54 protein-coding genes (1 of these 54 only partly in view) are annotated in these 55776 nt (G+C 71.9%); 17 read left to right on the top strand and 37 right to left on the bottom strand.

Features of this window, described 5'->3' with window-relative positions; translation table 11 throughout:
* Window positions 1–696, top strand: partial view of an ATP-binding protein gene (locus ACGFW6_RS13450; protein ID WP_393507789.1) — the 3' portion only. It extends 690 nt beyond the left edge of the window; the window shows 696 of its 1386 coding nt (coding positions 691–1386); its start codon lies beyond the left edge, outside the window; the stop codon is at window positions 694–696.
* On the opposite strand, the gene ACGFW6_RS13445 is transcribed toward ACGFW6_RS13450, so the two are convergent.
* Both ACGFW6_RS13445 and ACGFW6_RS13440 read right to left on the bottom strand, forming a co-directional pair.
* The gene (locus tag ACGFW6_RS13445) at window positions 662–1165 is read right to left on the bottom strand and encodes an SgcJ/EcaC family oxidoreductase (protein ID WP_393507787.1); all 504 of its coding nucleotides are present in this window, start codon (window positions 1163–1165) and stop codon (window positions 662–664) included. The two genes, ACGFW6_RS13450 and ACGFW6_RS13445, sit on opposite strands and share 35 nt — an antisense overlap.
* Window positions 1166–1525: 360 nt before the next feature.
* Window positions 1526–1939: an SsgA family sporulation/cell division regulator gene (locus tag ACGFW6_RS13440; protein WP_393507785.1), complete on the bottom strand. Its 414-nt coding sequence runs from the start codon at window positions 1937–1939 to the stop codon at window positions 1526–1528.
* 190 nt (window positions 1940–2129) lie between these two features.
* Between ACGFW6_RS13440 and ACGFW6_RS13435 the strand changes: the two genes are divergently transcribed.
* Window positions 2130–2966 (top strand): PhzF family phenazine biosynthesis protein, encoded by an 837-nt coding sequence (locus ACGFW6_RS13435; RefSeq protein WP_393507783.1) that lies wholly within the window; start codon window positions 2130–2132, stop codon window positions 2964–2966.
* 24 nt (window positions 2967–2990) lie between these two features.
* Here the strand turns inward: ACGFW6_RS13435 and ACGFW6_RS13430 are convergent, their stop codons facing one another.
* The 3 genes from ACGFW6_RS13430 to ACGFW6_RS13420 all read right to left on the bottom strand — a co-directional run bounded on the left by ACGFW6_RS13430 (window position 2991) and on the right by ACGFW6_RS13420 (window position 4682).
* Complete coding sequence (locus ACGFW6_RS13430) at window positions 2991–3653, bottom strand: DUF5063 domain-containing protein (protein WP_393507781.1); 663 nt, start codon at window positions 3651–3653, stop codon at window positions 2991–2993.
* Window positions 3646–4245: a recombination mediator RecR gene (gene recR / locus ACGFW6_RS13425; RefSeq protein ID WP_016437272.1), complete on the bottom strand. Its 600-nt coding sequence runs from the start codon at window positions 4243–4245 to the stop codon at window positions 3646–3648. The genes ACGFW6_RS13430 and recR overlap by 8 nt, the downstream gene beginning before the upstream one ends.
* 92 nt (window positions 4246–4337) lie before the next feature.
* Window positions 4338–4682, bottom strand: coding sequence for a YbaB/EbfC family nucleoid-associated protein (locus ACGFW6_RS13420; protein WP_393507779.1), 345 nt, complete (start codon window positions 4680–4682; stop codon window positions 4338–4340).
* A 302-nt stretch (window positions 4683–4984) separates the two neighbouring features.
* On the opposite strand from ACGFW6_RS13420, the gene ACGFW6_RS13415 reads away from it, so the two are divergent.
* Window positions 4985–5737 (top strand): SLATT domain-containing protein, encoded by a 753-nt coding sequence (locus tag ACGFW6_RS13415; RefSeq protein ID WP_393507777.1) that lies wholly within the window; start codon window positions 4985–4987, stop codon window positions 5735–5737.
* A 16-nt stretch (window positions 5738–5753) separates the two neighbouring features.
* Here the strand turns inward: ACGFW6_RS13415 and ACGFW6_RS13410 are convergent, their stop codons facing one another.
* The 5 genes from ACGFW6_RS13410 to ACGFW6_RS13390 form a co-directional block, all read right to left on the bottom strand.
* Window positions 5754–7157, bottom strand: a complete 1404-nt coding sequence (locus tag ACGFW6_RS13410) for a M20/M25/M40 family metallo-hydrolase (RefSeq protein WP_393507775.1) — start codon at window positions 7155–7157, stop codon at window positions 5754–5756.
* Window positions 7158–7253: 96 nt separating this feature from the next.
* Window positions 7254–8792 (bottom strand): substrate-binding domain-containing protein, encoded by a 1539-nt coding sequence (locus tag ACGFW6_RS13405; protein ID WP_393507773.1) that lies wholly within the window; start codon window positions 8790–8792, stop codon window positions 7254–7256.
* Between the two features lie 137 nt (window positions 8793–8929).
* Complete coding sequence (locus ACGFW6_RS13400; RefSeq protein WP_393507771.1) at window positions 8930–10882, bottom strand: protein kinase; 1953 nt, start codon at window positions 10880–10882, stop codon at window positions 8930–8932.
* A gap of 78 nt (window positions 10883–10960) precedes the next feature.
* The gene (locus tag ACGFW6_RS13395; protein WP_393507770.1) at window positions 10961–11419 is read right to left on the bottom strand and encodes a MarR family winged helix-turn-helix transcriptional regulator; all 459 of its coding nucleotides are present in this window, start codon (window positions 11417–11419) and stop codon (window positions 10961–10963) included.
* Entirely contained in the window at window positions 11416–12021 is a 606-nt protein-coding gene (locus tag ACGFW6_RS13390; protein WP_393507768.1) for a type 1 glutamine amidotransferase family protein, read from the bottom strand. The genes ACGFW6_RS13395 and ACGFW6_RS13390 overlap by 4 nt, the downstream gene beginning before the upstream one ends.
* A 170-nt stretch (window positions 12022–12191) precedes the next feature.
* Here ACGFW6_RS13390 and ACGFW6_RS13385 point away from each other — a divergent pair, with 170 nt between their 5' ends.
* The 4 genes from ACGFW6_RS13385 to ACGFW6_RS13370 all read left to right on the top strand — a co-directional run bounded on the left by ACGFW6_RS13385 (window position 12192) and on the right by ACGFW6_RS13370 (window position 17596).
* Window positions 12192–13547 carry an aspartate aminotransferase family protein gene (locus ACGFW6_RS13385; RefSeq protein WP_393507766.1) on the top strand — a complete coding sequence of 452 codons (1356 nt, stop codon included), beginning with the start codon at window positions 12192–12194 and terminating at the stop codon, window positions 13545–13547.
* 143 nt (window positions 13548–13690) lie between these two features.
* Complete coding sequence (locus ACGFW6_RS13380) at window positions 13691–14392, top strand: GntR family transcriptional regulator (protein ID WP_393507764.1); 702 nt, start codon at window positions 13691–13693, stop codon at window positions 14390–14392.
* Complete coding sequence (locus tag ACGFW6_RS13375; RefSeq protein WP_393507763.1) at window positions 14389–16908, top strand: dolichyl-phosphate beta-glucosyltransferase; 2520 nt, start codon at window positions 14389–14391, stop codon at window positions 16906–16908. The genes ACGFW6_RS13380 and ACGFW6_RS13375 overlap by 4 nt, the downstream gene beginning before the upstream one ends.
* Before the next feature lie 37 nt (window positions 16909–16945).
* Window positions 16946–17596, top strand: a complete 651-nt coding sequence (locus tag ACGFW6_RS13370; protein ID WP_393507762.1) for a hypothetical protein — start codon at window positions 16946–16948, stop codon at window positions 17594–17596.
* On the opposite strand, the gene ACGFW6_RS13365 is transcribed toward ACGFW6_RS13370, so the two are convergent.
* The 3 genes from ACGFW6_RS13365 to ACGFW6_RS13355 form a co-directional block, all read right to left on the bottom strand.
* Entirely contained in the window at window positions 17589–17888 is a 300-nt protein-coding gene (locus ACGFW6_RS13365) for a hypothetical protein (RefSeq protein WP_393507760.1), read from the bottom strand. The genes ACGFW6_RS13370 and ACGFW6_RS13365 overlap by 8 nt on opposite strands.
* Before the next feature lie 194 nt (window positions 17889–18082).
* Complete coding sequence (locus tag ACGFW6_RS13360) at window positions 18083–18619, bottom strand: hypothetical protein (protein WP_393507758.1); 537 nt, start codon at window positions 18617–18619, stop codon at window positions 18083–18085.
* A 225-nt stretch (window positions 18620–18844) separates the two neighbouring features.
* A complete protein-coding gene (locus ACGFW6_RS13355; RefSeq protein ID WP_393507756.1) occupies window positions 18845–19240 on the bottom strand; it encodes a hypothetical protein in 396 nt (131 codons plus the stop codon).
* Between the two features lie 116 nt (window positions 19241–19356).
* Here ACGFW6_RS13355 and ACGFW6_RS13350 point away from each other — a divergent pair, with 116 nt between their 5' ends.
* The 3 genes from ACGFW6_RS13350 to ACGFW6_RS13340 all read left to right on the top strand — a co-directional run bounded on the left by ACGFW6_RS13350 (window position 19357) and on the right by ACGFW6_RS13340 (window position 21154).
* Entirely contained in the window at window positions 19357–20202 is an 846-nt protein-coding gene (locus ACGFW6_RS13350; RefSeq protein WP_393507754.1) for a Scr1 family TA system antitoxin-like transcriptional regulator, read from the top strand.
* On the top strand, window positions 20199–20405 hold the full coding sequence (locus ACGFW6_RS13345; protein WP_393507753.1) for a DUF397 domain-containing protein: 207 nt from the start codon (window positions 20199–20201) through the stop codon (window positions 20403–20405). The genes ACGFW6_RS13350 and ACGFW6_RS13345 overlap by 4 nt, the downstream gene beginning before the upstream one ends.
* Window positions 20406–20527: 122 nt before the next feature.
* A complete protein-coding gene (locus ACGFW6_RS13340) occupies window positions 20528–21154 on the top strand; it encodes a TetR/AcrR family transcriptional regulator (RefSeq protein WP_393507751.1) in 627 nt (208 codons plus the stop codon).
* A 45-nt stretch (window positions 21155–21199) separates the two neighbouring features.
* On the opposite strand, the gene ACGFW6_RS13335 is transcribed toward ACGFW6_RS13340, so the two are convergent.
* Window positions 21200–22483, bottom strand: a complete 1284-nt coding sequence (locus ACGFW6_RS13335) for an adenylosuccinate synthase (protein ID WP_393507749.1) — start codon at window positions 22481–22483, stop codon at window positions 21200–21202.
* 197 nt (window positions 22484–22680) lie between these two features.
* On the opposite strand from ACGFW6_RS13335, the gene ACGFW6_RS13330 reads away from it, so the two are divergent.
* Window positions 22681–23541, top strand: a complete 861-nt coding sequence (locus ACGFW6_RS13330) for a diacylglycerol kinase family protein (protein WP_393507747.1) — start codon at window positions 22681–22683, stop codon at window positions 23539–23541.
* 4 nt (window positions 23542–23545) lie between these two features.
* On the opposite strand, the gene ACGFW6_RS13325 is transcribed toward ACGFW6_RS13330, so the two are convergent.
* Window positions 23546–24049, bottom strand: a complete 504-nt coding sequence (locus ACGFW6_RS13325; RefSeq protein ID WP_393507745.1) for a GbsR/MarR family transcriptional regulator — start codon at window positions 24047–24049, stop codon at window positions 23546–23548.
* 112 nt (window positions 24050–24161) lie between these two features.
* On the opposite strand from ACGFW6_RS13325, the gene ACGFW6_RS13320 reads away from it, so the two are divergent.
* On the top strand, window positions 24162–25067 hold the full coding sequence (locus ACGFW6_RS13320; protein ID WP_393507743.1) for an ATP-binding cassette domain-containing protein: 906 nt from the start codon (window positions 24162–24164) through the stop codon (window positions 25065–25067).
* Window positions 25064–26668 carry an ABC transporter permease gene (locus ACGFW6_RS13315; RefSeq protein ID WP_393507741.1) on the top strand — a complete coding sequence of 535 codons (1605 nt, stop codon included), beginning with the start codon at window positions 25064–25066 and terminating at the stop codon, window positions 26666–26668. Before ACGFW6_RS13320 ends, ACGFW6_RS13315 begins: the two co-directional genes overlap by 4 nt.
* 45 nt (window positions 26669–26713) lie before the next feature.
* Here the strand turns inward: ACGFW6_RS13315 and ACGFW6_RS13310 are convergent, their stop codons facing one another.
* From ACGFW6_RS13310 to ACGFW6_RS13270, 9 genes are all read right to left on the bottom strand, one after another.
* Window positions 26714–27931: a cytochrome P450 gene (locus tag ACGFW6_RS13310; protein WP_393507739.1), complete on the bottom strand. Its 1218-nt coding sequence runs from the start codon at window positions 27929–27931 to the stop codon at window positions 26714–26716.
* A 41-nt stretch (window positions 27932–27972) separates the two neighbouring features.
* Window positions 27973–28407, bottom strand: coding sequence for a VOC family protein (locus ACGFW6_RS13305; protein WP_393507737.1), 435 nt, complete (start codon window positions 28405–28407; stop codon window positions 27973–27975).
* A gap of 24 nt (window positions 28408–28431) precedes the next feature.
* Window positions 28432–29097: a response regulator gene (locus ACGFW6_RS13300; protein ID WP_393507736.1), complete on the bottom strand. Its 666-nt coding sequence runs from the start codon at window positions 29095–29097 to the stop codon at window positions 28432–28434.
* Window positions 29094–30434, bottom strand: a complete 1341-nt coding sequence (locus ACGFW6_RS13295; RefSeq protein ID WP_393507734.1) for a sensor histidine kinase — start codon at window positions 30432–30434, stop codon at window positions 29094–29096. Before ACGFW6_RS13295 ends, ACGFW6_RS13300 begins: the two co-directional genes overlap by 4 nt.
* A gap of 217 nt (window positions 30435–30651) precedes the next feature.
* Window positions 30652–31326, bottom strand: coding sequence for a response regulator (locus ACGFW6_RS13290; RefSeq protein ID WP_393507732.1), 675 nt, complete (start codon window positions 31324–31326; stop codon window positions 30652–30654).
* Window positions 31323–32717 carry a sensor histidine kinase gene (locus ACGFW6_RS13285; RefSeq protein ID WP_393507730.1) on the bottom strand — a complete coding sequence of 465 codons (1395 nt, stop codon included), beginning with the start codon at window positions 32715–32717 and terminating at the stop codon, window positions 31323–31325. The genes ACGFW6_RS13290 and ACGFW6_RS13285 overlap by 4 nt, the downstream gene beginning before the upstream one ends.
* A 346-nt stretch (window positions 32718–33063) precedes the next feature.
* A complete protein-coding gene (locus tag ACGFW6_RS13280; protein WP_393507728.1) occupies window positions 33064–34296 on the bottom strand; it encodes an acyltransferase in 1233 nt (410 codons plus the stop codon).
* Window positions 34289–35269: an alpha/beta hydrolase gene (locus ACGFW6_RS13275; protein WP_393507726.1), complete on the bottom strand. Its 981-nt coding sequence runs from the start codon at window positions 35267–35269 to the stop codon at window positions 34289–34291. Before ACGFW6_RS13275 ends, ACGFW6_RS13280 begins: the two co-directional genes overlap by 8 nt.
* Before the next feature lie 377 nt (window positions 35270–35646).
* On the bottom strand, window positions 35647–36618 hold the full coding sequence (locus tag ACGFW6_RS13270; protein WP_393507724.1) for an alpha/beta hydrolase: 972 nt from the start codon (window positions 36616–36618) through the stop codon (window positions 35647–35649).
* Between the two features lie 233 nt (window positions 36619–36851).
* Between ACGFW6_RS13270 and ACGFW6_RS13265 the strand changes: the two genes are divergently transcribed.
* Window positions 36852–37454, top strand: coding sequence for a TetR/AcrR family transcriptional regulator (locus ACGFW6_RS13265; RefSeq protein WP_393507722.1), 603 nt, complete (start codon window positions 36852–36854; stop codon window positions 37452–37454).
* Between the two features lie 225 nt (window positions 37455–37679).
* Here ACGFW6_RS13265 and ACGFW6_RS13260 read toward each other — a convergent pair whose 3' ends face one another.
* From ACGFW6_RS13260 to ACGFW6_RS13215, 10 genes are all read right to left on the bottom strand, one after another.
* Entirely contained in the window at window positions 37680–38978 is a 1299-nt protein-coding gene (locus ACGFW6_RS13260) for a kynureninase (RefSeq protein WP_393507721.1), read from the bottom strand.
* A complete protein-coding gene (locus ACGFW6_RS13255; protein WP_393507719.1) occupies window positions 38971–39843 on the bottom strand; it encodes a tryptophan 2,3-dioxygenase family protein in 873 nt (290 codons plus the stop codon). Before ACGFW6_RS13255 ends, ACGFW6_RS13260 begins: the two co-directional genes overlap by 8 nt.
* Window positions 39844–39993: 150 nt before the next feature.
* Complete coding sequence (locus ACGFW6_RS13250) at window positions 39994–40407, bottom strand: DUF3151 domain-containing protein (RefSeq protein WP_393507718.1); 414 nt, start codon at window positions 40405–40407, stop codon at window positions 39994–39996.
* Window positions 40408–40624: 217 nt separating this feature from the next.
* A complete protein-coding gene (locus ACGFW6_RS13245; RefSeq protein WP_393507717.1) occupies window positions 40625–42121 on the bottom strand; it encodes an MFS transporter in 1497 nt (498 codons plus the stop codon).
* A 71-nt stretch (window positions 42122–42192) separates the two neighbouring features.
* On the bottom strand, window positions 42193–43215 hold the full coding sequence (gene fbaA, locus ACGFW6_RS13240; protein ID WP_393507715.1) for a class II fructose-bisphosphate aldolase: 1023 nt from the start codon (window positions 43213–43215) through the stop codon (window positions 42193–42195).
* A 170-nt stretch (window positions 43216–43385) separates the two neighbouring features.
* A complete protein-coding gene (gene pyrE / locus ACGFW6_RS13235) occupies window positions 43386–43934 on the bottom strand; it encodes an orotate phosphoribosyltransferase (protein WP_393507713.1) in 549 nt (182 codons plus the stop codon).
* 10 nt (window positions 43935–43944) lie between these two features.
* Window positions 43945–44742 (bottom strand): aldose 1-epimerase, encoded by a 798-nt coding sequence (locus tag ACGFW6_RS13230; RefSeq protein ID WP_393507711.1) that lies wholly within the window; start codon window positions 44740–44742, stop codon window positions 43945–43947.
* Window positions 44743–45029: 287 nt separating this feature from the next.
* The gene (locus tag ACGFW6_RS13225; protein WP_393507709.1) at window positions 45030–46028 is read right to left on the bottom strand and encodes an SRPBCC domain-containing protein; all 999 of its coding nucleotides are present in this window, start codon (window positions 46026–46028) and stop codon (window positions 45030–45032) included.
* 219 nt (window positions 46029–46247) lie between these two features.
* Window positions 46248–47891, bottom strand: a complete 1644-nt coding sequence (locus ACGFW6_RS13220; protein WP_393507707.1) for a polyamine aminopropyltransferase — start codon at window positions 47889–47891, stop codon at window positions 46248–46250.
* Between the two features lie 80 nt (window positions 47892–47971).
* Window positions 47972–48529 carry a DUF2617 family protein gene (locus ACGFW6_RS13215; RefSeq protein ID WP_393507705.1) on the bottom strand — a complete coding sequence of 186 codons (558 nt, stop codon included), beginning with the start codon at window positions 48527–48529 and terminating at the stop codon, window positions 47972–47974.
* An 811-nt stretch (window positions 48530–49340) separates the two neighbouring features.
* On the opposite strand from ACGFW6_RS13215, the gene ACGFW6_RS13210 reads away from it, so the two are divergent.
* The gene (locus ACGFW6_RS13210) at window positions 49341–50525 is read left to right on the top strand and encodes a pyridoxal phosphate-dependent aminotransferase (RefSeq protein ID WP_393507703.1); all 1185 of its coding nucleotides are present in this window, start codon (window positions 49341–49343) and stop codon (window positions 50523–50525) included.
* 93 nt (window positions 50526–50618) lie between these two features.
* On the opposite strand, the gene ACGFW6_RS13205 is transcribed toward ACGFW6_RS13210, so the two are convergent.
* Window positions 50619–51146, bottom strand: coding sequence for a YbjN domain-containing protein (locus ACGFW6_RS13205; protein ID WP_030945435.1), 528 nt, complete (start codon window positions 51144–51146; stop codon window positions 50619–50621).
* Between the two features lie 136 nt (window positions 51147–51282).
* On the opposite strand from ACGFW6_RS13205, the gene ACGFW6_RS13200 reads away from it, so the two are divergent.
* The gene (locus ACGFW6_RS13200) at window positions 51283–51780 is read left to right on the top strand and encodes a hypothetical protein (protein ID WP_393507701.1); all 498 of its coding nucleotides are present in this window, start codon (window positions 51283–51285) and stop codon (window positions 51778–51780) included.
* 63 nt (window positions 51781–51843) lie between these two features.
* Here ACGFW6_RS13200 and clpB read toward each other — a convergent pair whose 3' ends face one another.
* Window positions 51844–54441 carry an ATP-dependent chaperone ClpB gene (gene clpB / locus ACGFW6_RS13195; protein WP_393507699.1) on the bottom strand — a complete coding sequence of 866 codons (2598 nt, stop codon included), beginning with the start codon at window positions 54439–54441 and terminating at the stop codon, window positions 51844–51846.
* Between the two features lie 119 nt (window positions 54442–54560).
* Here clpB and ACGFW6_RS13190 point away from each other — a divergent pair, with 119 nt between their 5' ends.
* Window positions 54561–54974, top strand: coding sequence for a pyridoxamine 5'-phosphate oxidase family protein (locus ACGFW6_RS13190; RefSeq protein ID WP_393507697.1), 414 nt, complete (start codon window positions 54561–54563; stop codon window positions 54972–54974).
* 193 nt (window positions 54975–55167) lie between these two features.
* Here ACGFW6_RS13190 and ACGFW6_RS13185 read toward each other — a convergent pair whose 3' ends face one another.
* Window positions 55168–55503 (bottom strand): hypothetical protein, encoded by a 336-nt coding sequence (locus ACGFW6_RS13185; RefSeq protein WP_030945423.1) that lies wholly within the window; start codon window positions 55501–55503, stop codon window positions 55168–55170.
* Window positions 55504–55776: the final 273 nt, after the last annotated feature.

The following is a 55776-nucleotide window of genomic DNA, read 5'->3' as shown; positions in this document are numbered from 1 at the left end:
CTGGACACGCTGGTCGCCTCGCAGCGCATCTTCGTGGCCGACGCCTCGCATCAACTCCGTACCCCTCTCACGGCGCTCAGGCTGTCGCTGGACAACATCGCCGACGGCGTGGACGACGACTCCGTCAAGGAGGACGTGGAGCAGGCCACGGCCGAGGTCGTCCGGATGAGCCGGCTGGTGAGCGGGCTGCTGGTGCTGGCGCGGGCGGAGGCCAAGGTGACGGCGGCGGAACCGCTGGCGCTTGTCGACATCGTGCGCGAGCGGCTGGACGTGTGGCGGCCGGCCGCCGACGAGCGCGGAGTCACCATCGCGCTGACTGTGAGTGCCGACGGCCGGCCGCTGGTGCTGGCCTCTCCCGGCCATCTGGAGCAGGTGCTGGACAACGTGCTCTCCAACGCCCTGGAGGTGTCACCGGACGGTGGCGCGATCACCGTCGGGGTGGAGACCAAGGGCGAGTCGGTGGTGCTCTCGGTCCTCGACGGGGGTCCCGGCATGCCGGACTCCGACAAGTCCCGTGCCTTCGACCGGTTCTGGCGCGGCCGGGGGCTGACCGGGAGGTCCGGTTCGGGCCTCGGCCTCGCCGTCGTCAAGCAGCTGGTGACCGACGACGGCGGGACCGTGGCGCTCGGGGACGCTCCCGGGGGCGGGCTGAAGGTGGCGATCAGCCTTCGGGCATCTTCGAGGAGTGGTGGTTGACGATGAACCACTCGCCGCCGCGCTTCTCGTAGGCGTAGGTGTAGCGGGCCTCGACGGTGCTCCTCTCGCCGGTCGCGGGGTCGGTGAGCGCGAACTCGTAGACGCCGGTGTCGATGGCGGAGTTGTGGTCGAGGACGTTGACGTGGGTCTCGATCTTCGTGCCGACCGGCTTGTTGGCGAGGAAGTGCTCGAAGTAGTCGACGATTCCGGCGCGGTCGGCGCGGACCCGGTTGGAGACCGTGGGCAGCAGCACCGCGTCCTTCGCGTACAGGTCGGCGACCTGCTCCGGGTCACCGGTGGCGAGGGCTCTGTTCCACTGGTCGAACAGGCCGGCTATCTCCTTCTTGTCGGGCTTCTTCTCGCTCCAGCCGGGCCCGGCGACCGCGGCACCGGCGGCGACCGTACCGACGGCGATCACTGCGGTGGCGGTGACAACGGCCACGCGCTTGCTGATGGAACGACGAGTCATCGCATCTCCCGTAACAGGTCTGGTTCAGGTGGCTCCAGACTCGCCGCGGGCCGGTTAGGGCCCGTGCAGCGGACGTACAGGCCGGGGACAACACCGCTCCAATTCGCGCCGCGTGAGCGCCCGGTCACACAGCGGCGGCCTTCCGGCGACCCCGTCCGCGCACCAACTCGACGCCGGCGCCCAGCGATACGACGCTCATGCCGGCGGCCGTCAGTTCAGCACACCGCCGACGATCAACCCCACGGTCCCTGCGACGCAGAGTCCGACTCCCGTCCACACCCATGCACGTGACCGGGTCGCCATGGGCTCGTCATGGGGCAGTCCGGGCGGGACGCGTGAGAGCTCCCCGGAAACCGCAGATCACACCCGCCCGCCGAACAGCGCCGCGAGCCCCTGGTCCAGTTCCGCGCCCACGGTCTCCTCGTCCGGCGCGAGCACGGTGTAGGTGCGGGCCAGGAAGCGGTTCAGGTCCGCGGTGGCGAACCGGAGCCTGGCGACACCCTCGGGCGAGTGGAACTCGACGTAGGTGTGGGTGGCCCCGCACGGCCGGACCCGCACGCTGCCGGGACCGGCCGGGGCCCGCAGCCCCTCGCCCAGCAGTACCCGGGCGAACGTCCAGGTCGCGGCCTCGCCGTCGAGGGTGGCGTGGGCCGGGAAGTCGAGGTGCACGGCCAGCGGGTCACCGGAGGTGTAGCGGAGGGTCGCCGGTATGGCGATCTCCTGGTCGGCGGTGATCAGGCGGGCGCCGGTCGGCTGCTCCAGGGTGACATGCATGGGCGGGCTCCGATTCGGGGCGGGGGCAGCGGCCCGGTGTGGCCGTTGTGCCGGTGAGACGGCACGAGTCCCCCGCGCATTACGCGACTACTGGGGTCTTTCTCTGTAACCTGCGTCACCTTTCCCGGCGCGGCGCACCTGCCCGGGTAATCCCCTCGCCCCCGTCCCGGCGCGCGGTTACCGTCCACGCATGGAGATTTCGCGCTACGTGGCCTTCAGCAGCGACCCCTCGGGGGGCAACCAGGCAGGTGTGGTGCTCGACGCCACCGGGGCCGACGACAAGACGATGCTGGAGACGGCGGCCGAACTCGGCTACTCGGAGACGGCGTTCGTGGTTCCGGCCGGCGACGGCACGCTGGACATCCGCTACTTCAGCCCGCTCGCCGAGGTGCCGTTCTGCGGCCACGCGACGATCGCCACGGCCGTCGCCCACGCGGAGCGGCACGGCACCGGCCCGTTGCTGCTGCGGACCAAGGCGGGCCCGGTCACCGTGACCACCGACCGGACGGCGGACGGCACGCTGACGGCGACCCTGGTGAGCGTGGCACCGCACACGGAGCCCCTCGCGGAGGCCGACCTCGCCGACCTGCTGGCCATCCTGGGCTGGTCCCCCGCCGACCTGGACCCGGCGCTGCCGCCCCGGGTGGCCTTCGGCGGCGCCCGGCACCCGATCCTCGCCGCCGCCACCCGGGAGCGGCTGGCCGACCTGGACTACGCCATGGAGCCGCTGGCCGCCCTCATGGCCCGCGAGGACTGGACGACCGTCGACCTGCTGTGGCGGGAGTCCCCCACCGTGTTCCACTCCCGCAACCCGTTCCCGCCCGGCGGTGTCGTGGAGGACCCGGCCACGGGCGCGGCGGCGGCCGCGTTCGGCGGCTATCTGCGGGAGCTCGAACTCGTCGGGACGCCCGCCACGCTGACCATCCATCAGGGCGTGGACATGGGCAGGCCCAGCACCATCACGGTGACCGTTCCGGCCGAGCCGGGCACGGGAATCGGCGTGACCGGTGCGGCCGTACGGATCTGAGTCCGCCGCGGGATGCGGCCGGCGCTACTTCGCCGGCCGCAGCCCGAGCTGCTCCCCGATCTCCTGCTGCATGACCTTGCCGGCCTCGAACTCCAGCGTCTCGTCGCCCATCACGCCCTGGTCCGTGTCCAGGCCGTCCAGCTCCTCCAGGGGCTGGTCCAGGCGGATGTGGGCCAGCACCGAGTGCAGCGCGCGCAGCGTCGCGGACGCCGTCGAGCCCCAGTTGGAGAAGTAGGAGAACTGCCACCACCACAGGGCCTCCGCGGTGCGGCCCGCGCGGTAGTGGGCCATGCCGTGACGCAGGTCGGTGATGACGTCGGTCAGGTCGTCGGAGATCCGGGCCGGGACCGGGGCCTTGCGGGGCTCGTAGGGGTCGAAGACCTCGGAGTAGACGTCGACCGGGTCCAGCAGGCGGGCGAGGTTCTCGCGGAGCTCGTCCACGTCCCCCTCGGGGCCCAGGTCGGGCTCGTAGCGCTCGTCGGGGACGATGTCCTCGTGGGCGCCGAGACGGCCGCCGGCGAGCAGCAGCTGGGAGACCTCCAGGAGGAGGAAGGGCACGGTCGAGCCCGGCTCGTCGCCCTTGGCGACCTCCGTCACCGCGACCAGGAAGCTCTCGATCTGGTCCGCGATCTGGACCGCGAAGTCGTCCGGGTTCTGGCCGGTCGCGTGCAGCGTGGCGTCAGACATCTAGGAGTCGTCTCCCCTCGAAGGCGCGGCCGAGGGTGACCTCGTCCGCGTATTCCAGGTCGCCACCCACCGGGAGGCCGCTGGCCAGGCGGGTGACCTTCAGGCCCATGGGCTTGATCATGCGCGCGAGGTACGTGGCCGTGGCCTCGCCCTCGAGATTGGGGTCGGTGGCCAGGATCAGCTCCGTGACCGTCCCGTCGGCCAACCGCGCGAGAAGTTCTCGTATACGCAGGTCGTCCGGTCCGACACCCTCGATCGGGCTGATCGCGCCGCCGAGGACGTGGTAGCGGCCGCGGAACTCACGCGTCCGCTCGATCGCCACGACGTCCTTGGGCTCCTCGACCACGCAGATCACCGCCGGGTCGCGGCGCGAGTCCCGGCAGATGTTGCACAGCTCCTCCTGCGCGACGTTCCCGCACGTCGCGCAGAAGCGGACCTTCGCCTTGACCTCCATGAGGGCCTGGGCGAGGCGCCGTACGTCCGTCGGCTCCGCCTGGAGGATGTGGAAGGCGATCCGCTGCGCGCTCTTGGGACCGACGCCGGGCAGCCGACCCAGCTCGTCGATGAGGTCCTGAACCACGCCTTCGTACAACGGACTGCCGTCCTTCCTGGGGTTCCTTACGGTACGTACGGTAGTTGGCGGTGCCCCCTCTTAGAAAGGCAAGGCGGAGGGCGCCCGGAGCGTCAGAAGGGCAGGCCGGGGATCCCGCTGCCGCCGCCCAGGCCCTGGGCCAGCGGGCCCAGCTTCTGCTGCTGCAGGTTCTGCGCGTTCTCGTTGGCCGCCTGGACGGCCGCGATGACCAGGTCGGCGAGGGTCTCGGTGTCCTCCGGGTCCACCGCCTTCGGGTCGATCTTCAGCGCGCGGAGCTCGCCGGCGCCGGTGACAGTGGCCTGCACCAGGCCGCCGCCCGCCTGTCCGTCGACCTCGGTCTGCGCCAGTTCTTCCTGCGCCCGCTGCAGGTCCTGCTGCATCTTCTGGGCCTGCTGGAGCAGCTGCTGCATGTTGGGCTGGCCACCACCGGGGATCACGATCAGCTCCTTGCGTGTATACGCGTTTCCCGTTCAGCACGAGCCTACGTGGTCTGCGTGGCCGTCGCCCCAGCACTCTTTCGAGTGAGAGAGAACCTGGAGGAATGGGCGTCCTATACCTGATCAAGGCCCACTTCCGGGCGTAAAAGACGCGAAAGGCATCTCTTCGCCACCCATTGGGCGGTAGGAAGGGTCCGGCGCGTCAGCCTCAGGTGTTGCGTGACGTTCCGTGCGCTGCAGGGGTCGCATCCACGTCGTATGTCGTACGTGATGTCACGCACCGTGACAGTAGGGAGTGCCGGGTGGGTCAGCCGGAGATGCAGCCCGACAGGTCGCCGCAGGACGGGCGGGGCGGCGAAGGGGTGGCCGGGGTGCGGCCGGGCGATCTGACGGGGCGGGCGTTTCCGCACGGGGACTGGGGGGAGCCGGCGGTGCGGCTGGACGAGCTGTACCGCTGGGTGGAGCGGGGGGCGCTGAACACGGCGGCGTGGTACCTCGCGGACCGGGTGTGGAAGCGGCGCGGGGCCAGGGCGCTGCGCGGCGGCGCCGCGGCGGGGGCGGTGGTCGGAGCCGCGCTGCCGCTCCTCGATCTGACCGGCGTCGCGAGCGGCGTGGCCCCCTGGGGGTATCTGGCGCTGCTGGCCGCCGTGGCCTGTGTGGCCGTCGACCGGTTCTTCGGCGTCACGTCCGGGTGGATAAGGGACGTCGCCACGGCCCAGGCCGTACAGCGGCGGCTTCAGATGCTTCAGTTCGACTGGGCGACGGAGAACGTACGGGAGGTCCTCGGACCCGCCGAGGGCACGGCCGGCGAGGCCGCCGAGCGGTGCCTGGGAGTGCTGCGCCGGTTCTCCGAGGACGTCACCGAGCTGATGCGGGCGGAGACCGCGGACTGGATGGTGGAGTTCCGCACCGGCTCCGCACCCCTGGGCATCCAGTCCGCGGTGCCCGGCGCGAGCCGCCCGGACGCGGCTGCGGCACTGGGCCGCTTCGCGGTGCCCCCGACGAACGGCACCCGCCCGAACATGCCGCGTCAGCGACCGCCCGAGCCGCGCTGAGGTCCGCTCACCGCGGTCACGACTGCGGGGAGGGGAAGGCCACCGGGCTGCGCAGGCCCGACCTGTTCACCGCCCGGACGCCGAAGAACACGTTGTCCTTGGACAGGTCGACCTCGTGGCTCGTGGCGTCGCCGACCGGGAGGACGTGGGTCCACTCGGGGGCCGTCGTCTCACGCCAGACGACCTCGTACCCGGCGAGGTCCGGTTCCGGGCCTCTCTGCCAGGTGAGAAGGGTGGAGTTGGTGAGGTTGCTGGTGATGATCCGCGCGTTCTTCGGGGTGCCGGGGGCCTGCGCCAGGGTCCACAGGGCGGCCGCGTTGACCTTGGCCACCCGCGCGGTGAAGGCGAAGTCGCAGAACTCCGGCAGGTCGCCGTACTGCTTGCCGGAGTCGTCGACGCGGACGTCCTGGTGCTGGTGGGCGAAGTCCTCGGCCGGTTCGGTGAAGCGGGCGGCCGGGTAGCCGCGCTCCAGGAAGGGGATGTGGTCGCCGCCGCGCAGGTAGCGGTCCCTGCGGTGGATCACCCGCACCCGCATGCCGGTCGCGTCGTTGTCCGCCACGTCCCGCACGAAGCGGGCGAGTTGGCGGGTCGCCGAGTCGTTCTCCCCGCCCACCGAGCGGCGCAGCGCCGCCTGTTCGGGGGTCTCGGAGGACGGGACCCCCTCGGTGAACAGGCGGACCGTGTACGGGTCGCGGGTGCCGTCGTCCGCCGTGGCGCTGCCGACGATGTCGTTGGTGAACATGCCCTGGACGTCCGCGCCGGCCGCCTTCAACTGCTGCGCCAGGTGAGCCGATCCGTACAGGCCCTGCTCCTCCCCCGCCACCGCCGCGAACACGATCGTCGACGCCGGGCGGCGCTTGGCCATCACCCGCGCCAGCTCCAGGACCACGGCCACCCCGGAGGCGTCGTCGTCCGCGCCCGGTGCGTCGGAGGTGGCGTCCATGACGTCGGTGACCCGGGAGTCGTAGTGCCCGGAGACGACGTACACGCGCTCCGGCGTCACCGAACCGCGCAGCGTCGCGACGACGTTCGTGATCTTCGTGGGGGTGGGGATGCGGGGCGCCGGTTCCTGGACGTACGACTGGAGCTCCACCGTCATCCGGCCCCCGGAGGCCGCGGCGCGGGAGTTCAGTTCGGCCAGCAGCCAGTCGCGGGCCGCGCCGATGCCCCGCGCCGGGTCGTCCTGGACGGAGAGGGTGTGGCGGGTGCCGAAGGAGACGAGTTCGCGGACCGTGGCCTCGATGCGGGCGGGGTCGATCTCGCGCAGAAGGGCGCGCAGTTCACGGCCGGGGCGCTGGGCCGTCGCCGGAGGGCGGGTCGCCGACGTGTCCGCCGCCTCGGCCGTGCCGGTCGCCGTCAGCGCCGCGGCGCCCGCCGCCGTGGCCGTCAGGACCGTTCTTCTGGTGGGGCTGGGGCGCATGGGTCCTCCCGGTGCTGCCGATGCCGGCCGACCCCGCCATGGTTGTGTACATGGCAACCAACGGCAAGGGTGCCTCGGCCGCCCCTCGCCCCGGCGTCAGCCGCACAGCCTCACCCCCACCGGCGTCCCGCACGGCAGATGCCCCTGCGTGCGGATCACCTGCTGACTGTTCTCCTTGTCCAGGTAGGCGAGGAACCCCGCGGCCAGCGAGTCGCCGGACGGGGTGCCGTAGGTGTACGCGTACTCGATGTCGCGGTACGGGTAGGCGCTGTCGCCGCGCTCGATCTCGTCGACGTTCGCGCGGTCGCCGTCGAGCGGCACCGGGCGCACGCCCTTGTGCCGGGCCGCGACCCCGAGCTCGCTGTACCCGATCGCCCCCGGCTGCTCGGCGATCTTGTCCAGCACGTCTCCGGTACCGGCGAGTTCGCACCGCGTCACGACGGTGACGGCACCGGTGGGCGGCCGGCAGTCCAGCGATGTGCTCTGCGCCCGCTCCCACTCCCCCAGCACCCGGTCCTGGAACACCTGCCGCGTCCCGGAGCTGTCGCTGCGGCTGACCAGGACGATCGGCAACTCGGCGGTCGCCCGGTCGGCGTCCGGGAGCACCTCGCCCCACCGCTTGTACCGGCCCTGGTAGATCTCCCGCACCTGCGCCACGGTCAGCCCCTTCGGTCCGACGTCCACCCCGTCGTTGACGGCGAGCGTGAAGACGGACAGCGCGACCTTCTTCCCCTTCAGACCGAGGCGGTCACCGAGCGGGCCGTCGGAGAACGCGACGACGGAGCGGGCCGCGGACTTCGACCGGTCGGCCAGGGCCCCGAGTTCGGCGACCCCGGCCTCGCTGCCGCGCGTCTGCACCTCGATCTCGGCGCCCGCGCACTTGTTCTCGTACTGCTTCGCCAGCGTCGTGATCACCGGCTCGAAGGCGGTCGAGCCGATCACCGTCAGCTCACCCTGCTCGCACTCGATCGGATTGCCGTCCCGGAAGACGACGATGCCCGCGAGCGCCAGCACGGAGAGGGTGAGCAGTCCTGTGAAGATCCTGGCCTGGAGGCTGAACAGCGGTGACTTGTCGTCCGGCGTGGCACTGCGGTTGGGGTGCACCTCGCCGTCCCGGATGCCGCCGCGCAGCCGGATGTCCGCGCCGACGTCGCCGCCGGACAGCAGCACCAGCAGCTTGTAGTAGTCACCGGGGTTGAGCGGGACCCGCGGCACGCGCAGCCGGTTGCCCTCGTAGCCGAAGCCGCGCTGGGCGGTGAAGTGGTCCATCAGGTGGTCGATGTCGGTCGGCTGGGTGACCGAGACGCCCCGGATGGTGCGGTCCGTGAACACCGCGGTGAGACCGTGGGGTTCGGGTCCGGTGTAGTCGTCGCGGTCGATGCTCTGCGAGCCGTCGTTCTCGACGCGCAGCAGCACGAGCGTCGCGTCGTCCATGTCCGCGTCGAAGAGACCGAGCCGGACGTTGGCCCGGCCCGAGCGCACGTCGTCGCCTATCGGGTTGTCCATCTGGACGCGGTAGCCGATCCGCTTGCGGCGCGGCACGCGCCGCTCGTACCAGACCATGACGCCCGACGCGACGACACCGATCACCGCCGTGCCGACGGCCACGACGTTCTCCGCGCTCAGCCACTCCACCGTGGTGCCCCCGCAACTCACCAGAGCCGTAACGTGGGGTCACCGTACGTCCGTTCGGAGCCGTCGGCGCCGCCCGGACGGCGAAGTTCGCCGTACGTTCAACTGCCTCACAGGAACCGGTACTTCACTCCCGCCGGTCACTGCTTGGTGTACGTCAGCTTCTCCCCGGTGCCTGCGGTCACCCGCTCCAGCCTGCCGTCCGGCAGCAGCGAGATCTCGGTGGCCCTGCCCGGCGAGCAGGTGGGCGGCTCGCCGACCGTGACCGTGGACGGGCCGACCCGCAACGGGCCGTCGCCGCCCGGGGCCGCGGAGAGGTCCGCCTCGAATTCGCAGTGGTAGGTGCCGGTGCCGGCCGGCCCGTCGGCGACGAGGGAGAGCACCGGGTCGCCCACCTCGCCCTGCCGGATGGTCAGTTGGCGGGTGTTGCGGCCGGTGCCGCTGTCGATCGTGGCCGTCCAGGTGCCCAGGTAGCCGGCGGGGATCGTGCCGTCCGCGGACGCCGAGGGGGTCGGGGACGGGGTGGGAGACGTGGGGCCGGAGGTCGGGGACCCGGTCGCGGCGGACGTGGCGGTGGGCCCGTCGGTGGCACCGCCGCCGCCCCTGTCGTCACCGCCGCCGCTCATGAGGGCGTACACCGAGCCGCCCGCGCCCAGCGCGACGACCAGCGCGACCAGGACGAGCGCGACCGTGGAACGTCCGCTGCGCCGCGACGGTTCGGGCTGCTGCGCCGGCAGGTACGGGCCCGCCGGGCCGTAGGGCGGGGTGGAGCCGTACGCCGGGTTCGGGTTCGGGTACGACGCGTTCGGGCCGTACGCCCCGTACCCCGGAGCGGACCCGTAGGGCTGAGGGGGGCCGGCCTGCGGGTAGCCGTACGCCGGCTGCTGCGGGTGTTGCTGCGGGTAGCCGTACGCCGGGTGGGCCGGGGCACTGCCGGGCGCGGCGGCGTCCCCGAAGGCACCGCCGGGAGGGGGGCCGGGCGGCGGGGTCGGACCGTTCCGGCTCGCGGCAACGGTGGGCAGCTGATCGGGCGGCGGCGACGCGGCGGCCGGTGCGTGCTCGGGGGATGCGGCGGGGGTGGGCTCCACGGGGCCGGAACCGGGGCCGGCGGGGCGCGGAGGGTTCCGCTCCGCCGGGGTGCTCCCGGGCGTCGGCCGGGCCCCGGCCGAGCCCACCGGGTTCTCCGCGTCCAGCAGCCGTACCGCGTGCCGGCCCAGCTGGGCCACCAGGGCGCTCGGCAGCCAGGGGTCACGGGAGCGGCCGCCGGAGACGGTGTCCTCGGCGCCCGTGCGTTCCAGGATCCGGTCGAGGGTCGGGCGGACGCCGGGGTCCTTGCGCAGACAGTCCCGTACCAGCTCGGCGATGCCCTCGGGCATGCCCTCCAGGTCGGGTTCCTCCTGGGCGATCCGGAACATCACGGCGTGCGCGCCACTGTCGACGGACCCGAAGGGCAGCCGGCCGGTGGCCGCGTACGCGAGCACCGAGCCCAGGCAGAACACGTCGCACGCGGGCGTGATCCGGTCGCCGCGCACCTGCTCGGGTGCCATGAACCCCGGCGACCCGACGAGCGCGCCGGTGCGCGTGAGCCCGCTCTCGTCGACCGTCTCCAGGGCGCGCGCGATGCCGAAGTCGATGACGCGGGGCCCGTCGATGGTGACCAGGACGTTCGAGGGCTTGAGGTCCCGGTGCACGATCCCGGCGGCGTGGATGTCCTTGAGCGCGTGCGCCAGCCCCGCCGCCAGGATGCCGACCGACCGCTCGGGCAGCGCCCCGTGGTCCTGCCCGACGACCTGCTGCAGACTCGGCCCGGCGACGTACCCGGTGGCGACCCAGGGCACGTCGGCCTCGGTGTCCGCGTCGAGCACCGGCGCGGTCCAGAACCCGCCGACCTGCCGCGCGGCCTGCACCTCCTGCCGGAACCGCGCCCGGAACTCCTCCTGCGCGGCCAGTTCCCGCCGCACGAGCTTCACCGCGACCGTACGGCCCCGGTCCGACCGGGCCAGATAGACGTCTCCCATGCCGCCCGCGCCCAACCGCGCCAGCAGCCGATACGCCCCGATCTGCTGCGGATCCCCCGCCCCCAGCTTCTCCATCGCACGCCCCCAACCAGCCCCCGCCTATGCGTCGGCCCCACGATAGTGCGGCATACAAGGAGGTGAGCGGGGCGGTGCCTACGGTTCCGTAACAGGAACGGCGATCTGGTCGAGCACTTTCGACAACCGTTCCAGAACCCTTACGGCATCGGCGAGTTCCGCCTCCCCCATGGCCTGCGCCAGCCGCTCCGCGAAGGCCGCGTGGCCGGGGTCGATCCGGGAGATCGCCGCCCGTCCCTCGTCCGTCGGCGCGAGGAGCTTGGCGCGGCGGTGGGCCGGGTTCGGCCGGTACTCCGCGAGCCCCTTGTCCACCAGCAGATCGGCGATGCGCTGCACGCTCTGCCGGGTGATGCCCATGACGCGGGCGATCCCGGAGACGGGCAGGGGTTCGCCGAGCACCGCGCCCAGCACCTGCCACCAGGCCGCCGTCAGACCGGAGGGCCGGGCCAGTTCCTCGGCGACCCCGAGGAACTGGCCGTTGAGCCGGAAGACACCGAGCGCGCTGCGGCTGAGCAGGTCCTGTCGCTCCCCGCTCACTCCGCCCCCGCCTTCTCCAGCACGGCGTACGCCTCCGCGTCGGAGTCGTGGAACAGCCGGTACCAGGCGTCGAGCACCTCGCCCTCGTACACGCCGAGCAGACGGAGGATCTCCCGGGCGAAGGCGACCGGCTCGGTCGGCCCTGCGGTGATCAGCCCGCCGTCGGTGACGGCGTCGGCGTCGACGTACCGCTCGCCGCCGCCGTAGCCGGTGGCCGCGAGGTAGAAGGAGATGGCGCTGGTGTGGGCGCGGTCGTCCAGGAGTCCCTCGCGGGCCAGGCCAGCGGTGGCACCGCAGATCGCGGCGACGGGCACACCGGCGTCGAGGAACTCACGGGCCTTGCGCGCGAAGGGCGCCAGGTCGTCGCCGGCGTCCCACAGGTCGGCGCCCGGAAGGATCAGCAGCGAGCTGTCCTCGGGCCGTACGTCGTCGAGGGCGAGGTCGGGCTGGACGCGCAGTCCGCCGATGCTGCGCACCGGCCGCGTGGACGGGCCGACGGTGCGGATGTCGTGGCCGGCCCGGGCGAGGTGGGCGGTGGCGTGCCCCGTCTCCCAGTCGGCGAGGGTGTCGTAGACGGCGAGGTGCACGGGCTTGCTGTTCATGGCTTCCCCCTGAAGCTTCGGCACTTTCGAAGATGACAGCATCCTGACATCTCGACAGCCTGCTGTCAACGCTCGGACGAGGCCGCGTCGACAACCTGTCGCGGAAACCCGCCGACCGCAGACAGGACGCCGATATCCCCTCCGGGTCGCCGCTCCCTACCCTCGGGCGCATGACCCCTCAGCCAGATCCCGAGGTCGGCGCCGCCGTGAAGGCCGCGGACCGTGCGCATGTGTTCCACTCCTGGTCCGCACAGGAGCTCATCGACCCGCTCGCCGTCGCCGGTGCGGAGGGGTCGTACTTCTGGGACTACGACGGCAAGCGGTACCTCGACTTCACCAGCGGGCTCGTCTACACCAACATCGGCTACCAGCACCCCAAGGTCGTCGCCGCGATCCAGGAGCAGGCCGCGCGGATGACGACCTTCGCGCCGGCGTTCGCGATCGAGGCGCGCTCGGAGTCGGCGCGGCTGATCGCCGAGCGGACGCCGGGCGACCTCGACAAGATCTTCTTCACCAACGGCGGCGCCGACGCCGTGGAGCACGCGGTACGGATGGCCCGGCTGCACACCGGGCGCCCCAAGGTGCTCTCGGCGTACCGCTCCTACCACGGCGGCACCCAGCAGGCCGTGAACATCACCGGCGACCCGCGCCGCTGGGCCTCCGACAGTGCCGCGGCCGGTGTCGTGCACTTCTGGGCGCCCTTCCTCTACCGCTCCCGCTTCTACGCCGAGACCGAGGAGCAGGAGTGCGCCCGGGCGCTGGAGCACCTGGAGACGACGATCGCCTTCGAGGGCCCGGCGACCGTCGCCGCGATCGTCCTGGAGACGATCCCGGGGACGGCCGGGATCATGGTGCCCCCGGCCGGCTACCTCGCCGGGGTCCGGGAGATCTGCGACAAGTACGGGATCGTCTTCGTCCTCGACGAGGTCATGGCCGGGTTCGGACGCACCGGTGAGTGGTTCGCCGCGGACCTCTTCGACGTGACGCCGGACCTGATGACCTTCGCCAAGGGCGTGAACTCCGGGTACGTCCCGCTGGGCGGCGTCGCCATCTCCGGGGCGATCGCGGAGACGTTCGCCAAGCGGCCCTACCCCGGCGGTCTGACGTACTCCGGCCATCCGCTGGCCTGCGCCGCCGCCGTCGCGACGATCCAGGTCATGGCCGAGGAGGGCGTCGTCGAGAACGCCGCGCGGCTGGGTGCCGAGGTGGTCGGGCCGGCCCTGCGGGAGCTCGCCGAGCGGCATCCGTCCGTCGGTGAGGTGCGGGGCGTGGGCATGTTCTGGGCGCTCGAACTGGTGCGGAACCGGGAGACCCGGGAGCCGCTGGTGCCCTACAACGCGGCCGGTGCGGCGAACGGCCCGATGGCCGCGTTCGGCTCCGCCGCGAAGGCCGCGGGGCTGTGGCCGTTCATGAACATGAACCGCACGCACGTCGTGCCGCCGTGCAACGTCAGCGAGGCGGAGCTGAAGGAGGGCCTGGCCGCGCTGGACAGCGCGCTCGCGGTGGCGGACGAATACACGGCATAGCGAGCGGGACGGGCAGGGGCGGCGGGGGCCGGAAAAGTCGGCCGTCGCAGAAACGTGCCCTCCGACCCGAACGCGTAAGGTGGCGTGCTCGTAGACATATACGTGCACGCCACCTCATCGCGACGACGGGAGACGCCCCGACCATGCCCGGCACCGGCGGCAACGGCTCCGTGACGCGAAGTACCCTGCGCCAGCAGATCGCGGACGCGCTCCGGGACGAGGTACTGGCCGGGCGCCTCCAGGCGGGCCGCGAGTTCACCGTCAAGGAGATCGCCGAGCAGTACGGCGTCTCCGCGACCCCCGTGCGCGAGGCACTCGTCGACCTCTCCGCACAGGGCCTGCTGGAGGCCGACCAGCACCGCGGCTTCCGCGTCCACGAGTACTCCGTGGCGGACTACCGGGGCATCGTCGAGGCCCGCAGCCTGGTCACCAACGGCATGTTCCAGGTCCTGGCCACCGACCGCACGAGCCACCGCGACCCCGACGACCCGCGCGTCCTCGCCGCCGTCGTCGGGGTGCGCCGCCGCGCCGAGGAGGCCGAGCGCGCGGCCACGGCCGGCGACCTCACCGTCCTCATCGGCTACGACCTGCGCTTCTGGCGCGAACTCGGCGCCCTCTTCGGCAACCCCTACCTCGCCGACTTCCTGCACCGGCTGCGCGTGCAGTCGTGGGTCTGCGCGGTCCAGCACCTGCGCCGTCTGCCCGACCTGCGCGGCCATCTGTGGGCCCGGCACACCGACCTGGTCGACGCCCTGATGCAGCGCGACCTGCCCACCGCCCGGCAGATCATCGCCGCCCACGACGCGGAGTCGGTCGCCCTGATCGAACGCCTGGCAGCCGAGTGAGCCACGAGCGGGAGCCGACGGCACCGCCCGCCCGACCTGAGACACCTGAGCCCGGCGAGGCTTCCCGTGGGACCGAGGTCCTCGACCTCTCCGTCGTCATCCCCGCCTACAACGAGCGGCACCGCCTCGCCCCCACCCTCGACGCCCTCACCGACTACCTCGCCGCCGACGAACCGCGGCGGGGCTCCTGGGAGATCGTCGTCGCGGACGACGGTTCCACCGACGGGACCGGCGAGCTGGTCACCGCCCGCGAGGACGACCGGCTCCGGCTGGTCACCGGGGACCGCAACCGCGGCAAGGGGCACGCGCTGCGCCTCGGTGTCGCCGTCACGCGCGGGCGCCGGGTGCTGGTCACCGACGCCGATCTCGCCACACCGATCGAGGAGTTGGAGCACCTCGACAAGGCGCTCGGCGAGGGCGGCTGCGCGGCCATCGGGTCCCGTGCGGTTCCCGGCGCGACGATCGGCGCCCGGCAGCACCGGCTGCGCGAACTGCTCGGCCGCGCCGGCAACGTGCTCGTACGCCGTACCGCGCTGCCCGGCGTCCATGACACCCAGTGCGGCTTCAAGCTCTTCGACGGCGACCGCGCCCGCGAGGCGTACGCCGCCTCACGCGTCAACGGCTGGGGCATAGACGTCGAGGTGCTGCGGCATCTGCGCCGCGCCGGCCTGTCCGTCGCCGAGGTCCCCGTCCGCTGGTCGCACCGGCCCGGCTCGAAGATCGCCCCCCTGGACTACGCCCGCACCCTGACCGAGATCGCCCGCATAGCCGCCCGCTCCCTGCGCCCCGCCGACGTCCTCGCGCCCTTCCTCTTCCTGCTGATGTCGGTGGCGCTGTACTCCGGCCGTTTCTTCGCGCCGGAGCAGCGCTATCTCCCCGACTCCCTGCGCGACCAGAACCAGTGGGAGTGGTTCTTCGCGGTCACGGCCGACAACGTCGCCCACCTGCGCAACCCCCTCTTCACCGACCTCCAGGGCTTCCCCGACGGCGTGAACCTGATGGCCAACACGGTCATGCTGGGCCTGTCCGTCCCCCTGGCACCCCTCACCCTGGCCGCCGGTCCCGCGGTCACCCTCAGCCTGGTCATGACGCTGGGCCTCGCCGCCACCGCGGCCACCTGGTACTGGCTTTTCGTCAAGTACCTGGTCCGCAGCCGGATCGCGGCCTTCCTGGGGGCCTCGCTGGCCGCCTTCGCCCCGCCGATGATCAGTCACGCCCACGCGCACCCCAACTTCGTGGTGCTGTTCATGATCCCGCTGATCATCGACCGCGCCCTGCGTCTGTGCGCCGGCACCCGGGTCGTACGGGACGGGGTGGTCCTCGGCCTGATGGCGGCCTACCAGGTCTTCCTCGGCGAGGAGCCGCTGCTCCTCGCGGCGCTGGGCATGCTGCTGTTCGCCGCCGCCTACGCCGTCCTGCGCCCGGACGCGGCACGCGACGCCTGGCGGCCGCTGCTGCGGGGCGTCCTGATCGGCGCCGCCGTCTGCCTCCCCCTCGTCGTCCACCCCCTCGTCTGGCAGTTCGCCGGGCCGCGGAGCTACACGGACATCGAGCACAACCCCCGTTCCTTCAACAGCCCGCTCGCCCTGCTCTCCTTCGCCGAGCGCTCGTGGCTGGCGGGCGACGCCGGCACCGCGAAGGCCCTCGCCTTCAACACCACCGAACAGAACGCCTTCTACGGCTGGCCGCTGGTCCTGCTCGCCCTCGTGATCACCGTACGGCTGTGGAAGCGGCCCCTGGTCGCAGCGCTGGCGTGCACGGCGGTGGCCGGGGCCTTCCTGTCCCTGGGCCGGGAGTTCCGCATCCCCCTCACCGGCGTCGTCCTCCCCGGCCCCTGGGAACTCCTCGCCGACAAGCCGCTCTTCGAGGCGGTCATCGAGAGCCGGGTGGCGATGATCTGCGCGCCCGCGCTGGGCATGCTGCTCGCCGTGGCCGTGGACGGGCTGCTCGCGGTACGGCCACCGGTCACCCGGTACGCCGGCCTGCTCGGCGTCGCGCTCGCCCTGCTCCCCCTGATCCCGGCCCCGCTCAGAGCCGTCGACCGTGCCGAGGTGCCGGCGTTCATCGCGGACGGGACCTGGACGTCGTACGTCCGCGAGGGCGAGTCGCTCGTGCCGGTGCCGCTGCCCGACCCCTCCGACGCGGAGGCGCTGCACTGGCAGACCGAGGCCGGCCTCGGCTTCAGGCTGCCGGGCGGCTACTTCAACGGCCCCTACGGCGACGAACGCGCCGGCATCTACGGTGCCGAGCCCCGCTTCACCTCCAACCTGCTGCGCGACGTCCGCAACACGGGCGAGATCCCGCCCGTCAACGACTCCTGGCGGGAGCAGACGCGGGTGGACCTGGCGTACTGGAGGGCGGGCGTACTGGTGCTGGCCCCGCAGCCGAACGACTGGGCCCTGCGGGCGACCGTGGCGAAGCTGGTGGGCGGGTCCGGTAAGTGGGTCGGCGGAGTATGGGTATGGGACCTGCACGAGGGGACCCGTCCTCGCGCCACACCGATTACCCTGCCCTGACCACCGTGATACGCCGTGTATGCGAGGGAGCCCTCTTTTGGCCTGTGACCTGTGGCTGGTACCGCTCGTCGACGTGTTGTGCCACACGCCCGACAACCCGTTCGCCGAGGAACTCGCGCAATACAACAAGGTGCTCGCCGAGGCCGGGCTGCCGCCGGTGCCGGTGTACCAGTACATGCCGGGCCTGTCCGGCGACGTCGCACCGGTCGCCGGGTTCGACTACGACGCGCTGCACTTCCTGCGCCGCGCCTATCTGCTCCAGGTCTGCGGGCTCGCGGTGACGCCGGTCGACGACCTGGGCGGGGACTACGAACAGCTCCTGGAGATGTTCGAGTCGACGGCCAAGCAGTCGCACCTGGTCTGGCACTACGACCACGCGGGCGCCTACGTCCCCGTCGACTTCGCGGGCCCGCTCTCCAACGACGAACTCCTCGCGGGCGGCGGCCCTCTGGGCTCCTCCCAGGCGCTCCTGCGCGAGCTGGAGTTCGTGGCCCCGGTGATCGGCATCGATCCGGCCAATCCGCCGACGGCACCCCAGGCGCCGCTCGCTCCCACGGAGTTGGAGGAGCCGGCCGTCCCCGCGCCCTACGACCCGAGCCCCTTCGCCCGTGAACGGCATGTCTGGCTGGGTCTGCACGCGGCGGCGACCCGGAGCCTGGCACAGGGCTCGATGATCGTCTTCAGCTGACCTGCCTGATCTGGGACAGGCCCTTCTGGAGGTCGTCGGCGTTCATCACCGGCGTGTAGTCGACCTCGGCGCCGAAATGCTCGAAGAGCGGCTCGGTGAGGGGCGGCATCTGGGCGGAGTCCTGCATGTCGAAGACCACGAACCAGGTGCGGACCCCGCCGGTGGCCGTGAAGTACGAGGCCTCCGGCTTGAAGGCGCCGACGATCTCCTGCATCACCTGGGGCATCCTGCCGCTGCGGATGATCTCGTTCGTCTTCTCGGTGTCGAGATGGGCCTGAAGCAGTACACGCACGACGTTCACCTTCTTCCCGGTCGCCCCCTGCGATCTCACGCTAGGGGCGCCGCGCGGGGGTCGCCCGTTCAGTACTCCATCGGGGCGGGCTGCAGGGGGACACCCGGCCGGCGTCCCCCTCCAGGCTTGTCAGTGCTGCTCGACGATACGGATGGTGCGGATGCCCGTACCCCGACAGCGGGTCGGCGTCCTGGTCAGGACCGGATCCCCACAGGACCGGAAGTTGTCCCCGCCGAAGGGCGGAGCCCGCCCCTCAGGCGAGCCTCGATGTGGGCGAAGGCGGACCGGACTGTCCGCGGCGCACCCCACGTCACCGCCGCCCGCACCTCGGCACTGCTCGCTCCCCGCCGCCACCACGCCTCCACCAGCGGCGCGAGCCGCAGCGCCTCGGCGGCGTCGAGCGTGAGGCGCCGGTCGTAGTCCCCGAAGGTGAGCAGCAGGCGGGCCGCCGCGGCGGTGCCCACCCCCGACGACCCACGCCGACCCGGCACTTTTTCGGTTTCACCCGTTCGTGGCGGGGCTTCGCACGGCTCCTCGAACACCTCGTAGCGGACGGGGTGTTGACCTGCCGCCCCACCCTCGCGCACCACACGGCGCAGATACCGGAGTTCCTCCAGCTCACGCAGAGCGGCGACGATCCGCGACCGCTCCTCCCCACACACCCCGGCCGGCCGACGGAGGGTGACGCGGGCATGGTTCGGAAGGGCCAGCAAGTACGTCAGTACGCTCACCGCACACCAGGAGATGCTCCGGTCGCGGAGAAGGGCGGCCGACAGGCCTGAAAAGACGCGCGCAGGCGTCGTACGATGAGAACGCATCCGGAGGTTGTGCTCCTGGTGTCGAGCCCCCGGGTGTTGGCGCACCGCGGGGGCATTCCTGTTGGCGTGACTCTAAGGCCACGCAGAGCGACGATCGCAAGTCGAAACCACCTTTTCCCAGGCGGAAGTGCACGTTCTTCACTCCTGCGAGTGAAGGGCGGTGCACAGCAGCAGGGCGTGGACGAGGCGGCCGGGGGCCGTGGGGCGGTAGCGCCAACTCAAGGGCCAGGTCGGGCCGTTGATGGCGGGCACCGGGATGTACGAGACATGCCCGGGGCCGGCGACGAAACGGGTCACTCCGTCGGGCCAGGCGCGATGGGACGTACTACCGACGGGCACCAGGAAATACACCCCCCGGCGCCCCGTCGCCGTCTCGACGATCGGCCCCGGATCACCGCCGGTCATACGGGCGAGCCGGTCGGCGACGTCCCGCCCCTCCTCGCCGTCGACCCTGATCGCGTCGAACCGGACACCGGCCTTGCGGAGTTGCACGCCGGTCGGCGGGACCCAGGTCAGGTCACTTTGCGTATTCACGGCGCCAGTCTGAGGGCACGGAGCTAGCGTGATCCATAACTCTGCGTCGTCGGTTGAGCACGGTTGATTACCGGCGTCCGTGAGTTGTGACCGGTTGAGTTCGGTTGAGTTCGGAGGTGACCGCAATGGCGCGGGCGGAGAACAAGACGGAGGCAGGCGGTACGGCCCATCTGGTCGCCGCCCTGGCGAAGGCGTTGCGGGAGCAACACGGGCTGACCCAGCCACAGTTGGGCGACCGGCTCGGATACACGGCAGCGGCGGTGAGCGCGATGGAGACGTGCGCGCAGCCGGCCAGCGATCAGATGCTGGTGAAGTTGGAGGCGGAGATCGGGGGCGGGCTGGGCGTCTTCGAGAAGGCCCGCACATGGATACTGCTGGAGAAATACCCGGCCCGTTTCCGGGGGTTCTCGGAGCTGGAGGCGGGGGCGGTCACGCTGTGCTCGTACCAGACACTGATCGTTGACGGGCTGTTCCAGACCGAGGAATACGCACGGGCGCTGATCGGCGGCAGCTACCCGCCCGTATCCGTGCAGAGGCGCGAGGAACTGGTTGACGCGCGGCTGGCCCGCCGTGCGATCTTCGACCGGGACCCCGCCCCGCACATCGAGTTGATCCTCGAAGAGAGTGTGCTGCGGCGGCCGTTCGGCAGCTGGGATGTCATGGCCGGGCAACTGCGCTCGCTGGCCGCAGACGCCCAAAGGGACAACGTCTTCGTGCAGGTGCTGCCCCTGAACCGTGGGCTGCACGGAACGTATGCGGGTGATCGCGGGGCCATGCAGGTCGTGGAGACCCAGGACCACGAGCACGTCGTCTACATGGAGATCGAGGACCAGGGCATCCTGGTCAACGATCCGGCGCAGGTGTCCCATCTCGCGCGCCGCTATGCGACTATCCGTGCGCAGGCCCTGAGTCCCGACGAATCACTGTCCTTCATCGAGCAGTTGGCAGGAGAGGAACGATGACCGGCACCGAAAGCCTTCGCTGGTTCAAGTCGAGCTACAGCGACGGGGGCGGTGGCCAGTGCGTCGAAGTCGCCCCCTGCCCCCACCCCGGCCCCACCATCCACATACGCGACTCCAAGAACCCCGACGGCCCGAAGCTCACCGTGTCCGGCGGGGCCTGGGCCGCCTTCCTCGCGCTCCCGGCCGCACCCCCCACCCCCTGACCCAAAAACACGTATCACTTTCCCGAAACCCGTCACATCTTTCCCGACCACACCCCCACCCCCGGGGGATTCGCAGGCGACTGCCCGGCGGTTGCCCGCCCGCATGCGCGACGCTGGTCGGCATGACTGGATCCCCCCATGTCAAGGCGCCGCCCGGCACGGGCACCGTGTACCGGGCGACCCTTGAAGCGCTGGCACAGTACGGGCCGCGGCGTGCCGGGATGACGCAGATCGCGCGCCTGGCCGATACGAACCGGCCCTTTCTCTACCGGAACTGGGCGAGTCGCGACGCCCTGATCCGGGAAGCCACACAGCTTGAGCTGAGACGTCTGCTGTTCGTGGCCCGCGAGGTGCCGGACACCGTGCCGCCCCGGTGCCGACAGGCGCACTTCGTGGTGCGCGCCGCGCGCCTGCTGCGGGAACATCCCGTCGTCGGGACGACGGCCCGCACCGCCCCGGAGCTCGTACACACCGCTGTCCTGAGTCCGGTCAGCGACTGGCACACGACGGCATGGCTCTGGCTGCGCGAGCATGTGACAGGCCACATCAAGACACCGGCCGAACGCGACAGCGCCACCCTGGCGGTGCTCACCACAGCGCTGCCTTACGCCCTTACGCCGTCCACGAATCCCCCGGATCCCGAGGAGCGCGCCGCCGTCGACGCCCGGTTGAGCACCGCCGTACACCTCTGCCTCGCGGTCGGGACGCCGTGCGCGGCACCCCGACCGCCGGGCGGCCACACCGCGTGAGGTGACGCCCCGGCGGGCACAACCGCCGGGGCTCACTGCCGTCTCCTACAGGAACGAGTTGATCTCGATCGTCTCGTCCCGACCCGGGCCCACGCCGATCGCGGAGATCGGGGCGCCGGACATCTCCTCCAGCGCCTTGACGTAGTTCTGGGCGTTCTTCGGCAGGTCGGAGAACGACTTCGCCCCGGTGATGTCCTCGGACCAGCCCGGCAGGGTCTCGTAGACCGGCTTCGCGTGGTGGAAGTCGGTCTGCGAGTACGGGAGTTCCTCGACGCGCTTGCCGTCGATCTCGTACGCCACGCAGACCGGGATCTGCTCCCAGCCGGTGAGGACGTCGAGCTTGGTGAGGAAGAAGTCGGTGAGGCCGTTGACGCGGGTCGCGTAGCGGGCGATCACCGCGTCGAACCAGCCGCAGCGACGGTCACGGCCGGTCGTGACGCCCCGCTCGCCACCGATGCGGCGCAGCGCCTCGCCGTCCTCGTCGAACAGCTCCGTCGGGAACGGGCCGGCGCCGACACGGGTCGTGTACGCCTTCAGGATGCCGATGACCCGGCTGATCTTCGTGGGGCCCACGCCCGCACCCGTGCAGGCGCCGCCCGCGGTCGGGTTGCTGGACGTCACGAAGGGGTACGTGCCGTGGTCGATGTCGAGCAGGGTGCCCTGCCCGCCCTCGAAGAGGACCACCTTGTCGTCCTCCAGCGCCTGGTTGAGCACCAGGACGGTGTCGGCGACGTACGGCTCGATCTTCTCCGCGTAGCCCAGCAGCTCCTCGACGACCTGCTCGACGGCGATCGCGCGCCGGTTGTAGAGCTTGGTGAGGACCTGGTTCTTGACGTCGAGGGCCGCCTCGACCTTCTGCGTCAGGATCGACTCGTCGTACAGGTCCTGGACGCGGATACCGACGCGGTTGATCTTGTCGGCGTAGGTCGGGCCGATGCCGCGCCCGGTGGTGCCGATCTTCCGCTTACCGAGGAAGCGTTCCGTCACCTTGTCCACCGTCACGTTGTACGGCGTGATGATGTGCGCGTTTCCACTGATCAGGAGCTTGGACGTGTCGACGCCACGCTCGTTCAGACCGCTCAGCTCGGAGAGCAGGACCGACGGGTCGACGACGACGCCGTTGCCGATGACCGGGGTGCACCCCGGTGAGAGGATGCCGGAGGGGAGAAGGTGAAGGGCATACTTCTGGTCGCCGACGACGACCGTGTGGCCGGCGTTGTTGCCGCCCTGATAGCGGACCACGTAGTCGACGGATCCGCCGAGCAGGTCGGTGGCCTTCCCTTTACCCTCGTCACCCCACTGAGCACCGAGCAGCACAAGTGCGGGCACGCGCGTACACCCCTTCCGGGCGGGGCATGTCCAAGGTCAGGGGCGCACGCGTAAGGTATGCCGCCGCGTGCACCACTACCGGCTGCGACCGTCATTGGCCGCGAACCGTCGGACCGGATGGCCCCGGAATAGACGAAGCCCCTGGCGCAATAGCGCAAGGGGCTCTTGCACAAAGATGCTACCCGAGGAAGCGAGGCATGGCCGAGGTGGCGACTTTCGCGATGTCCGATCAGCTGCTGGTGGTGATCGATCCGATCGCCCGGAGGACGGACGGCGAGTCCGTCAGGATCGCGAAAGACGTGCTCAGCGCGGGTGCGGTGACGAAAGTGTGCCTTCCGGAGGACCCGGACGAGTTCGCGCGCGCCTTGGCCAGGCGCGGGTCGCGCCGGCCGGTGGTCGTCGGCGACGACGGGGCGCTGCTGCGCACGGTGGCCCTGCTGCACCGGCAGCGGCAGCTGGCCGAATGCGCACTGTCGGTGGTGCCGGTCGGGGGCGCCCTGTCGCTGGCCGGATCCCTCGGGGTGCCGACGGGGGCGGTCGCGGCGGCGCGGGCCGTGCTGGACGGCGTGGAGCGGCGTCTGGACCTGCTCGTGGACGACAGCGACGGCGTGGTCCTGGGCGGGCTGCGGATCCCTCCGATACGGGACCCGGCCGCGCCGGACGGGGCCACCGCGGTGGGACCGGGTGCCGGGCGGCCGTGGCTGCGGACGTGCCAGTCGCTCGTACGGACGCTGGTGCCGGCGCGGGGCCCGTCCCCGACGGGCTCCCCCGGACCGTCGCGGCTGCGCGTCGAGGTCGACGGGGCGCTGCTGGTGGATCTCGACCAGCCGGTGGAGGCGGTGTCGGTGACGCCGGGGATCGCGGGCCTGGCCGAGGTGGAGGTACGACCGGTCTCGGTGGGCGCGGAGGCGTCCCCCCTGCGCGCGGAGGGCCGCACGGTGACGGTCTCGGGAGCGCACTTCCGCTACCGCGCCGACACGGCCGTCTCCGGCCCGGTGCGCAGACGCACCTGGACGGTGGGCGAAGGCGCTCTGCGACTGGTGCTGCCGGGCCGCTGAGGCCCTACGGGGTGTCCTGGCCGAAGGTCTTGTCCCGGTGTGCGCGCCAGCGCTCCATCAGCTTGCCGATCTCGCCCTCCAGGTACTCGAAGAACGCGAGCGTCTCGGCGATGCGCTGCCCGCCGGGGGTCGCCGGCCCGAGGCTGTCGACGCCCTCGCGCAGGGTCTGGCCCCAGCGCCTGAGGATGGCGTCGCGGTTGGTCAGCGCCTCGTACCACTGGTCGCTGTGCACCCGGTAGCGTTCGCGCCGGGAGCCCGGTTCGCGCTCGCGGGAGACCATGTGGACCTGGGCGAGATAGCGCACCGCGCCGGAGATCGCGGCGGGGCTGACCTGGAGTTGTTCGCCGAGTTCGGCGGAGCTCATGGTGCCGGAGTCGGACGCGAGCAGCGCGGCGAACACCCGCGCCGCCATCCGCTGCATCCCGGCCTCGACGAGCTGCGCGGCGAAGGCCTCCACGAACTTCGACACCGCCTCGGGGTCCCGCCCCGCCGCACTCGGTTCCATCATCCGTAGCTCATCTCCCTGCGTCCGCCCAGCTCGCGCGCTGCCCCGAGTCTATCCGCGATTTATACGCTTCCTTAACTTCACAAATTTCTGAAAGAAGCGTACGTTCTGAACCATGACGAAGGCAATCACCGTCGCCGGACTGCACAAGTCGTTCGGCAAGACGCACGCCCTGGACGGCCTCGACCTGGACGTCGAGACGGGCGAGGTCCACGGCTTCCTCGGCCCCAACGGCTCCGGCAAGTCGACCACCATCCGCGTCCTGCTCGGCCTGCTGCGGGCCGACTCCGGCGGCGCCCAGGTGCTGGGCCGCGACCCGTGGACGGACGCGGTGGAGGTGCACCGCAGGATCGCCTACGTACCGGGGGACGTCACGCTGTGGCGGAACCTGTCCGGCGGTGAGGTCATCGACCTCTACGGCCGGCTGCGCGGCGGGCTGGACTCCCGGCGCCGCGCCGAGCTGATCGAGCGGTTCGAGCTGGACCCGACGAAGAAGGGTCGCACCTACTCCAAGGGCAACCGGCAGAAGGTCGCCCTCGTCGCCGCGTTCGCCTCGGACGTCGACCTGCTGATCCTCGACGAGCCGACCTCCGGTCTGGACCCGCTGATGGAGGAGGTCTTCCAGCGCTGCGTGGAGGAGGAGCGCGACCGCGGCCGGACCGTCCTGCTGTCCTCGCACATCCTCAGCGAGGTCGAGGAGCTCTGCGACCGGGTCAGCATCATCCGCAAGGGCCGTACCGTCGAGAGCGGCTCGCTGGCCGACCTGCGCCATCTGACCCGCACCAGCGTCACGGCCGAGCTCGCCGGCCCGCCCAACGGGCTGGCGCACCTGCCCGGCGTCCACGACCTCGACGTCCAGGGCCACCGCGTACGCCTCCAGGTCGACACCGACAAGCTCGACGCCGTCCTGCGCTCGCTCAGCGAGTCCGGCGTACGGTCCCTGACCTCGACGCCGCCCACCCTGGAGGAGCTGTTCCTGCGGCACTACCAGGCCGACACGGACGAGGTGGCCGCCCGATGACCGCCACCGCCTACGGGGTACGCCCCGGCGGCTCGCGCCAGCTCGCCGGCACCGCAACCCTGCTGCGCTTCGCCCTGCGCCGCGACCGGGTGATGATCCCGGTCTGGGTGGCGGTGAACGCGCTGATGATCCTCTCCATGCCGAACACGCTGGAGAACCTGTACGCCACCCCGGCCGAACGCGCGAACCTCGTGCAGGACACCGCGGCCAACGCCTCCTTCCGCGCACTGATCGGCCCCGTCTTCGACGACTCCATCGGCGCCCTGACGGCCTGGCGCGTCGGCGTCTACGCGGGTGCGCTCGCGGCCGTCGTGAGCATGCTCCTGGTCGTACGGCACACCCGGGACGAGGAGGAGAGCGGCCGGCAGGAGCTGGTGGCGTCCGGGATGGTGGGCCGCCGGGCCTCCCTGACGGCCGCCCTGCTGACGGCCGTCGTCGCGAACGCCGTACTGGCCCTGCTGGTCACGGCCGGTCTCGCGGGCCAGGGCACGACGGGCGCGCTGGCGTTCGGGCTGGGGCTCGCCGGGGTCGGCATGGTCTTCGCCACGCTGGCGGCGATCGTCGCCCAGTTCACCGAGAGCGCACGGCTGGCGCGGGGGCTCACGGCCGGGCTGCTGGGCGCCGCGTTCGTGCTGCGCGCGGCGGGCGACTCGGCGTCGGACGACGGTTCGTCGGCGCTGACGTGGGCGTCGCCGCTGGGCTGGCTGGAGAACCTGCGGCCGTTCGCGAGCGAACGCTGGTGGGTGCTGCTGCTGTTCGCGGGGGCGGCTTTGGCGCAGGGCGTGGTGGCGTACGAACTCGCCGGCCGCCGGGACGTGGGGATGAGCTTCCTGCCCGCCCGTCCCGGCCCGGCGCTCGGCCGCCTCGGCACGGCGGGCGCACTGGCCTGGCGGCTGCAGCGCGGCAGCGTGCTCGGCTGGACCATCGGCTTCTTCCTCGCCGGGGTCGTCTACGGCGGCCTGACCGACGGGGTGGCCGACCTGGTCGGCGACAACGCCAACGCCCGCGAGATCTTCGAGCGCATGGGCGGCCAGGCAGGGCTGACGGACGCGTTCCTGGCGTCGATGGTCGGCATGCTCGGCCTGATCGCCGCGCTGTACGTGGTGGGTTCGGTGCTGCGGCTGCACGGCGAGGAGACCTCGATGCGCGCGGAACCGATCCTGGCGAACGCGGTGGGCCGACTGCGCTGGGCCGCCGGCCACCTGGTGATCGCCTTCGCCGGATCGGCCCTGATCATGCTGTTGGCGGGCCTGGGCTTCGCCGTCGGCTACGGCAAGGAGACCGGCCCGATCCTGGGCGCCTGCCTGGTGCAGCTCCCGGCGGTGTGGGTGATCGGCGGGCTCGCGGTCCTGCTGTACGGGCTGCTCCCGCGGGCGGCGATGGCGGCGTGGGCGGTGGCCGGGGCGGTCCTGCTGATCGGCTGGGTGGGCCCCGCGCTGGACGTCCCGCAGGCGGTTCTGGACCTGTCCCCGTTCGGGCACCTGCCGAAGCTGCCGGGTGCGCAGATGGAGTGGGGGCCGGTGCTGATCCTGCTGGCACTGGCGGCCGTGCTCACGGCCGGCGGGCTGGCCGGGCTGCGACGACGGGACATGACGACCTGACCGAACTGCCCCTGGTCGCAGCGGCCGGAGCACTGATACCGGCCCTCAGGCCACCTCCACCCGAAGCCCTTCCAGGCCCCGGATCACGAAGTTCGGCTTGCGCTCCGGTTCCGCCGTCGGGCGCAGGGTCGGTGCCTGCTCCAAGAGGGCCGACATGGACGCCGCCAGTTCGATACGGGCCAGGGGGGCGCCGATGCAGTAGTGGATGCCGGCGCTGAAGGAGATGTGCGGGTTCTCCTTGCGGGAGAGGTCGAGCTGGTCCGGGGTCTCGAAGACCTCGGGGTCGTGGTTGGCGGAGCCGAAGAGCATGGCGATCTCCGCGCCGCGCGGGATCGTCGTGCCGTCGATCTCGATGTCGTCCAGGACCCAGCGTTCGAAGAGCTGCAGCGGGGTGTCGTAGCGCATCAGCTCCTCGATCGCGGACGGGATCAGGGAGTGGTCGGCGCGCAGGGCGGCGAGCGCGCCGGGGTTGCGGAACAGGGCCCACCAGCCGTTGACCGTGGCGTTCACCGTGGCCTCGTGGCCGGCGTTGAGCAGCAGGACCGCCGTGGAGATCATCTCCTGCTCGGTGAGCCGGTCGCCCTCGTCATGGGCCTCGATCAGACCGGACATCAGGTCGTCTCCGGGCTCCTTGCGGCGGGCCGCGATCAGCTCCGTGAGGTAGTCCGAGAACTCGACCGAGGCACGGACCGCCTTCGCCGCCGTCTCCTCGGACGGATTCAGCTCGTACATCCCGCAGATGTCCGCCGACCACGGCCGCAACTGCCCGCGGTCCGCCTCGGGGATGCCGAGCATCTCGGCGATCACCGCGACCGGCAGCGGCTCCGCGACGTCCGTCAGCAGATCACCGCCACCCGCATCCACCAGCCCGGACACCAGCTCGCCCGCCAGCCGCCGCACATACGGCTTCAGCTGCTCCACCGTGCGCGGTGTGAACGCCTTCGACACCAGCCGGCGGATCCTGGTGTGATCCGGCGGCTCCAGGTCGAGCATCCCGTGGTCGTTGAGCACATGGAACGGCTCGTGCTCCGGCGGCGGCGCCGTCCGCCCGAAGTCCTCGTGCGTGAACCGGTGCTGGTACGTCCGGCCGAGCCTGCGCTCGCGCAGCAGCGCCGAGACGTCCGCGTGGTGCGGGACCAGCCACTGGTCGGTGGGCTCGTAATAGTGCACCCGCCCCCGGGCCCGCAGTTCGGCGTAGGCCGGGTAGGGGTCGGCGAGGAAGGCCGGGTCCCACGGGTCGAAGGCGAGGTCGGAGGCTGCCATGCCGGGACGTTAGCCCGGCCTACCCCGGTCTGACCAGGGCCCTAGGCCGTGCCGAAGTCCGGGAGAGTGACCGTGCCGTCCTCGGCGAGCGGGAACCCGGGGTTGTGGGCGACCTCCCAGGCGTGGCCGTCGGGGTCGACGAAGGCGCTGGAGTAGAAGCCGATCTCGTTGAGCGCCGCGGGTTTCGTGACCGTCCCGCCGGCCCGTTCCACCACCGCGAGGAGCGCGTCCACCTCCGCCTCGGACCGGACGTTGTGCGCGAGGGCGATCCCGCCGAACCCGCTCGGCACCCCGGGCTGAAGACCGCAGTCCCGCGCCAGCTTGTCCCGGCTCCACAGCACCAGCCCGAGACCGCCCGCCTGGAAGAAGACGGTCTCCTGGACCTCCTGCCCGCGCCAGCCCAGGGCCTCGTAGAACGCCTTCGACCGGGCGAGGTCGGAGACTCCCAGCGTGATCAGAGTGATGCGCTGTTCCATCCCCTCACCGTAGGGCCTGCCGCCTCAGCCCGGCGTGACCAACCGCGCCTCGTAGGCGAACACCGCCGCCTGCGTCCGGTCCCGCAGCCCCAGCTTCACCAGGATCCGGCTCACGTGCGTCTTGATCGTCGACTCGGCGACCACGAGCCGTTCGGCGATCTCCGAGTTCGACAGGCCCTGCGCGATCAGCACCAGCACCTCCGTCTCCCGCTCGGTGAGATCCCCGTACGCCGCGTGTGCCGAGGGCATCATGCGCGGGGAGTCGGACATCTTCGAGAACTCCGTGATCAGCCGCTTGGTGATCGAGGGCGCGAGCAGCGCCTCGCCGGCCGCCACCACCCGCACACCGTCGGCGAGCTGACGCGCCGAGGCGTCCTTCAGCAGGAAGCCGGAGGCTCCCGCGCGCAGCGCCTGGTACACGTACTCGTCGAGGTCGAAGGTGGTCAGCACCAGCACCTTGGCGGCGCCGTCCGCCGCGACGATCTCGCGGGTGGCCTCGATGCCGTTGAGCTCCGGCATACGGATGTCCATCAGCACGACGTCCGGGGTGAGTTCACGGACCCGTTCCACCGCCTGGCGCCCGTTGACGGCCTCGCCGACGACCTCGATGTCCGGCATCGCGTTGAGCAGGACCGAGAAGCCCTCGCGCACCATCATCTGGTCGTCCGCGATCAGCACGCGGATGGTCATGAGGCGTCCTCCGCGCTCGTGGTGACCGGCAGGAACACCGTCACCTCGTACCCGCCGTCCTGCGACGGGCCCGCCGTCATCTCACCGTTCAGCATGGAGACCCGCTCCCGCATCCCGGTGATGCCGTGCCCGGCGCCCGGTGAGGGCTTCACCAGGGCCGGCGCGGGCGGCGGGCCGTTGACTATGCGCAGGCCGAGACCGCCGAGGACGTAGGCGACCTCCACCCGGGCGGGCGCGCCGGGCGCGTGCCGCAGGCTGTTGCTGAGGGCCTCCTGCACGATCCGGTACGCCGACAGCTCCACGCCGGGCGGCAGCTCACGCGCGGCGCCCGTGATCGCCTTCTCGACGCTCAGTCCCGCGTCCCGCACGTTCGCCAGCAGGACCTCCAGGTCGGCGAGGGTCGGCTGCGGGGCCTCCGGCGCCTCGTAGTCCTCGGCGCGGACCACGCCCAGGACCCGGCGCAGCTCGGTCAGCGCCGCCACCGCGTTCTCCCGGATGGTCGCGAAGGCCCGCTCCAGCTCCGGCGGCGGGTTCTCCACCCGGTAGGGGGCGGCCTCCGCCTGGATGGCGACGACCGACATGTGGTGGGCGACCACGTCGTGCAGCTCGCGGGCGATGTTCGTGCGCTCCTCCAGCAGGGTGCGCCGGGAACGCTCGTGCGCGGTCACCGTCTGCTGCGCGGTCACCTCCTGGCGGGCCTCCCGGCGGGTGTGCCAGACGGCGACGACCAGCAGGACCAGCGCCGAGACGATCATCATCGGGCCGGTGTTGGTGCCGTAGTAGTGCCCCGGACCGAAGAGCACCTCCGCCACGAAGCCGTACGCCCCGGTGACGGCCCACATGTACGCCGCCGTGCGCGGCCTGGTGCGTATGGCCACCACCGTCAGCACCGTCAGATGGCAGACGAAGGCCGCGGGCGACCACGGCCAGTCGCCCATCGACCCGCCGAAGATCACCGTGAGCGGGGTGGCCGCCATGGACGCCCAGAACGCCCCGACCGGCCGGACCATGGTCAGCAGGATCGGGATCACGGCGATCGGACCGAGCACCAGGGCCGCGCCGCCGGTGTCGACGGTCGCGATGAGCAGCGTCAGCAGGGCGACCCCGGTGAGCAGGGCGTGCGGCGTCCAGGCCGCGTACTCGCGCAGCCGGCCCGGAAGTCGCCTGGTCACGGGGCCGTCGACCCGCATGCGGGACATCGGGCGGTAGGCGAAGGCGTCGTGGAACAGGTCCTGCCGCAGCCCGCGCATGGCGTCCGCGGCCAGCCGGAACTCCGGGCTGCGCGGCTTGGCGCCGTCCCCCGGGGGCGGGGTCGGCATCTGAGTCGTCTCGGTCACGTACAGAACGGTAGGCGCCGGGGGGTGCCGCGGTCGTCCCCAGTGAGAGGGGTTCCTGCGGGTCCCTCTCAGGTACTACGGGTATCACCGCTGGTCGCGCCCGTCGCACCGGTTGCGCCGGAGGTGCGGGGCGCCCCGGGGGTGGGCAGGCACACAGCCCGCCCACCCCCGGGGCACGGGGAGGACGGGCTGTGTGAGGGGCTGCGGACGGGCTGTCTCAGTACCCGGAGGGCCGCACCACGCCCGTCTCGAACGCGAACACCGCGGCCTGCGTACGGTCCCTCAGCCCCAGCTTCACCAGGATCCGGCCCACGTGGGTCTTCACCGTCTGCTCGGCGACGACGAGACGCTCGGCGATCTCCGCGTTCGACAGCCCCTGCGCGATCAGGGCGAGGACCTCCGTCTCGCGTTCGGTCAGGTCGGCGACGCGGGCCTTCAGCGGGGCGCGCGGCCTGCCGTCCATGCGGCAGAACTCGCCGATCAGCCGGCGGGTGATGACAGGCGCGAGGAGAGCGTCACCGGCCGCCACGACCCGGACCGCCTCGGCCAGCTGGTCGGCGGAGGCGTCCTTCAGCAGGAAGCCCGAGGCGCCCGCGCGCAGTGCCTCGTAGACGTACTCGTCCAGGTCGAACGTCGTCAGCACCAGCACCTTGATGTGCGGCGACGCCATGGTGATCCGGCGGGTGGCCTCGATGCCGCCGAGTTCGGGCATACGGATGTCCATCAGCACGACGTCCGGCATGAGCTCGGCGACCTTCGCGACCGCGTCCAGACCGTCCACCGCCTGACCGATCACGTCGATGTCGGGCTTGGTGTTGAGCAGCACGGAGAATCCCTGCCGGACCATCTGCTGGTCGTCGGCGATGACTACGCGGATGGGGCTGCTCGTCATGCGGTGCCGTCCTTGTCGGGGTGCTGTGGGTCGGGGGTGTGGGTGGGCCCGGTGTGGGCCTTCGCGTTGTCGGCGTGCCTGGTGTCCTGCGGTACGTAGGCGAGGCCCTCGATGCGCGGGTATGCCGGGAGGTAGGCGCTGACCACGTAGCCGCCGTCCCGGGCCGGGTACGCCGACAGGGAACCGCCGAGCATCGAGGCCCTCTCCCGCATGCCGAGCAGACCGTGGCCCGCGCCGGGCGACGGAGGCGCGGGCCATTGCGGCGGTGAGTTGACGACCCGCAGGCTCACGGCCCGCGGCTCGTACGCGACGCCGACGCGCGCGGTCGCGCCGGGGGCGTGGCGCAGGACGTTGCTCAGCGCCTCCTGCACGATCCGGTACGCCGACAGCTCCACGCCGGGCGGCAGCGCGCGGCGGCGCCCGGTGATGTCGAGGGTCACGGTCAGGCCGGCACCGCGGATGTTGTCGACCAGGGCCTCCAGCCGGTCGAGGGTGGGTTGCGGAGCGTGTGGGGCCGCCGCATTGGCGCCGGTGTCGGTGCCGGTCGGGTCGAACACGTCCGGGGCGTCGGGGTGTTCCGAGCGCAGGACTCCGAGGACGCGGCGGAGTTCGGTCAGGGCGTCCAGGGCGTTCTGCCGGATGCCCTCCAGGTTCTCCTTCAGTTCGTCGGTCGGGTTCTCGACGAGATGGGGGGCGACCTGGGCCTGGATGGAGATGACCGACATGTGGTGGGCGACGACGTCGTGCAGTTCGCGGGCGATACGGCTGCGCTCCTCCAGGAGGGTGCGCTGGGCGCGTTCGGACGCGGTGAGCGTTTCCTGCTCGACGAGTTGGGTGCGGGCCTCTTTGCGGCCGCGGAGGGCGGTGCCGACGAGGACGGCCACGGCGAAGACGGCCACCGCCGTGATGCCGGTGCCGGAGTAGCGCTGTCCGCCTATGACGCCCTGGAGAAGGAACGTCGCCATGGCCGACGCGGCGAGGGCCGCCACGGCGGTGCGGGTACGGACGCGGAGGGCGAGGAGCAGCAGGACCGTGGCGTCGGCGAGGACCGCGGGGGTGCTCCAGGGCCAGTTGGGGCCGGGAGTCGGGGTCTCCGCGAGGTGCGGGCGGGCGATGAGGGCGATGACGACCGCGGCCGCCAGGTTGAGGGCCCATGCCTCGATGGGGCGCCACAGCGCGAGGACGAGCGTGCCGCCGAGGGCGAAGCCGGCGACCAGGCCGTGGGCCGTGCTCAGGTCGTAGCTGGAGCTGAGTTCGTTGCCGCCGGCGAGGGAGACGCCCAGGGCGATCCAGACGGTGAGGAGGATCGTCAGCCGGCGGAGCCAGGTTGTGCCGAAGGGTTTGCGGAGGTGGGTGCGGAGGGGTTGGCCGGTGCGGGGGTCGGCCGGCACGCGGCCTTCGGCCGCGATCGTGTTCCTGCCCGCACCACCCGTGCGGCCATCGTCATCGGGTGCGGGTGGCCCTTGTGGGGGCCGGCCACCATCGGCGAGTGCGGGTGGCGCCTGCGGGGGCGGCGGGCCGTCCGCGGGCGGCGGGATGTCCGCGGGCGGCGGGATGTCCGCGGGCGCGGGTGACAGTGCGGGCCGCGCGTTGTCCGCTCGTGCGGGTGAGAGCCGCGGGGGTCGCCCACCGTCCGTGGACCCGCGGGACCGCTGCGGTGCGTTCGTGCCTTCCCTGTCGGGCGGTTGACCGTGGTTCGCCGGGGACAACTCCTCCTCTTCGTTCACGTGGTTCACCCTAAGCATGGTTCTGGGCCTTCGTTTTGGGGCTTTCGTGGGAAGAGTGGGTGCGGATCACCCGGGATGCGTGGCCCTTCGGACGGCGTGGGCCCTGTTCGTAGATGCGGAAGGTCGTCCAGCACAGGGCCAGGACCGCCGCGAACACGGGGAGCCAGGCGAGGCGGGCCGCCACCCAGGTGAGGTCGTCCGGGGTGGTGTGCAGCCCCGGGAGATGACCGATCGTCAGGGATGTGGCCGTGGTGGCCATCAGGGCGGTCTGATGCCAGAGGAAGATCGTCATCGCGGAGAGGTTGAGCAGGGCCACCGCCGCCCAGGCCAACGGCCGGCGCATCGCGCGGCGCAGCGGCTCGCGCAGAAGCAGGGCCAGCCCGCACTGGGCCAGGCCGAAGGTGACGGCGGCCAGCGTCGGCGGGTTGAGGTTGGAGACTCCCGCGCCGGGGACGCCGACCATGGACGCCGGATAGCCCGCCCAGGCGACCAGCGCTGCCGTCGCCGCGGTGCCGCCCGTCAGCAGGATCCAGCCCGCCCGCCGACGCTCCAACTCCCCCCGGGTCCAGGCCGCGCCCACGGTGAACGGCACCATCCAGCCCGCCGCCAGGTTCACCCAGCCGAGCCAGTCGGGGGCGCCCAGGCCGAAGCGCAGGAGGTCGACGTGGAGGACGACGGCCAGGGGCCACAGCGGGTGGAGGCGGCGCAGAAGCGGTGTCGCAGCCGTCAGTGCCGCGAAGACCAGCAGGAACCACAAGGGCGACAACGCCAGTTTCAGCAGGGTGTGGATCGTGTCCAGCTCCGTGCCCGAGAGCAGCAGGAGAACCGATGCCACTGTCCACAGGGTGAGGACGGCCGCCACCGGTTTGAACAGGCGCGACAGCCGCGACGCCAGCCACCGTGTGTAGGGGGTACCGCGCTCGCGGGCGGAAGCGTGGCCGCGGGTCGCCACATGCCCGCCGACCAGGAAGAACACGGCCAGGGTCTGGAACACCCAGGAGATCGGGGCCAGCCAGGGCATGTCGCGGAGCGGGCTCGCGGTGCGCAGGCCCCCTCCGTCGCCGTCCGTCACCAGGGCCGTGACCAGCCAGTGCCCCAGGACCACGCCGAGGATGGCGAAGGCCCGCAGGGCGTCGACGGCCCGGTCCCGTTCGCCGGGAGTGGCGGCGTCGACCCGGGCGGCACCCCGGCGTATGCCTTTCCACAGGCGCTCTCGGCGTACGGCCCGCGTCGGCTCAGCCATGGGTCACCTCCGAGGTCTCGCCCAGGACGATCCGGGTCAGGTTCGCCAGGGACGTCGAGCCCGGCCGGAAGTAGTCGCTGTGGCCGCCGTCGCCCGCCGCGAAGACTCGGGCGCCGAAGGACGGGGACATCGGGTCGGTACCGAAGCCGACGGTCGTGCCGAGGACGTCGAACCTGACGTGCGGGACCTCTGCCACCCAGTCGTCACTGCCGCGGGCCGCCCAGACGCGGGCCCGGGTGTGCAGGGCCGCGGCGGTGTCCACACCGGTGCCGGGGCTGCCGATCAGGGCGATGTCGTCCACGTCCAGGCCGGATGCGGCACGGCCGCAGACCACGGAGCCGTAGGAGTGGCAGACCAGGGAGATGCGCGGCTTCGTCCCGACGGCACGCGCGCGCCCGTCCCCGGCCCCCTGACCCGCACGCCCGGAACCCTCGTCGGCCGTGAGTGCACGCAACTGCCGTATGAACTCCCGCAGTTCCGGGGCCGCCTGTTCGGCTCGGTCCGTCGTCGTGACCGTGGTGCTGACCGTGCCCGGTGTCTCGTAGCCGAGCCAGGCCACGACCGCGGTGCGTGTCCCCTGCGGGGCCCGGCGGGTGAGCTGTTCGTGCAGGGAGCGGGCGGTGTCGCGGAAACGGTCGTAGGTGTCGATGGACGTGTCGGAGCCCGGGACCAGGACCGCGATGCGGTCGGCGCGGGCCAGGTCGCCGAAGACTTCCGTCGCGAGGCCGAAGCCACGGCCGTCGAAGGCGAGGAAACGGCGCGACGGGTCGGCCATCTCGCGGTCCGCGGCGGCGCGTTCCCGGTCGCCGTACTCCGCGGCCATGCGGGACGCCTCGGCGGCGTTGGCGCGGTTGGCCTCGTACGTCTCGTCCAGCGTCGCCGCCGTCATCGGGGCGAGGCCGGCTGGGGCCGGCGCGGGGATCTCGGCGCGCGCGGCACCGGACAGCGGGACGACCACGGCACCGGTGATCACACAGGCGAGCAGCGCCCGGCGCCATCGATGGCCCCGGCGGCTGACCTTCTGCCCGCCCGAACCTGCCCTGCTGGACCTCTCCCCGCAGGCCCCTGCCCCGCCCGAACCTGCCCCACCCGCACCCGTCCCGCCGGAACCCCGCTCCTCCCGAAGCCGCCTCCCTCGAAGCCGCCTCCCCCGACGCGGCTCCGCAGGACTCGGCTCCCCCGGCCCCGGCCCGCCGGCCCCCGTCGCACGCCCCATGGTCGTCTTCCCTTCCAGTTCGCCCGGCCATCGGGCTTGCCTGGTGGGGAAGTTACGGATCGGGACTCGTCGCCCGCGTCACGCCAGGGGACTCACCTGCAACGTAGCTCTCAAGTACTACGGGTATGAGGGGGTCACCACGCCAGCTGCGCGATCTCCTCGACCACCACGGCGCACGCGTCCGCCGCCGGATCGATCAGCGGGAAATGGCCGACGTCCTCCAGCAGGGTCAGACCGACCACCTCACCCGCCTTCGCCGCCGCGTCCGCGTACGACTCGGCGACCGCCGACGGGACCACGATGTCGGTCCGGCCCTGGACGAGCGTGGTCGCGATACCGGTCGGGAGCAGGAGCGCCGGGTCGGCGTACGGCCGGCGCTCGGCGAACTCCACCGCGCCGCCCAGCAGTTGGCGAGCCGCTCCCCCGCACACGTCCAGCTTGTCGGCGACCGTCAAGTCGGCGATCGGGGCCAGGGCGACCACACCCCGCAGGGGCACGGGCCCGTCCGTGCGCCAGGGGGCGTCCGCCGGGAGAACATGACGGGCCGCCGCCCAGAGCGCCAGGTGACCGCCGGCCGAGTGCCCGGTGAGCACCATCCGGCGCGGATCGGCCTGCGGAAGCGCCTCCCGGACGAGCGCCGGCAGCGCGTCCAGCGCGGCGGCGACATCGTCGAAGGTCCCCGGCCAACGACCGGCCACAGCAAAACCGCCCCCGCCCGAACCGGAACGGCCGTCGTCAGAACCCGAACCGACCTCGTCAGAACCCGAACCGACCTCGTCAGAGCCCGAACCGCCCGCGCCCGAGGCGTCTCCCTCCGCCCCCCGCCGGTACTCCACGTTCGCCACGGCGAACCCCCGCCGCGCCAGGAAGTCCGCGAACGGCGTGACGTGCCGGCGGTCGTACGGCGCACGCCATGCCCCGCCGTGCAGGAGGACGACCAGCGGGGCGAGGACGCCCGGCGTGGTCTCGCCGCGGGGCGCGTAGAAGTCGATCACCTGGTCGGGGTGGTCACCGTAGGAGGCAAGGGCGTCGGGATCGACGGGCGGGTGGGAGAAGGCCGACTCCTCCTCGGCGGCGTCCCGGGCAGCTGCGGCGTCGTCCGGCATGCTCCAACCTCTCAGCGATGAAACGGAATTGGACGAAAGCGGGATGGCGGGCGGGAACCAAGGTGTGGTGGCGGACCAGGCTCGCTTGCGGCCGTTGGCGGGGACGGTACCAGGCCCGTCACGTGCGCCGACACGTGGATGTCACGCTCGGTGAGGGTTAAACGGTTCTGCTGTTTCGTTACGCTGGAACCGGGGATCATGCCGCAGCACGCACCCGTACCAAGGAGGCCGATATGTCCGCCGAACCCGGCACCGTCCGTCCCGGAGGGCGTACCGCGCGTGTCCGTACGGCCGTGCTGCGGGCGGCCGGAGACGTGCTGGCGGAGCACGGTTTCGACGGCCTCGACCTCGCGGACGTCGCCCGCCGCGCGGAGGTCGGCAAGACGACCGTGTACCGGCGGTGGGGCTCGGTGACAGGGCTGGTGGCCGACCTGCTCGACGACATGGCCGAGCAGTCGCTGCCGCGGGAGGAGACCGGCTCCGCGCTGGGCGACCTGCGGGCCAACGCGGCGCTGGTGCGACGGACCCTGGCCGACCCCCGGCAGGGCGCGCTGTTCCGTGCCGTCATCGCCGCCGCGACCTGTGACGCGCGTACGGCACAGGCGCTGCGGCGGTTCTACGAGGTGCGGGTGGCGGAGTGGGCCCCGTGCGTGGAACAGGGCGTGGCCCGAGGGGAGTTCCCTGCCGGGACGGACGCCGAGGCGGTCGTACGGGCCGTGTCGGCTCCCCTCTACTACCAGTTGCTGACGACCGGGGAGATCCCCGACGCCCCCGCCGCGGAGCGCGCCGCGCGAGCGGCGCATGCGGCTGCCGTGGCGGGGGTGTACGTCACGTAGGCGCTCCGCCGGGAGTGCCGTGACGGGGACGGCCGCAACCGGGCGCGCCTCGACCGGAAGTCCCGCGAACGGAAGTCCCGCGAACGGAAGTCAGGCAAATGGAAGTCCCGCGACCGGCGGTGCCGCCAGACGCCGTCTCGCGGCTGCTGCGCCGCCGTGGCTGATCGCGCAGTTCCCCGCGCCCCTGGAAGGCGTTGCCGAACCACCGCCCGACCAGCCCCGGTGTCAGCGCAACACCTCCCCCAGCACCCGAGCCGCCCGCTCCACGTCCGCGAACCCGACATACAGCGGCGTGAAGCCGAACCGCAGCACGTCGGGGTGCCGGAAGTCGCCCACGACCCCGCGCGCGATAAGCCGCTTCATGACCTCGCCGGCGTCCTCGCAGCGCAGCGCGACCTGGCTGCCGCGCTCCGCGTGTGCCACCGGGGTCACCGACTCCACGCGCCCCTCGGGCACGTACGCCGCGACGCACTCCAGGAAGAAGTCGGTCAGGGCCAGCGACTTGGCGCGCACCGCGTCGATCGGCACCCCGTCCCAGACCTCCAGGGCCGCCTCCAGGGCGAGCATGGAGAGGATGTCGGGCGTGCCGACCCGGCCGCGCAGCGCACCCGCCGCCGGTTCGAAGGCGGGCCGCATGCCGAAGGGCTCGGCGTGCGAGTTCCAGCCGGGCAGCGGGGAGTCGAAACGGTCCTGGAGATCACGGCGCACGTACAGGTACGCCGGTGAACCGGGGCCGCCGTTCAGGTACTTGTAGGTGCAGCCGACCGCCAGGTCCACGCCGTGCTCGTCGAGCCCGACCGGCAGGGCGCCCGCGCTGTGGCACAGGTCCCAGACGGCGACCGCGCCCGCCGCGTGCACGGCGGCGGTCAGGGCCGGCAGGTCGTGCAGCCGGCCCGTGCGGTAGTCGACGTGGTTCAGCAGGACGGCGGCCGTACGGTCGCTCAGCGCGCCCGGCACCTCGGCCGGGGTGACGGGCCGCAGCGTACGGCCGGTCATCCGGGCCGCCGACTCGGCGATGTAGCCGTCCGTGGGGAAGGTCGTCGCGTCGACGAGAATCTCGTCGCGCCCGGACCCGGCGGATCCGGGAGAACCTCCCGAACCGGAACCCGCCGAATCCGCCGAACCCACGAAATCCGCCGAACCCGCCGAACCCACGGAGTCCGCCGAACCCGCCGAACCCACGGAGTCCACCATGCGCACGGCGGCCACAAGTGCCTTGAAGACATTCACACTCGTCGAGTCGCCGACCACGATCTGGCCGGGTGCCGCGCCGACCAGCGGGGCGATCCGGTCGCCGATCCGCTCGGGCGCGGTCCACCAGCCGCTCTCGTCCCAGGAGCGGATGCGCAGCTCGCCCCACTGCCGCCGTACGACGTCCTCGACGTGGCCCGGGACGTTCGCGGGCAGTGCGCCCAGCGAGTTCCCGTCGAGGTAGACGACCTCGTCGAGCACGAACTGCTTACGGACGCCGGCCAGCTCGTCGGCGGCGTCCAGCGACCCCGCCCTCGTCGTGAGCTCAGACATGGGACCTCGCCGTCCACAGCTCGGGGAAGACGTTCTTCTGCGCGCGCTTCTCCAGCCAGGCCACCCCGGCCGAACCGCCGGTGCCGGCCTTGGCGCCCATCGCGCGGCGGGTGGCGACCAGATGGTCGTTGCGCCAGCGCCACACGAGTTCGGCCACGTCGGTGAGCGCCTCGCCCAGGCGGGCGAGCTCGGCGTTCTGGTCGCCGGAGTAGATCGCCGTCCAGGCGGCCTCGACCTCCGGCGTGGGCTCGTACCGGCGCGCGACGTCCCGCTTGAGCACGGCCTCGGGGATCGCGCAGCCGTGCCGGGCGAGGAAACGCAGCACCTCGTCGTAGAGGCTGGGCTCGTGCAGCGCCTTCTCCAGTTCCGCGTGGACGCGCGGGGCGCCGCGGTGCGGGACGAGCATGGACGCGGACTTCTCGCCGAGCAGGAACTCCATACGGCGGTACATCGCCGACTGGAAGCCGGAGCCCTCGCCGAGGGCGCTGCGGTACGCGTTGAACTGGGCCGGCGTGAGCTGGCCGAGCGGCTTCCAGGAGTGGTTCAGGGCGTCCAGTTCCCGGACCGAACGCTTCAGGGCGTCGATCGCCACGCCCGGCCGGTCCTCGCGCAGCGCCCGCGCGGCGGTCTCCCACTCGTGGACGATGACGGTGAACCACAGCTCCATGACCTGGGTCGTGACCAGGAAGACCATCTCTCCGGGGTCGTCGGAGAGGGTGTGCTGGAGGTGGGTGAGGACGTCCGCCTTCACGTAGTCCTCGTACGGCGTGGTGCCCGCGAAGTCGAGATGAGGGGTCTCGGGCTCGTGAGTCTCCGGGGAGGTTTCCTGGGGTGGCTCCGCGGACTGGTGAGCCTGCTGGGACATTGCTGTCTCCTGTGTAACTCCGGGTAGCGGTCCGCCCTGCCGTTATCGACAAAGGGGCCCCGGTCCCCACCCGGCATCCTCAGGGATCGCCCCGGGTGGCGCAAGGCCCGCCTGGTCACATCGGCGGGCCTCACGCGGGAAGCCGCGCGGCTAGCCCAGGGTCTGGGCCGCCGTGGGCGAGGAGTCCTTCAGGAACTGGGAGCAGCGCTCGTACTCCTCCTGCTCGCCGATGGATCCGGCGGCGCGGGCGAGGGCGTGCAGGGCGCGCAGGAAGCCGCGGTTCGGCTCGTGCTCCCAGGGGACCGGGCCGTGGCCCTTCCAGCCGTTGCGGCGCAGGGAATCCAGGCCGCGGTGGTAGCCCGTACGGGCGTAGGCGTACGACTCCACGACGCTGCCCCGCTCGAACGCGTCGTCGGCCAGCTGGGCCCAGGCCAGCGAGGAGGTCGGGTACTTCGCGGCGACGTCCGCGGGGGCGGTGCCGCCGGCGAGCAGCTCGCGGGGCTCGGGGTCGTCGGGGAGGTGGGTCGGGGGCGGGCCCCCGAGAAGGTTTTCGTGAATGGCCATGGGGTCCAGTCTGGCCCATGGGGTGGGTACGGCAGGTCGGGGCGCCCTTGTGTGAACGGCCGGGGTTTCCTCGCCCCCGCCGCCGCCACCCGTCCCGTCCTCCAGGGGTACCGCCCCTTCGACCCCGGTGTTCCTGGGGCTGCCGCCCCAGACCCCGCATCGGCCTGAACGGCCTCGTCCTCAAACGCCGGACGGGCTGAAAGACCTGGACCGGCGCTCAGCCTCCCGTGTCTCCCTCGCCGCCCTTCATCTCCAGCCGCCCCCGGCTGCGTACTCCCTCCAGCGGAGGGGTCGTCACGCTGCCGTGGTGGAGGCATTCCGGCTTGCGGCAGTCCGGTGGCAGTGGGCGAACCGTCGCGAAGGCGACCACCGCACCCAGCAGCAGCACCCCGGCGCAGATCGGCATCGCCCGGTCGAAGGCGGCGTCGAAGGCGTCGGCCGAGCGGTAGGCCTCCTCGCCCATCCCGGCGAGCAGCGGCAGCGCGGCCACCGCGACCAGGCCGGCCGCCCGGGCCGCCGCGTTGTTGATGCCGCTGGCCAGGCCCGCGCGGGCGGTGTCGACGGAGGCCAGGACGGTCGCCGTCAGGGGCGCGACCAGGATGACCATGCCGAGGCCCAGGACCAGCAGGGCCGGCAGGACGTCCGTGAGGTAGGAGGCGTCCGGGCCCACCCGCAGCATCAGCAGCATGCCGGCCGAGCACAGCAGCGGGCCGACGGTGAGCGGGATACGCGGGCCGATCCGGTCGGCGAGGGCGCCCGAGCGGGCCGAGAACAGCAGCATCAGGGCGGTCGTCGGCAGCAGGGCGGTACCGGCACCGAGCGCCGAGTAGCCGGAGACGACCTGGAGCTGGAGCGCGGCCAGGAAGAAGAAGCCGCCGAAGGCCGCGTAGACACAGAGGGTGACGAGGTTGACGGCCGTGAACTGGCGGGAGCGGAAGATGTCGAGCGGCATCATCGGGTCCGGGCGGTGCCGCTCGACCCACACGAAGGCGATCCCGGCCGCCACACCGGCGATCGCGGTGACCCACACGGTCACCGAGACCTGCTGCGCCTCGATCAGCGCGTACGTCACCAGGGCCAGGGCCGCCGCGCCGAGGAACGCGCCGAGCACGTCGAAGCGGCCGTGCTGGGTGCCGTCGCCCGACTCCGGGACATGACGTACCGCGATCGGCGCGCAGAGCAGCGCCAGCGGGACGTTCAGCAGGAACACCCAGCGCCAGCCCGGCCCGTCCACCAGCCAGCCGCCGAGGAACGGGCCGACGGCCGCGCCGATGCCCCCGAAACCGGACCACAGGCCGACGGCACGCGCCCGGTCGTCGGGATGGAACGACGCCTGGATCAGGGCCAGGGACCCGGGGGTGAGGAGGGCGCCGCCGATTCCCTGGAGGGCGCGGGCGGCGATGAGCACGCCGACGTTCGGGGCGAGCCCGCACAGCAGGGAGGCCAGGGCGAACCACACGACGCCGATCACGAAGACCCTGCGCCGCCCGTACCGGTCCCCCAGCGAACCGCCGAGCAGGATCAGCCCGGCCAGCGTCAGCATGTACGCGTTGACGGTCCACTGGAGAGCCGCCAGGTCGGCGTCGAGGTCCTCGCCGATGCGCGGGAGGGCGACGTTGACGACGGTCGAGTCCAGCATCGCCATGCTGGAGCCGAGGACGGTGGTGAGCAGGATCCATTTGCCCTGCGGTGAGGCCAGCCGGACGTCGGGCATGCCCCCAGGTATACAGCGAGCCCGGCGCCGTAGACAGGCGCCGGGCTCGGAACTCCTGGAAACCGGGAGAACTACTTGATCTTCGTACCGGTGGAACGCAGGTTGCCGCAGGCCTCGGTCACGCGCGCGGCCATGGAGGCCTCGGCGAGCTTGCCCCAGGTGCGCGGGTCGTAGGTCTTCTTGTTGCCGACCTCGCCGTCGACCTTCAGGACGCCGTCGTAGTTCTGGAACATGTGGGCCGCCACGGGACGCGTGAAGGCGTACTGCGTGTCGGTGTCGATGTTCATCTTGACGACGCCGTTCTCCAGCGCGGTCGCGATCTCCTGCTCGGTGGAGCCGGAGCCGCCGTGGAAGACGAAGTCGAACGGGGAGGGCTTGCCGTACTTGGCGGCGACGCCCTCGTTCAGCTCCTTGAGCAGCTCGGGACGGAGCACGACGTTGCCCGGCTTGTAGACGCCGTGGACGTTGCCGAAGGAGGCGGCCAGCAGGTAGCGCCCCTTCTCACCCAGGCCGAGGGCCTCGACGGTGCGGATGGCGTCGTCGACGGTCGTGTACAGCGAGTCGTTGATCTCGTGCGAGACGCCGTCCTCCTCGCCACCGGTCGGGGTGATCTCGACCTCGAGGATGATCTTCGCGGCGCGGGCGCGCTCCAGCAGCTCCTGCGCGATGGAGAGGTTGTCGGCGAGGGTCTCGGCCGAGCCGTCCCACATGTGCGACTGGAAGAGCGGGTTCTCCCCGCGCGCGACCCGCTCCTCGGAGACGGCGAGCAGCGGACGTACGTACCCGTCGAGCTTGTCCTTCGGGCAGTGGTCCGTGTGCAGGGCGACGGTGATGTCGTACTTCTTGGCGACGATGTGCGCGAACTCGGCCAGGGCGACGGCGCCGGTGACCATGTCCTTGCTGTGCTGGCCGCCGAGGAACTCCGCACCACCCGTGGAGATCTGGATGATGCCGTCGCTCTCCGCCTCCGCGAAGCCGCGCAGGGCCGCGTGCAGGGTCTGGGAGGAGGTCACGTTGATGGCCGGGTAGGCGAACTTGCCTGCCTTCGCCCGGTCGAGCATCTCGTTGTAGACCTCGGGGGTTGCGATGGGCATCTGTCCGCTCCTTGGAGTGTGCGGGTCGACGTACTGCGTACGGCGTTCTGGCTTACGGCCCTGACCTAGACCTAGGGATGCGACGTCATCGTCGGCCCCATCTTTCCAGACGAACCGGGATGCTCCGAGCGCCTGTCACCAGCCGAGACGGACGCCCGTGCGGACCGGCGTCAGTCCAGGCCGAGTTCGTCCTTGGAGTACGCGAAGAGGTAGGGCACTCCGGCCCCCTGCTCGATCTTCTCGGCGGCGCCGGTTGCCCGGTCGACGATCGTCGCGACGGCGACGACCTCGGCGCCGGCCTCGCGCACGGCCTCGACCGCTGTCAGCGGGGAGCCGCCGGTGGTGGAGGTGTCCTCGACGACGAGGACACGGCGCCCGGCGATGTCCGGCCCCTCGACCCGGCGCTGCATCCCGTGCGCCTTGGCGGCCTTGCGGACGACGAACGCGTCGAGCCGCCTGCCCCGCGCGGAGGCGGCGTGCAGCATCGCGGCGGCGACGGGGTCGGCGCCCATGGTGAGCCCGCCGACCGCGTCGAACTCCAGCTCCGCCGTCAGATCGAGCAGCACCTGCCCGACGAGCGGAGCGGCCTCCCCGTCGAGGGTGACGCGGCGAAGATCGACGTAGTAGTCGGCTTCCAGCCCCGACGACAGCGTCACCTTGCCGTGCACCACGGCCTTGTTCTTGATCTGGTTCAGCAGCTCGCCACGTACGTCAGTCATGCCGCCCAGCTTAGAGGCGCCGCCAGCTCCAGACGGTCGTGGCCTCCAGCGGCTCCAGGGGTGTGACCAGGCGGGGCAGGGTGTTCAGGCCGTTGGGCGGCCCGGTCTGCGGCTCGACGCAGACGGCGGCTTCCTGCTCGTCGTACACGACGACCCATTCCTCGCGACTGCTCACCTTCAGCTCCAGCTGCCCCGGCCAGGTGAGCGTGACGTCGACGCCGCCGGGCATCCCGAAGCAGTCGTCCCACGGCCCCGGCAGCGGCTCGATCCGGTTCCCGGTCGGCAGGTGGTCGTCCCCGCGCTCCTCCTGCCAGGCGGGGCGGAAGTCGAGCCGGACGTCCTCGGCGCCTTCGCCGCCGAGGTTCCGGTTGAACCAGGGGTGCCAGCCGATCTGCGCCGGGAAGGAGTCCTCGTACGTCTCGACGGACATGGTGAGGCTGAGGCTGTCCGGCGTGAGGGCGACGACGTGGGTGACGCGGCCGGAGTAGGGCCACGGCTCGACCAGGTCGTACGTGATCACGGCCTCCCCGTCGGCCACCCGGGCCACCTTCCAGGCGCCGTCGCGGGCGGTGCCGTGGATGGCGTGCGGCGGGGCGTTGAGCGGCATCTGGCGCACCCGGGCGCCGTCGAGGAACCGGCCGTCCCTGATCCGCCCGCACCAGGGAACCATCGGAAAGCACCCGAAGCGCTCCCCCTGCCGCAGCAACTCGGTCCCCCCGACGCGCAGCCCCCCGACCCGCCCACCGTTCCCCGGCAGCACGTCCACCTCCGCGTCACCCGCGGTCAGCGTGATGTGTTCGTTACTCACGAGACGACCCTACTGGGACGATCAACCCCCGAAGAAGACCACCCCGAAGCCCGACGAACACTCGCAACACCGGTCCGCGCCCCTTCCAGCCCCGTCCGGCGTTGGAGGACGCACCCCATGACGAGAGCCGGTCCGCGCCCCTTCCAGCCCGTCCGGCGTTTGAGGACGAGGCCGTTCAGGCCGAAGCGGGGGTCCGGGGGCGGCAGCCCTCAGGGACGATGGGGGTCCCCCCGCTCGAGCGAAGCCGAGAGTGGGGGAGGGTAGGGGCGGCGGGGGCGAAAGAACCCTCAGTGACGCCGCCGCAACATCCGCCCCACCACGATCGCCGAGGCCAGCACCAACGCCGCCGCCGGCGCAGCCCACCGCAACGTGGAATTCGGCGCCACCGTCTGCGGCGCCGGAACAGGCGCATACCGCCCCCGAGGCGGCGAGTGATCCACTTCCTCCGCACTGCGCCCGATCATCGTCCGCCGAGCATGCGCCGCCTCAGCGACAGGCGCGTCCTCCCCGCCCTCACCCCCGGCTTCCTCGTCCTCGCCCCGCGGATCCAACGACGGCGGCGGCACCTCACTGTCGAAAACGGAAGCGGACCCGGACTCGGCCCCGTCGTCCACGCCGTCGTCCGCCCTCTCGTCCTCACCGGCGTCCTCACCGGCCTCCGCCGCCCGCCCCGGCCCCGGAACCGCCGCGTCATCCGCATCCGGAGTCGTCTCGAATTCACTGGTGGCCCGCGTCTCGAACTCCCCGGGCGCCAACGCCTCCTCCACGGCCTCGGCGTCCCCCTCGGACGCACCCTCCTCCACGACCCCCGTCCCGGGCTCGGACTCGGACTCGGACTCGGGTGCCGGCCGGTTCCGCCCTTCGCCGGCCACCACCCCCAGCTGCCCCCCAAACCGATTCAGCAGCCGGGCCACGGCGGACCCGACGGCCTCGGCGGGGAACTCCGTGACCCGCCCGTGCGCCGACGCGGTCCCCTCGAACCGCAGCGTCGCCCCGCCCTCGGCCTCGGCGACCCGCAGGGTGAGCGCCAGCTTCACGGACCCGTTGCCGCGTGCCTCGGTCGCGTCGCCCTCGACGGCATAGGAGCCGTCCTCCCGGGCGGAGATCCGCACGGCACCGCGATAGGTGATGGTGTGACCGCCGACGCGCACCTTCAGCCGCCCGGTAACGGGCTCGGCCCCGGCGTCCTGCTGGAGCCCGGGGACCGCGCGGGCGACCCGTACGGGATCGGCCAGCACCTCCCTGAGCTGCTCCGCCGCAACCGGAACGAACACCTCATGCTCCATGCCGATCGAGCCTACCCAGCATGGCGAGAACCGCACCCACACATCCCGGGATTCTCACCGGACACCCGCCCGCCGGGCGTATCCTCCCCGCGCCTCGCTCTTCCCGGCGCCTCGCCCCTCCCCGCGCCTCGCCCTTCCCGGCGCCTCGCCCCTCCCGGCACCTCCCCCCTCCCGAAGCCGCTCACCACCACGCCCCCACCCCGCCACCTCCCACCCCCCTCAGTACCGCGGATGCACCACCGTCGAAGCCCCCAACCCCCGCACCCGCGTCCCCTCAGCCGCTCGTGCGTCGGCGCTCAGGCCCCTCTGGGTCAGGGTCTCCAGTCGCGGCGCCCTCTCCCCCGTGCCGAGCCGCAACCCCGGCCGCTCGCCCCGCGCCGCCAGGATGAACCCCCAGTCCTCCGGTGCGCGGGTCGGGCGGGTCGAGCGGTCGGGGCCGGCCGTGAATCCGGAGTCGCGGCCGGTGACGCGGTAGGGCGCGGTCCGCAGGCCCGCCGCGCGCAGGGTCGTGTCGGCCGTCCAGAAGGCGCGGGGCCGCGAGGACACCGGCCCGGCGTGCACCGCGAGACGGCCGCGCGGGGTCAGGGCGCGGCGGGCGAGCCCGTAGAACTCCTGCGAGTACAGCTTCGTGCTGGCGGTGATGCCGGGGTCGGGCAGATCCGAGATGACGACGTCGTACGTCTCCGGCGGAGCCGCCCGCAGCCAGCGGAACGCGTCGTCCGTCATGACGTGGACGCGGTCGTCGTCGTAGACATGGTCGTTGAGGGCGGCGAGCGGAGGGTCCCGGCGCGCCAACCGCACGACCCCGGCGTCGACTTCGACGACGTCGACCCGGTGCACCCCGGGATGGCGCAGCACCTCGCGCGCCGCCAGTCCGTCCCCGCCGCCGAGGATCAGCACGCGCGTGTGCTCGCCGCTCATCGCGGGGTGGACCAGCGCCTCGTGGTAGCGGCGTGCGTCGCGCCCGCTGACCCGCAGCCGCCCGTCGAGGAAGAGGTCGAGGGGCCGGCCGCCGGTGCCGCCGGTGATGACGACCTCCTGGACGTCGGTCTGGACCGCCACGCGGACGTCCTGTCCGTACACCGCGTGCCGAGCGGCCCGTTCGAAGTCGTCGACGAGTACGGCGGCGGAGGCGAGGATGCCGAGCACGGTGATGTTGGCGATCACCAGCAGCCAGCGGGCGCGGCGGCTGAGGTCCCCGCCGAACAGTCCGAGGACGAGGGCGCCCCCGACGACGGCGTTGACGGCGCCGGTGATCAGGGCGGAGCTCAACTGGCCGAGCAGGGGCAGCAGGAGGAAGGGGAAGGCGAGGCCGCCGACCAGCGCGCCGACGTAGTCCGCGGCGAACAGGTCGGCGACCGCGCCGCCGGCGTCCTGGCGCCGGATGCGCTGGATGAGCTCCATCAGCAGCGGCACTTCGGCGCCGATGAGCAGGCCGATGGTGAGGGAGAAGGCGACGAGCAGGGCGCGCGGGCCGTCGGCCCACATCCCGCCCCAGTCGCCGGTCCAGGCGAAGACGGCGTACAGCGCGAGGGCGCTGGATCCGCCGACGAGGGCGAGTACGGCCTCGATCGCGCCGAACCCGGCGGCGGCGTGCGGGCGCAGCCGCTTCGCGGCCAGCGCGCCGAGGCCCATCGCGAACACCATCACGGACAGCACGACGGATGCCTGCGTGACCGAGTCACCGATCAAGTACGAGGCGAGGGCGACGAGTTCGAGTTCGTACACGAGTCCGCAGGCGGCACATACGAAGACGCCCGCGAGAACCAGGAAACGTCCGGTGCTCGGCCGGACCGGGAGCCGCGGAGGACCGGCCCAGGGCGGCCTGGTGCCGGGTGGTGCGGGGGCGTGCGGCTCGATCACGTTGCCGACGGTACGTTACGGCACGGGTACGCTTCGTCACCCACACGGGTGTTGTTGAGGCGGCGGACGTTTCGTCGCCGTCAGGCCCCCGACGGGCCGGACGGCACCGGCCGGCGCCGGGCCGCGCCCTTGGCCGCCCGTACACCCACCCTCGTGCGCGTCGCCACCAACTGCCCGTCCTGCGGGTACGCGTGCCAGGTGCGCCAGTGGACCTGGCCCTCGTGATGCTGGGCCAGCAGCGCGGTGAAGGCGTGCGGGCTGCCGGGGAAGACGCCGGCGAGGCCGTGCGGATGGTCGGCGACCAGTGCGAGCAACTCCTGCGCGCGGCCCGCGAACTGCCCCGGCGACAGGATCTCCACGCGGGCCGCGAACTCGTACTCCCAGTCGCCCGCCCGCTTGGCCACGCCGAGCGGCAGGGGCGTGCTGCTGCCCGGCATGCAGGCCACCGTCTCCGAACAGATGCCCCGCTCCTCCTCCAACAGCACCTGATGGGACGCGCCGAGCAGTCGCAACTGAAGCTTCGCACCGGTCAGTTCGAGGTCGACGGCGGCCAGCGCGGGCAGCGGCTCCCGCCCCAGGGCCCAGGCGAGGTCGGCCGCACGCGTGTCGGTGTAGGCGGTGTTCAGGGTCGTGAGCATGGGTCGGCTCCGCTACGCGAACAAGGGGAGGTGTGGGTCTCCGGCGCACCCCGGCCGACACTGAGGGGTCGGCCCGGTCAGCTCGTTGATCGGCCGGTCAGATGGGTGTCCGCGGGACGTCCGAGGGGCTGCGTTGGTGAAATTCACTGAATCATGAACTAGGGCGCCACCACAGGGTTTTTACCCAAGTTCGGAGGGTTTCCATCCCTCAGAGGGCTTATCAGCTCAACTGTTCAACTCCGGCGTGCGCCGACGGGGACGGGGCGTGCGCCGGTACGCCGGCGCGGCGACTTCGATCCTGGTGCCGGACGCACGGAAGCGGGGCCGGTCCCAGGCACCGGCCCCGCTCCACGCGGATGCGATTCCCCCTGCTCGGGGAGCTCAGCTGCCCCGTGTCAGCTGCCTCCGCCACCGCATCCGCCACCTCCACCGCCGCCGCAGGACGACCCGCCTCCGCATGACGAGCTCCCGCCGCAGGAGGAGGAGCCACCCCCGCAGGACGATCCGCTGTCGCCCCCGCCGGCCCACCAGCTGCCGCTGCTGCTGCCGTGGTGCGCACTCCGCCTGCGGCTGTGGGTGCGGCTGGACGAACGTGCGCCGCTGCGCGCGGCGGACACGACGATCAGCACGAAGACAACCGCGACCAGCGCCACCACAAAGCCTGTGACCATGGCGTCAGCCTCCTTCCGTTCCCCCGAAGCGGATCCGGGCGTCCCCCCGTGGGCGCCTCCCGCTCGGTGCGTGGCAGGGAGATGCCCTGCGCTCTCGCGGCCCAAAGCAGAGTTGAGGAACTCCAGAGCTTGGGCGGAGGATGACCCGCATGACCTCCACTCCCCGCCCGCTGCTCAACCGCCGGCTCGCCGAGTTCGGGACGACGATCTTCGCCGAGATGTCCGCGCTGGCCCTGAGCACGGGGTCCATCAACCTGGGGCAGGGCTTCCCCGACACCGACGGGCCCGAGGAGGTCCGCGAGGCGGCCGTGCGGGCGCTGCGGGACGGGCGCGGCAACCAGTACCCGCCCGGCCCGGGCGTCCCCGAGCTGCGCACGGCCATCGCCGCGCACCAGGAGCGGCGCTACGGGCTGTCGTACGACCCCGACTCCGAGGTCCTGGTCACCGCAGGCGCCACCGAGGCCATCGCCGCCACGCTGCTCGCGCTGCTGGAGCCCGGCGACGAGGTCATCGCCCTGGAGCCGTACTACGACTCCTACGCGGCCTGCATCGCGATGGCGGGCGGCACGCGCGTGCCGGTCACGCTGCGGCCGCACGAGGGCAGCTTCCGGCTCGACCTGGACGAGCTGCGCGCCGCGGTCACCGACCGCACCCGGCTGCTGCTGATCAACACCCCGCACAATCCCACCGGCACCGTCCTCACCCGGGCGGAACTGACCGCGGTCGCCGAGCTGGCGGTCGAGCGGGATCTGCTGGTGGTGACCGACGAGGTGTACGAGCATCTGGTCTTCGACGGGGCCGAGCACCTGCCGCTCGCGTCCTTCCCGGGCATGCGCGAGCGGACGGTGACGATCGGGTCGGCCGGCAAGAGCTTCTCGTTCACCGGCTGGAAGGTCGGCTGGGTGACCTCGGCCCCGGGCCTGGTCACGGCGGTGCGCTCGGCGAAGCAGTTCCTGACGTACGTCGCGTCGGGGCCGTTCCAGTACGCGGTCGCGGAGGCGCTGGCCCTGCCGGAGAGCTACTTCACGGCCTTCCGCGCGGACATGCTGGCCAAGCGGGACCTGCTGGCGGCGGGGCTGACGGAGGCCGGGTTCGAGGTGTTCAAGCCCGCCGGCACGTACTTCATCACCACCGACATCCGTCCTCTCGGCCAGAGCGACGGCTTCGCCTTCTGCCGTGCGCTGCCGGAGCGGGCCGGGGTGGTCGCCATCCCGAACGCGGTCTTCTACGACCACCGGGAGGAGGGGGCGCCGTTCGTGCGGTTCGCGTTCTGCAAGCGCACGGAGGTGCTGGAGGAGGCGGCGAAGCGGCTGCGGGCCCTGTAGGACGGCAGGGGCGGGTGCGCGAAACGGCGTGAGCCCGGCCCGGCACCCGGCCCTGTGGGCCGGTGCCCTGGCCGGGCTCCTGGATGTCGAGGACTACTCCTCGTCGTCCTCGGGCTTCTCCGCGTCGTTGACCTCCTGCTCGAGGCCGAGCTGCTCGACGAGCCACTTGTCGAACTCGATGGCGGCCCGCACCCAGCTGACCGTCGACGAGACGAAGTGCTCCAGGCTCACGCCCGTGCCGATCAGCATCTGTGCCTCGCCGATCAGGCGGACGGTGCCGTCGTCGTGCGTGTGGCTGTAGACCTTGGGCCACAGCGTCCGGCGGTTCCAGTCGTCGATCGACTCGAGGAGCAGGGGCTTCTCGTCGATCTTGTGGGGCCGGTCGTAGAACGTCCGCACCGAGAAGACCTGCTGGTCGTCCTCGCCACGGAACATGAAGTACGTACGGAACTGCTCCCACGGCGCCGCGAGGTCACCCTCGTCGTCGACGACGTACTTCAGCTCCATCTGATCGAGGAGCTGCTTCACGAGGTCCTGATCCGGGACTACGGGGCCGGGCGGGGGCCCGGGCTGCGGCTGCTGGCCCCCGAAGTTCGGAATCGAGGACGGGTCGATGCTCACCGTGAATTTCCCTTCGTACGGATTACGCCATCCTCCCCCATGCGGGGAGGGGGGTGGCAACCCCGGACCGGCCCTGTCAGCCCTCGGCTGACAGGATTTGGCCTGTCGCGACGGACCGCGCACGGAGGGTGGGGACATGTCCGGAACTCAAGGTGGGGCACGGGCGCCTCGCGGCCGCACGAAATGGTGGATCGTCGCCGCGATCACGGCCGTGCCGGGACTGCTCCTCGTGGGCTTCGTGGCCCTGGTGGCGATGTGGGTGGTGACGGACGACGAGCTGTCCCGCTCCGGCCCCGAGAAGGTGCCCTGCGCGGACGCCCTGCGCTTCGGCGGGGCGGCGCTGCCGGCGGGGGCCCATGTCGTCGGGGCGTGCCAGGTGCAGGGCTTCCAGGACATCCACTACAGCGCGGCCTTCCGGATGCCGCGCGCCGAGGTCCGTGCCTGGCTCACGGCCACCTATCCGGACGCGAAGGCGCCCGAGACGCAGTTCTGCGGCGGCTCGGGGGTGGATCTCTGTCTCGATGTGGACCTTGTCGGGAGCGACCCGCCCGTGGACGCCCACGCCGTGCAGGTCGATGTCCTGTACGAGGACGCCGGCACCGCGCTCGTACGCTTCGCGGCGTTCACCCTCTGAGCGCGAGGGCCCGCCCCGGTGATCCGGAGCGGGCCGTCGTACGGGGTGACGCGGTGCGGGGCGTCAGAGCGTCTTGCCGGTCGCCGGACCCACGATCAGCCCGTTGCCGAAGGCGTCCACCCGGACCGTGTCGCCGTCCTTGACCTCGCCCGCCAGGATCTCCTTGGCGAGCCGGTCGCCGATGGCGGTCTGGACGAGGCGGCGCAGCGGGCGGGCGCCGTAGGCCGGGTCGTTGCCCTCGTCGGCGAGCCAGGCCAGGGCCGCGTCGGTGATCTCCAGGGACAGCCGGCGCTCGGCGAGCCTCTTGGCCAGGCGGTCGATCTGGAGCCGGGCGATACGGCTCAGCTCGTCCTTGTTCAGGGCCGAGAAGACCACCAGGTCGTCGAGCCGGTTGAGGAACTCCGGCTTGAAGGCGGTGCGGACCACCTCCAGGACCTGCTCCTTCTTCTCCTGCTCGCTGGTGATCGGGTCGACCAGGAACTGGCTGCCGAGGTTCGACGTCAGCACCAGGATCGTGTTGCGGAAGTCGACCGTACGGCCCTGCCCGTCCGTGAGCCGCCCGTCGTCCAGCACCTGGAGCAGGATGTCGAAGACCTCGGGGTGCGCCTTCTCCACCTCGTCGAGCAGCACGACGCTGTACGGCCGCCTGCGCACGGCCTCGGTCAGCTGGCCGCCCTCCTCGTAGCCGACGTAGCCGGGAGGGGCGCCCACCAGCCGCGCGACGGAGTGCTTCTCGCCGTACTCGCTCATGTCGATGCGGACCATGGCCCGCTCGTCGTCGAAGAGGAAGTCGGCGAGTGCCTTGGCGAGCTCGGTCTTGCCGACGCCGGTCGGGCCGAGGAAGAGGAACGAGCCGGTGGGGCGGTCCGGGTCGGCGATGCCGGCGCGGGTGCGGCGTACGGCGTCGGAGACCGCCTGCACGGCTTCCTTCTGGCCGATCAGCCGCCTGCCCAGCTCGTCCTCCATGCGCAGCAGCTTCTGCGTCTCGCCCTCCAGGAGCCGGCCGGCCGGGATGCCGGTCCACGCGCCGACGACGTCGGCGATGTCGTCGGAGCCGACCTCCTCCTTGACCATGGTGTCCTTGGCAGCCTCCTCCTCGGCCTCGGAGGCGGCCTCCAGCTCCTTCTCCAGGGCGGGGATCTCGCCGTAGAGCAGCTTGGAGGCGGAGTCGAAGTCGCCGTCGCGCTGGGCGCGTTCGGCCTGGCCGCGGACCTCGTCGAGCCGTTCCTTCAGCTCACCGACGCGGTTGAGGGACTGCTTCTCCTTCTCCCAGCGGGCGGTCAGGCCCCGCAGCTCCTCCTCCTTGTCGGCGAGGTCGCGGCGCAGCTTGTCCAGGCGGTCGCGGGAGGCCGGGTCGGTCTCCTTGTCGAGGGCCAGCTCCTCCATGCGCAGCCGGTCCACGGACCGCTGGAGCTCGTCGATCTCGACCGGCGAGGAGTCGATCTCCATGCGCAGCCGGGAGGCCGCCTCGTCGACGAGGTCGATGGCCTTGTCGGGCAGGAAGCGGGAGGTGATGTACCGGTCGGAGAGGGTGGCCGCGGCGACCAGCGCGCTGTCGGCGATCTGGACCTTGTGGTGGGCCTCGTAGCGGCCCTTGAGCCCGCGCAGGATCGCGATGGTGTCCTCGACGGTCGGCTCGGCGACCAGCACCTGCTGGAAGCGCCGCTCCAGCGCCGGGTCCTTCTCGATGCGCTCGCGGTACTCGTCGAGGGTGGTGGCCCCGACCATGCGCAGCTCACCGCGCGCGAGCATGGGCTTGAGCATGTTGCCGGCGTCCATGGCGGAGTCACCGCCGGCCCCGGCGCCGACGACGGTGTGCAGCTCGTCGATGAAGGTGATGATCTGCCCGTCGGAGTCCTTGATCTCCGCGAGCACGGTCTTCAGCCGCTCCTCGAACTCACCGCGGTACTTGGCCCCGGCGACCATGGCACCCAGGTCGAGCGCGACGAGCCGCTTGTCCTTCAGCGACTCGGGCACGTCTCCCTTGACGATGCGCTGGGCGAGGCCCTCGACGACGGCGGTCTTGCCGACGCCGGGCTCACCGATCAGGACCGGGTTGTTCTTGGTACGGCGGCTGAGCACCTGCACGACCCGCCGGATCTCCTGGTCGCGCCCGATGACGGGGTCGAGCTTGCCCTCGCGGGCCGCCGCGGTGAAGTCGGTGCCGAACTTCTCCAGCGCCTTGTACTGCCCCTCGGGGTCGGCGGAGGTCACGCGCCGCCCGCCCCGGGCCTTCCGGAAGGCCTCCAGCAGCTTCTTGGCACCGGCGCCCTGCTGGGTGAGCACGTCACCGGCGGCGCCCCCCTTCGCGGCGATGCCGATGAGGAGGTGCTCGGTGGAGAGGTACTCGTCCCCGAGCTCCTGGGCCCGCGCCTGGGCGTCGGCGATCACGGCGAGCAGCTCACGGCTGGGCTGCGGGGGTGCCACGGTCGAGCCGGTGACGCTGGGCAGCGCGGCGAGCGCCTTCTCGGCGCCGGCCCGCACGGAGGCCTGGTCGGCGTCGACGGCCGCCAGCAGGTCGATGATGTTCTCGTTGTCCTGGCCCTGGAGCAGCGCCAGCAGCAGGTGGGCGGGGGTGAGATCCGGGTGGCCCTCGGTCACGGCCCGGTTGCTGGCCGTGTTGATCGCGTCCCGGCTCCTGTTGGTCAGCTCTGCGTCCACGTGTCCCTTCTCCTCCTGATGTCAGCGTCTCCCAGTACTGACTGAGTCAGCGTACACAAAGTTGAGTCTATTCCACTCAAGGTAGTGCCGGGAGCCCTGCGGCGGCTAGGTTCCAGGGCATGGCGGCATACCCTCAGGATCCGGGCGCGCCCGACGCGTCGTACCTCACCTTCTGGCAGGAGAGGCACCTGTGCACCCTCACGACCCTGCGCCCGGACGGCACTCCCCACGTCGTACCCGTCGGAGTGACATACGACCCCGAGGCGCGGTTGGCTCGGGTGATCACGAACAAGTCCAGCGCGAAGGTGAGCCATGTGCTGGCCGCCGGGCCGGACGGGGCGACGGTCGCGGTCTGCCAGGTGGACGGCGGACGCTGGGCCACGCTGGAGGGGCGGGCGACGGTGAGCACGGAGCCGGAGCGGGTCGCGGACGCGGTGCGCCGGTACGCGGTGCGCTACGGACGGACTCCGGGCCCCAATCCCCACCGGGTCGTGATCGAGATCGCACTGACCCGGGCGATGGGCCGCGGGTGAGCGGACGCCGGGCGGCGGCCGGCGGGGCGGGCACGGATGGCTGGATACCGGGCGCCCGGTTCCGGCCACCGCGCAACGGGCCGATACGGGGAAATGTCGCCGTAAAACTGCAGCGGCGTCACCGTGTTCAGGTCACGGTGACGCCGCTGCGGGGGGAAGCACCTGAGCGATCTGTTACGACGGGGGAATCGCGTCAGGCACTGCGGGGGGTGGCTGAGATGGTCCTGGGGGCCGGGGCCTCCGGCTCCACCAGCCGGTGGTCTCGTTGATCAAGGTTGACGAAGATCATTCCATACCGGACGGCACACCGGACGGGCTGCGGCGCCCCCCGAGGCCGCCGCAGACACCGGTACGCCCGGACGTCCTCGTCCTCGTCCCGCGTCACGACGACCGGCTCTCCGAACACCGTCACCATCAACGAGTCACCGGGGTGGGGGATCGCGGTGACAAGGTCGATGAAGTGCCAGCCCGAGCGGTAGGCGGTGGCCATCTCGCGGCGGAAGGAGCGGTCGTCGGGTGGGGTGGTCATGCCCGCTCCTCGGCACTGTCCCGCGCCGCGGAGGTGGGCCAAGTGCTGTCCCCGGCGATCGTGACAGTCGTCTTCGACGACGGCCACGTACTGTCCGCTCGCGAGTCGCTCTTCGCTTCCGAGAGGCCACTCAGGACTCCGAAGGCCATAACGGTGGAGAAGGCGGCGACAAGAATCGAGCGAAGCATTCTGTTCCGCATAGTCGGCTTCGTCCTCACTTGAAGGTCCCCTCTTCCCCCGTCGAGTAAGACGATGGCTCATTCGGGCACTTCA

The organism is Streptomyces sp. Y7 (genome assembly GCF_043195415.1).
GTDB lineage: Bacteria > Actinomycetota > Actinomycetes > Streptomycetales > Streptomycetaceae > Streptomyces.
Note: the sequence above shows the minus strand (reverse complement) of the source record. Positions and strands in the feature narration are given on the sequence as shown.

What these genes read in the sequence shown, in the direction of transcription:
- ACGFW6_RS13445 (WP_393507787.1), bottom strand. Translation starts at nt 1,165, where the DNA reads ATGACTCGTCGTTCCATCAGCAAGCGCGTGGCCGTTGTCACCGCCACC.
- ACGFW6_RS13440 (WP_393507785.1), bottom strand. Translation starts at nt 1,939, where the DNA reads ATGCATGTCACCCTGGAGCAGCCGACCGGCGCCCGCCTGATCACCGCC.
- ACGFW6_RS13435 (WP_393507783.1), top strand. Translation starts at nt 2,130, where the DNA reads ATGGAGATTTCGCGCTACGTGGCCTTCAGCAGCGACCCCTCGGGGGGC.
- ACGFW6_RS13430 (WP_393507781.1), bottom strand. Translation starts at nt 3,653, where the DNA reads ATGTCTGACGCCACGCTGCACGCGACCGGCCAGAACCCGGACGACTTC.
- ACGFW6_RS13410 (WP_393507775.1), bottom strand. Translation starts at nt 7,157, where the DNA reads ATGCGCCCCAGCCCCACCAGAAGAACGGTCCTGACGGCCACGGCGGCG.
- ACGFW6_RS13400 (WP_393507771.1), bottom strand. Translation starts at nt 10,882, where the DNA reads ATGGAGAAGCTGGGGGCGGGGGATCCGCAGCAGATCGGGGCGTATCGG.
- ACGFW6_RS13390 (WP_393507768.1), bottom strand. Translation starts at nt 12,021, where the DNA reads ATGAACAGCAAGCCCGTGCACCTCGCCGTCTACGACACCCTCGCCGAC.
- ACGFW6_RS13385 (WP_393507766.1), top strand. Translation starts at nt 12,192, where the DNA reads ATGACCCCTCAGCCAGATCCCGAGGTCGGCGCCGCCGTGAAGGCCGCG.
- ACGFW6_RS13380 (WP_393507764.1), top strand. Translation starts at nt 13,691, where the DNA reads ATGCCCGGCACCGGCGGCAACGGCTCCGTGACGCGAAGTACCCTGCGC.
- ACGFW6_RS13345 (WP_393507753.1), top strand. Translation starts at nt 20,199, where the DNA reads ATGACCGGCACCGAAAGCCTTCGCTGGTTCAAGTCGAGCTACAGCGAC.
- ACGFW6_RS13340 (WP_393507751.1), top strand. Translation starts at nt 20,528, where the DNA reads ATGACTGGATCCCCCCATGTCAAGGCGCCGCCCGGCACGGGCACCGTG.
- ACGFW6_RS13330 (WP_393507747.1), top strand. Translation starts at nt 22,681, where the DNA reads ATGGCCGAGGTGGCGACTTTCGCGATGTCCGATCAGCTGCTGGTGGTG.
- ACGFW6_RS13325 (WP_393507745.1), bottom strand. Translation starts at nt 24,049, where the DNA reads ATGATGGAACCGAGTGCGGCGGGGCGGGACCCCGAGGCGGTGTCGAAG.
- ACGFW6_RS13320 (WP_393507743.1), top strand. Translation starts at nt 24,162, where the DNA reads ATGACGAAGGCAATCACCGTCGCCGGACTGCACAAGTCGTTCGGCAAG.
- ACGFW6_RS13315 (WP_393507741.1), top strand. Translation starts at nt 25,064, where the DNA reads ATGACCGCCACCGCCTACGGGGTACGCCCCGGCGGCTCGCGCCAGCTC.
- ACGFW6_RS13310 (WP_393507739.1), bottom strand. Translation starts at nt 27,931, where the DNA reads ATGGCAGCCTCCGACCTCGCCTTCGACCCGTGGGACCCGGCCTTCCTC.
- ACGFW6_RS13305 (WP_393507737.1), bottom strand. Translation starts at nt 28,407, where the DNA reads ATGGAACAGCGCATCACTCTGATCACGCTGGGAGTCTCCGACCTCGCC.
- ACGFW6_RS13300 (WP_393507736.1), bottom strand. Translation starts at nt 29,097, where the DNA reads ATGACCATCCGCGTGCTGATCGCGGACGACCAGATGATGGTGCGCGAG.
- ACGFW6_RS13290 (WP_393507732.1), bottom strand. Translation starts at nt 31,326, where the DNA reads ATGACGAGCAGCCCCATCCGCGTAGTCATCGCCGACGACCAGCAGATG.
- ACGFW6_RS13280 (WP_393507728.1), bottom strand. Translation starts at nt 34,296, where the DNA reads ATGGCTGAGCCGACGCGGGCCGTACGCCGAGAGCGCCTGTGGAAAGGC.
- ACGFW6_RS13270 (WP_393507724.1), bottom strand. Translation starts at nt 36,618, where the DNA reads ATGCCGGACGACGCCGCAGCTGCCCGGGACGCCGCCGAGGAGGAGTCG.
- ACGFW6_RS13265 (WP_393507722.1), top strand. Translation starts at nt 36,852, where the DNA reads ATGTCCGCCGAACCCGGCACCGTCCGTCCCGGAGGGCGTACCGCGCGT.
- ACGFW6_RS13260 (WP_393507721.1), bottom strand. Translation starts at nt 38,978, where the DNA reads ATGTCTGAGCTCACGACGAGGGCGGGGTCGCTGGACGCCGCCGACGAG.
- ACGFW6_RS13255 (WP_393507719.1), bottom strand. Translation starts at nt 39,843, where the DNA reads ATGTCCCAGCAGGCTCACCAGTCCGCGGAGCCACCCCAGGAAACCTCC.
- ACGFW6_RS13250 (WP_393507718.1), bottom strand. Translation starts at nt 40,407, where the DNA reads ATGGCCATTCACGAAAACCTTCTCGGGGGCCCGCCCCCGACCCACCTC.
- ACGFW6_RS13245 (WP_393507717.1), bottom strand. Translation starts at nt 42,121, where the DNA reads ATGCCCGACGTCCGGCTGGCCTCACCGCAGGGCAAATGGATCCTGCTC.
- fbaA (WP_393507715.1), bottom strand. Translation starts at nt 43,215, where the DNA reads ATGCCCATCGCAACCCCCGAGGTCTACAACGAGATGCTCGACCGGGCG.
- pyrE (WP_393507713.1), bottom strand. Translation starts at nt 43,934, where the DNA reads ATGACTGACGTACGTGGCGAGCTGCTGAACCAGATCAAGAACAAGGCC.
- ACGFW6_RS13225 (WP_393507709.1), bottom strand. Translation starts at nt 46,028, where the DNA reads ATGGAGCATGAGGTGTTCGTTCCGGTTGCGGCGGAGCAGCTCAGGGAG.
- ACGFW6_RS13215 (WP_393507705.1), bottom strand. Translation starts at nt 48,529, where the DNA reads ATGCTCACGACCCTGAACACCGCCTACACCGACACGCGTGCGGCCGAC.
- ACGFW6_RS13210 (WP_393507703.1), top strand. Translation starts at nt 49,341, where the DNA reads ATGACCCGCATGACCTCCACTCCCCGCCCGCTGCTCAACCGCCGGCTC.
- ACGFW6_RS13200 (WP_393507701.1), top strand. Translation starts at nt 51,283, where the DNA reads ATGTCCGGAACTCAAGGTGGGGCACGGGCGCCTCGCGGCCGCACGAAA.
- ACGFW6_RS13190 (WP_393507697.1), top strand. Translation starts at nt 54,561, where the DNA reads ATGGCGGCATACCCTCAGGATCCGGGCGCGCCCGACGCGTCGTACCTC.
- ACGFW6_RS13185 (WP_030945423.1), bottom strand. Translation starts at nt 55,503, where the DNA reads ATGACCACCCCACCCGACGACCGCTCCTTCCGCCGCGAGATGGCCACC.